Origin of the sequence: Halogranum amylolyticum, from assembly GCF_900110465.1 — an archaeon.
Lineage (GTDB): Archaea > Halobacteriota > Halobacteria > Halobacteriales > Haloferacaceae > Halogranum > Halogranum amylolyticum.
Window position 1 is genome coordinate 330,251 of sequence record NZ_FODV01000002.1, and the last position, 54,099, is coordinate 384,349.

59 protein-coding genes and 1 pseudogene (2 of these 60 only partly in view) are annotated in these 54,099 nt (G+C 67.0%); 30 read left to right on the forward strand and 30 right to left on the reverse strand.

The annotated features are described in order from the left end of the window. Positions 1-1,086: the 3' portion of an NAD(P)/FAD-dependent oxidoreductase gene (locus BSG17_RS04870; protein ID WP_089821590.1), read on the forward strand. It extends 33 nt beyond the left edge of the window; the window shows 1,086 of its 1,119 coding nt (coding positions 34-1,119); its start codon lies beyond the left edge, outside the window; it ends in the stop codon at positions 1,084-1,086. A gap of 94 nt (positions 1,087-1,180) precedes the next feature. On the opposite strand, the gene BSG17_RS04875 is transcribed toward BSG17_RS04870, so the two are convergent. After that, positions 1,181-1,732: an Hsp20/alpha crystallin family protein gene (locus tag BSG17_RS04875; RefSeq protein WP_089821592.1), complete on the reverse strand. Its 552-nt coding sequence runs from the start codon at positions 1,730-1,732 to the stop codon at positions 1,181-1,183. Next, positions 1,729-1,887 (reverse strand): DUF7559 family protein, encoded by a 159-nt coding sequence (locus BSG17_RS26760; RefSeq protein ID WP_170864710.1) that lies wholly within the window; start codon positions 1,885-1,887, stop codon positions 1,729-1,731. The genes BSG17_RS04875 and BSG17_RS26760 overlap by 4 nt, the downstream gene beginning before the upstream one ends. A gap of 90 nt (positions 1,888-1,977) precedes the next feature. Between BSG17_RS26760 and BSG17_RS04880 the strand changes: the two genes are divergently transcribed. The 5 genes from BSG17_RS04880 (at position 1,978) to BSG17_RS04900 (ending at position 6,847) form a co-directional block, all read left to right on the forward strand. Then, complete coding sequence (locus BSG17_RS04880; RefSeq protein ID WP_089821594.1) at positions 1,978-2,838, forward strand: DUF429 domain-containing protein; 861 nt, start codon at positions 1,978-1,980, stop codon at positions 2,836-2,838. Positions 2,839-2,911: 73 nt separating this feature from the next. Then, the gene (locus BSG17_RS04885; RefSeq protein ID WP_089821596.1) at positions 2,912-4,621 is read left to right on the forward strand and encodes a radical SAM protein; all 1,710 of its coding nucleotides are present in this window, start codon (positions 2,912-2,914) and stop codon (positions 4,619-4,621) included. A gap of 118 nt (positions 4,622-4,739) precedes the next feature. Then, a complete protein-coding gene (locus tag BSG17_RS04890; RefSeq protein WP_089821598.1) occupies positions 4,740-5,588 on the forward strand; it encodes an MBL fold metallo-hydrolase in 849 nt (282 codons plus the stop codon). A 47-nt stretch (positions 5,589-5,635) separates the two neighbouring features. Then, a complete protein-coding gene (locus BSG17_RS04895; RefSeq protein WP_089821600.1) occupies positions 5,636-6,346 on the forward strand; it encodes a YkgJ family cysteine cluster protein in 711 nt (236 codons plus the stop codon). Positions 6,347-6,451: 105 nt separating this feature from the next. Then, the gene (locus BSG17_RS04900) at positions 6,452-6,847 is read left to right on the forward strand and encodes a TRAM domain-containing protein (protein WP_089821602.1); all 396 of its coding nucleotides are present in this window, start codon (positions 6,452-6,454) and stop codon (positions 6,845-6,847) included. Between the two features lie 119 nt (positions 6,848-6,966). Here the strand turns inward: BSG17_RS04900 and BSG17_RS04905 are convergent, their stop codons facing one another. Further along, on the reverse strand, positions 6,967-7,674 hold the full coding sequence (locus tag BSG17_RS04905) for a class I SAM-dependent methyltransferase (RefSeq protein WP_089821604.1): 708 nt from the start codon (positions 7,672-7,674) through the stop codon (positions 6,967-6,969). Between the two features lie 94 nt (positions 7,675-7,768). On the opposite strand from BSG17_RS04905, the gene BSG17_RS26765 reads away from it, so the two are divergent. From BSG17_RS26765 to BSG17_RS04915, 3 genes are all read left to right on the forward strand, one after another. After that, positions 7,769-7,933, forward strand: a complete 165-nt coding sequence (locus BSG17_RS26765) for a hypothetical protein (RefSeq protein ID WP_170864711.1) — start codon at positions 7,769-7,771, stop codon at positions 7,931-7,933. 195 nt (positions 7,934-8,128) lie between these two features. After that, on the forward strand, positions 8,129-8,401 hold the full coding sequence (locus BSG17_RS04910) for a winged helix-turn-helix domain-containing protein (protein ID WP_089821606.1): 273 nt from the start codon (positions 8,129-8,131) through the stop codon (positions 8,399-8,401). Between the two features lie 151 nt (positions 8,402-8,552). Then, positions 8,553-9,455, forward strand: a complete 903-nt coding sequence (locus BSG17_RS04915; protein ID WP_089821608.1) for a glycosyltransferase family 2 protein — start codon at positions 8,553-8,555, stop codon at positions 9,453-9,455. Between the two features lie 4 nt (positions 9,456-9,459). Here the strand turns inward: BSG17_RS04915 and BSG17_RS04920 are convergent, their stop codons facing one another. Next, positions 9,460-10,287, reverse strand: coding sequence for an amidohydrolase family protein (locus BSG17_RS04920; RefSeq protein WP_089822004.1), 828 nt, complete (start codon positions 10,285-10,287; stop codon positions 9,460-9,462). Positions 10,288-10,461: 174 nt separating this feature from the next. On the opposite strand from BSG17_RS04920, the gene thsA reads away from it, so the two are divergent. Beyond that, positions 10,462-12,021, forward strand: a complete 1,560-nt coding sequence (thsA, locus tag BSG17_RS04925) for a thermosome subunit alpha (RefSeq protein WP_089821611.1) — start codon at positions 10,462-10,464, stop codon at positions 12,019-12,021. Between the two features lie 98 nt (positions 12,022-12,119). Here the strand turns inward: thsA and BSG17_RS04930 are convergent, their stop codons facing one another. From BSG17_RS04930 to BSG17_RS04945, 4 genes are read right to left on the reverse strand one after another with little or no spacing between them, the layout of a single operon-like run. After that, positions 12,120-12,647, reverse strand: a complete 528-nt coding sequence (locus BSG17_RS04930; RefSeq protein ID WP_089821613.1) for a 2'-5' RNA ligase family protein — start codon at positions 12,645-12,647, stop codon at positions 12,120-12,122. A gap of 41 nt (positions 12,648-12,688) precedes the next feature. After that, positions 12,689-13,294 carry a trimeric intracellular cation channel family protein gene (locus BSG17_RS04935; RefSeq protein WP_089821615.1) on the reverse strand — a complete coding sequence of 202 codons (606 nt, stop codon included), beginning with the start codon at positions 13,292-13,294 and terminating at the stop codon, positions 12,689-12,691. Next, complete coding sequence (locus BSG17_RS04940) at positions 13,294-14,073, reverse strand: SAM hydrolase/SAM-dependent halogenase family protein (protein WP_089821617.1); 780 nt, start codon at positions 14,071-14,073, stop codon at positions 13,294-13,296. Before BSG17_RS04940 ends, BSG17_RS04935 begins: the two co-directional genes overlap by 1 nt. 6 nt (positions 14,074-14,079) lie before the next feature. Next, positions 14,080-14,613, reverse strand: a complete 534-nt coding sequence (locus BSG17_RS04945; protein WP_089821619.1) for a nicotinamide-nucleotide adenylyltransferase — start codon at positions 14,611-14,613, stop codon at positions 14,080-14,082. A gap of 166 nt (positions 14,614-14,779) precedes the next feature. Between BSG17_RS04945 and lonB the strand changes: the two genes are divergently transcribed. The 4 genes from lonB to BSG17_RS04965 are packed head-to-tail and all read left to right on the forward strand — an operon-like array spanning position 14,780 to position 18,613. Then, entirely contained in the window at positions 14,780-16,918 is a 2,139-nt protein-coding gene (gene lonB, locus BSG17_RS04950) for an ATP-dependent protease LonB (protein ID WP_089821621.1), read from the forward strand. Then, positions 16,919-17,803 carry a CPBP family intramembrane glutamic endopeptidase gene (locus BSG17_RS04955; RefSeq protein ID WP_089821623.1) on the forward strand — a complete coding sequence of 295 codons (885 nt, stop codon included), beginning with the start codon at positions 16,919-16,921 and terminating at the stop codon, positions 17,801-17,803. Between the two features lie 31 nt (positions 17,804-17,834). Beyond that, the gene (locus tag BSG17_RS04960) at positions 17,835-18,227 is read left to right on the forward strand and encodes a hypothetical protein (RefSeq protein ID WP_089821624.1); all 393 of its coding nucleotides are present in this window, start codon (positions 17,835-17,837) and stop codon (positions 18,225-18,227) included. Positions 18,228-18,271: 44 nt separating this feature from the next. Then, complete coding sequence (locus BSG17_RS04965; protein WP_089821626.1) at positions 18,272-18,613, forward strand: hypothetical protein; 342 nt, start codon at positions 18,272-18,274, stop codon at positions 18,611-18,613. 19 nt (positions 18,614-18,632) lie between these two features. On the opposite strand, the gene BSG17_RS04970 is transcribed toward BSG17_RS04965, so the two are convergent. Beyond that, positions 18,633-19,085 carry a methylated-DNA--[protein]-cysteine S-methyltransferase gene (locus tag BSG17_RS04970; RefSeq protein WP_089821628.1) on the reverse strand — a complete coding sequence of 151 codons (453 nt, stop codon included), beginning with the start codon at positions 19,083-19,085 and terminating at the stop codon, positions 18,633-18,635. 84 nt (positions 19,086-19,169) lie between these two features. On the opposite strand from BSG17_RS04970, the gene trpC reads away from it, so the two are divergent. The 8 genes from trpC to BSG17_RS05005 all read left to right on the forward strand — a co-directional run bounded on the left by trpC (position 19,170) and on the right by BSG17_RS05005 (position 26,255). After that, positions 19,170-19,943: an indole-3-glycerol phosphate synthase gene (gene trpC, locus BSG17_RS04975; RefSeq protein WP_089822006.1), complete on the forward strand. Its 774-nt coding sequence runs from the start codon at positions 19,170-19,172 to the stop codon at positions 19,941-19,943. Beyond that, positions 19,940-21,184, forward strand: coding sequence for a tryptophan synthase subunit beta (trpB, locus tag BSG17_RS04980; RefSeq protein WP_089821630.1), 1,245 nt, complete (start codon positions 19,940-19,942; stop codon positions 21,182-21,184). The genes trpC and trpB overlap by 4 nt, the downstream gene beginning before the upstream one ends. After that, positions 21,185-22,021: a tryptophan synthase subunit alpha gene (trpA, locus tag BSG17_RS04985; protein WP_089821632.1), complete on the forward strand. Its 837-nt coding sequence runs from the start codon at positions 21,185-21,187 to the stop codon at positions 22,019-22,021. 34 nt (positions 22,022-22,055) lie between these two features. Beyond that, positions 22,056-22,850, forward strand: coding sequence for a 2-amino-3,7-dideoxy-D-threo-hept-6-ulosonate synthase (locus BSG17_RS04990; RefSeq protein WP_089821633.1), 795 nt, complete (start codon positions 22,056-22,058; stop codon positions 22,848-22,850). A gap of 73 nt (positions 22,851-22,923) precedes the next feature. Next, positions 22,924-23,406 (forward strand): DUF2243 domain-containing protein, encoded by a 483-nt coding sequence (locus BSG17_RS04995; protein WP_089821635.1) that lies wholly within the window; start codon positions 22,924-22,926, stop codon positions 23,404-23,406. Between the two features lie 3 nt (positions 23,407-23,409). Further along, positions 23,410-23,559, forward strand: a complete 150-nt coding sequence (locus BSG17_RS26770) for a hypothetical protein (protein ID WP_170864712.1) — start codon at positions 23,410-23,412, stop codon at positions 23,557-23,559. 121 nt (positions 23,560-23,680) lie between these two features. Next, positions 23,681-24,877, forward strand: a complete 1,197-nt coding sequence (locus BSG17_RS05000; RefSeq protein WP_089821637.1) for a 3-dehydroquinate synthase II — start codon at positions 23,681-23,683, stop codon at positions 24,875-24,877. Between the two features lie 385 nt (positions 24,878-25,262). Then, positions 25,263-26,255, forward strand: a complete 993-nt coding sequence (locus tag BSG17_RS05005) for a DUF7972 family membrane protein (protein ID WP_089821638.1) — start codon at positions 25,263-25,265, stop codon at positions 26,253-26,255. Between the two features lie 116 nt (positions 26,256-26,371). Here BSG17_RS05005 and BSG17_RS27740 read toward each other — a convergent pair. The 5 genes and pseudogenes from BSG17_RS27740 to BSG17_RS05030 form a co-directional block, all read right to left on the reverse strand. Beyond that, positions 26,372-26,608 (reverse strand): annotated as a pseudogene (locus BSG17_RS27740) (RNA-guided endonuclease InsQ/TnpB family protein); the annotation flags it as partial. A 53-nt stretch (positions 26,609-26,661) separates the two neighbouring features. After that, complete coding sequence (locus BSG17_RS05015; RefSeq protein WP_089821640.1) at positions 26,662-27,084, reverse strand: zinc ribbon domain-containing protein; 423 nt, start codon at positions 27,082-27,084, stop codon at positions 26,662-26,664. 30 nt (positions 27,085-27,114) lie between these two features. Beyond that, entirely contained in the window at positions 27,115-27,813 is a 699-nt protein-coding gene (locus tag BSG17_RS05020; protein WP_089821642.1) for a type I 3-dehydroquinate dehydratase, read from the reverse strand. A gap of 49 nt (positions 27,814-27,862) precedes the next feature. Further along, complete coding sequence (locus tag BSG17_RS05025; RefSeq protein ID WP_394327953.1) at positions 27,863-29,050, reverse strand: DNA-methyltransferase; 1,188 nt, start codon at positions 29,048-29,050, stop codon at positions 27,863-27,865. Between the two features lie 191 nt (positions 29,051-29,241). After that, positions 29,242-30,201, reverse strand: coding sequence for a transcription initiation factor IIB (locus BSG17_RS05030; RefSeq protein ID WP_089821647.1), 960 nt, complete (start codon positions 30,199-30,201; stop codon positions 29,242-29,244). A gap of 277 nt (positions 30,202-30,478) precedes the next feature. On the opposite strand from BSG17_RS05030, the gene BSG17_RS05035 reads away from it, so the two are divergent. Both BSG17_RS05035 and yjjX read left to right on the forward strand, forming a co-directional pair. After that, positions 30,479-31,165, forward strand: a complete 687-nt coding sequence (locus tag BSG17_RS05035; protein ID WP_394327954.1) for a helical backbone metal receptor — start codon at positions 30,479-30,481, stop codon at positions 31,163-31,165. A 22-nt stretch (positions 31,166-31,187) separates the two neighbouring features. Next, positions 31,188-31,706 (forward strand): inosine/xanthosine triphosphatase, encoded by a 519-nt coding sequence (gene yjjX, locus BSG17_RS05040; protein ID WP_089821650.1) that lies wholly within the window; start codon positions 31,188-31,190, stop codon positions 31,704-31,706. 68 nt (positions 31,707-31,774) lie between these two features. On the opposite strand, the gene BSG17_RS05045 is transcribed toward yjjX, so the two are convergent. Beyond that, on the reverse strand, positions 31,775-33,652 hold the full coding sequence (locus tag BSG17_RS05045) for a flippase-like domain-containing protein (RefSeq protein ID WP_089821652.1): 1,878 nt from the start codon (positions 33,650-33,652) through the stop codon (positions 31,775-31,777). A gap of 279 nt (positions 33,653-33,931) precedes the next feature. On the opposite strand from BSG17_RS05045, the gene BSG17_RS05050 reads away from it, so the two are divergent. Beyond that, entirely contained in the window at positions 33,932-34,168 is a 237-nt protein-coding gene (locus tag BSG17_RS05050; protein WP_089821654.1) for a DUF7123 family protein, read from the forward strand. 149 nt (positions 34,169-34,317) lie between these two features. Here BSG17_RS05050 and BSG17_RS05055 read toward each other — a convergent pair whose 3' ends face one another. From BSG17_RS05055 to pyk, 5 genes are all read right to left on the reverse strand, one after another. Then, positions 34,318-34,926, reverse strand: a complete 609-nt coding sequence (locus BSG17_RS05055; protein WP_089821656.1) for a winged helix-turn-helix transcriptional regulator — start codon at positions 34,924-34,926, stop codon at positions 34,318-34,320. Between the two features lie 53 nt (positions 34,927-34,979). Further along, the gene (locus BSG17_RS05060) at positions 34,980-36,182 is read right to left on the reverse strand and encodes an SPFH domain-containing protein (protein ID WP_089821658.1); all 1,203 of its coding nucleotides are present in this window, start codon (positions 36,180-36,182) and stop codon (positions 34,980-34,982) included. A gap of 93 nt (positions 36,183-36,275) precedes the next feature. Continuing rightward, a complete protein-coding gene (locus BSG17_RS05065; RefSeq protein ID WP_394327951.1) occupies positions 36,276-36,911 on the reverse strand; it encodes an NfeD family protein in 636 nt (211 codons plus the stop codon). Continuing rightward, positions 36,908-37,105 carry a DUF7312 domain-containing protein gene (locus BSG17_RS05070; RefSeq protein ID WP_089821660.1) on the reverse strand — a complete coding sequence of 66 codons (198 nt, stop codon included), beginning with the start codon at positions 37,103-37,105 and terminating at the stop codon, positions 36,908-36,910. The genes BSG17_RS05065 and BSG17_RS05070 overlap by 4 nt, the downstream gene beginning before the upstream one ends. Positions 37,106-37,183: 78 nt before the next feature. Further along, positions 37,184-38,938, reverse strand: a complete 1,755-nt coding sequence (gene pyk, locus BSG17_RS05075; RefSeq protein ID WP_089821662.1) for a pyruvate kinase — start codon at positions 38,936-38,938, stop codon at positions 37,184-37,186. 183 nt (positions 38,939-39,121) lie between these two features. Between pyk and BSG17_RS05080 the strand changes: the two genes are divergently transcribed. Together BSG17_RS05080 and BSG17_RS05085 are read left to right on the forward strand one after the other, a co-directional pair. After that, positions 39,122-39,352, forward strand: coding sequence for a hypothetical protein (locus tag BSG17_RS05080; protein WP_089821664.1), 231 nt, complete (start codon positions 39,122-39,124; stop codon positions 39,350-39,352). A gap of 55 nt (positions 39,353-39,407) precedes the next feature. Then, a complete protein-coding gene (locus tag BSG17_RS05085) occupies positions 39,408-39,791 on the forward strand; it encodes a DUF2267 domain-containing protein (RefSeq protein ID WP_089821666.1) in 384 nt (127 codons plus the stop codon). A gap of 63 nt (positions 39,792-39,854) precedes the next feature. Here BSG17_RS05085 and metG read toward each other — a convergent pair whose 3' ends face one another. From metG to BSG17_RS05125, 8 genes are all read right to left on the reverse strand, one after another. Further along, positions 39,855-41,948, reverse strand: a complete 2,094-nt coding sequence (metG, locus tag BSG17_RS05090) for a methionine--tRNA ligase (RefSeq protein WP_089821668.1) — start codon at positions 41,946-41,948, stop codon at positions 39,855-39,857. A gap of 256 nt (positions 41,949-42,204) precedes the next feature. Further along, positions 42,205-42,882, reverse strand: a complete 678-nt coding sequence (locus tag BSG17_RS05095) for a LiaF transmembrane domain-containing protein (RefSeq protein ID WP_089821671.1) — start codon at positions 42,880-42,882, stop codon at positions 42,205-42,207. A gap of 67 nt (positions 42,883-42,949) precedes the next feature. After that, positions 42,950-43,498, reverse strand: coding sequence for a YqaA family protein (locus BSG17_RS05100; RefSeq protein WP_394327955.1), 549 nt, complete (start codon positions 43,496-43,498; stop codon positions 42,950-42,952). A gap of 97 nt (positions 43,499-43,595) precedes the next feature. After that, positions 43,596-44,681, reverse strand: a complete 1,086-nt coding sequence (gene mfnA / locus BSG17_RS05105; protein ID WP_089822012.1) for a tyrosine decarboxylase MfnA — start codon at positions 44,679-44,681, stop codon at positions 43,596-43,598. A gap of 91 nt (positions 44,682-44,772) precedes the next feature. Then, complete coding sequence (locus BSG17_RS05110) at positions 44,773-45,522, reverse strand: CPBP family intramembrane glutamic endopeptidase (RefSeq protein ID WP_089821672.1); 750 nt, start codon at positions 45,520-45,522, stop codon at positions 44,773-44,775. 88 nt (positions 45,523-45,610) lie between these two features. Then, positions 45,611-47,908 (reverse strand): phosphoenolpyruvate synthase, encoded by a 2,298-nt coding sequence (gene ppsA / locus BSG17_RS05115; RefSeq protein WP_089821673.1) that lies wholly within the window; start codon positions 47,906-47,908, stop codon positions 45,611-45,613. Between the two features lie 114 nt (positions 47,909-48,022). After that, positions 48,023-48,982, reverse strand: a complete 960-nt coding sequence (locus BSG17_RS05120) for a PhzF family phenazine biosynthesis protein (protein WP_089821675.1) — start codon at positions 48,980-48,982, stop codon at positions 48,023-48,025. Positions 48,983-49,024: 42 nt separating this feature from the next. Further along, positions 49,025-49,495 (reverse strand): nucleoside deaminase, encoded by a 471-nt coding sequence (locus BSG17_RS05125; RefSeq protein WP_089821677.1) that lies wholly within the window; start codon positions 49,493-49,495, stop codon positions 49,025-49,027. 453 nt (positions 49,496-49,948) lie between these two features. On the opposite strand from BSG17_RS05125, the gene BSG17_RS05135 reads away from it, so the two are divergent. The 3 genes from BSG17_RS05135 (at position 49,949) to BSG17_RS05145 (ending at position 53,095) form a co-directional block, all read left to right on the forward strand. Then, on the forward strand, positions 49,949-51,268 hold the full coding sequence (locus tag BSG17_RS05135; RefSeq protein ID WP_089821683.1) for an MFS transporter: 1,320 nt from the start codon (positions 49,949-49,951) through the stop codon (positions 51,266-51,268). A gap of 103 nt (positions 51,269-51,371) precedes the next feature. Continuing rightward, positions 51,372-52,085 (forward strand): phosphoribosyltransferase, encoded by a 714-nt coding sequence (locus tag BSG17_RS05140; protein WP_089821685.1) that lies wholly within the window; start codon positions 51,372-51,374, stop codon positions 52,083-52,085. A gap of 53 nt (positions 52,086-52,138) precedes the next feature. Next, on the forward strand, positions 52,139-53,095 hold the full coding sequence (locus BSG17_RS05145; RefSeq protein ID WP_089821687.1) for an AEC family transporter: 957 nt from the start codon (positions 52,139-52,141) through the stop codon (positions 53,093-53,095). On the opposite strand, the gene BSG17_RS05150 is transcribed toward BSG17_RS05145, so the two are convergent. Together BSG17_RS05150 and BSG17_RS05155 are read right to left on the reverse strand one after the other, a co-directional pair. Beyond that, positions 53,092-53,271, reverse strand: coding sequence for an AN1-type zinc finger domain-containing protein (locus BSG17_RS05150; RefSeq protein WP_089821689.1), 180 nt, complete (start codon positions 53,269-53,271; stop codon positions 53,092-53,094). The genes BSG17_RS05145 and BSG17_RS05150 overlap by 4 nt on opposite strands. Positions 53,272-53,380: 109 nt before the next feature. Beyond that, positions 53,381-54,099, reverse strand: the 3' portion of a protein-coding gene (locus tag BSG17_RS05155; RefSeq protein ID WP_089822013.1) for an MATE family efflux transporter. Its footprint extends 679 nt past the window's final position; only the last 719 of its 1,398 coding nucleotides appear in the window; the start codon falls outside the window, past its right edge — the gene reads right to left on this strand; the stop codon is at positions 53,381-53,383.

Here is a 54,099-nt window from a genome sequence, read left to right on the forward strand (position 1 = left end):
GGCGTCACCGCCGCGACGGAACTCGCCGTCGCGGGTGCCGACGTCACTCTCTTTGACCGAGGGAAACCCGGTAACGGTAGCTCCGGTCGCGCCGCGGGGATCGTCTACGACGCCTACGCCGAGGACGTCGACGGCGAACTCGCCGCGCAGTCGGTCGAACGCTTCCGTCGCCTCTCCGGCACCGGCGACTTCGCGTTCGTCGACTGCCCCTACGTCTTTCTCGCCCGCGAGGGCGACGAGAAGGTCGCCGAGGCCATCGTCGGCAGCGTCGACCGGATGCGCCACCACGGACGAGACGTCGAGGTTCTCTCCCCCGAGGAGCTGGACGCGCGGTTCGGCGACCACCTCGTCGTCGACGACGTCGCCGTGGCCGCCGTCGCCAACGACGCCGGGCGGGCCGACCCCGCGAGCTACGTCACGACGATGGCCGACCGCGCACGGGCCGCGGGCGTCGAGTTCCGCACCGGCCGTGCGGTCGGTCTCCACACCGATCCGCCGGGTGTCGTCGTCGGCGCGGCGATCGAACGGTTCGACGCGGTGCTGGTCGCCGCCGGCGCGCACACGAAGCAGCTGTTCGCCGAGGCGGGCGTCTCCCTCGCGCTCAAACCGTACCGCGTGCAGGCGCTCACGTCTCGGACGGCCTACGAGGGGCCGATGTGTTTCGACGCCTCCGCAGATGTCTACTTCCGCCCGCATCCGACGGGGCTGCTCGGCGGCGACGGCACCGAACCCGTCGAGGCCGACCCGGACGAGTGGAACCGCGAGGCCGACGAGTGGTTCGTCGACGAACTGACGACGGAACTGCGCACTCGTGCCGACCACGCGGTCGACGTCGAGCGGGCGTGGGCGGGACTCTGTACGGCGACACCCGACGGCGACCCGCTGCTCGGCGAGGTCGCCGAGGACGTCTACGTCGCCGCCGGCTGGCAGGGCCACGGGTTCATGCGCGCGCCGGCGACGGCGGAGGCTATCGCCGGCCAGATCCGCGGCGAGACGGGTATCGAACCCTTCGAGCCGACCCGATTCGACGGCGACGAGGAGTTCGCGGTCTTCCAAGGGATGACCGTCGACGAGAGAGACGACTAGAAGCGAGCAGGAAGAAGGGTGGAGAGAAGAACGGAGTACGGAGCATGTCCGGAGAGGAGTGAAGTGGGAGGGAACTACGGCGCGGAGAGATGCGTCAGTCGTCCCGTCTCTCGGTATCCTCTGCGTCGTAGTCGGACGTCTCGTCGCCGAGGTCCACCGGTTCCTCGTTCTCGGCGTCCTCGAGTTCGATCTCCCCTTCGTCTTCGTCGTCGAGACCGATGCGTTCGACGTCGTCGTCTTCCTCCTGCACTTGGACGTCGTGCGCCGTCTCGCTCTTGGGGATGCGGACCTGCAGCGTGCCGGTCTTCGTCAGCGTCGCCGAGGAACGACCGGGGTCGACGTCGGCGTCGTCGGGGAGCCGTGCCGAGCCGTCGAGCGACAGGCCACGCCCCGGGAAGCGCATCTCGAACCCCTCGTAGAAGTCGCGGAAGCGGTCGATACGGACCTGAACCTCGCCGTCGAGGAAGCGGACCTGGAGGTCGCTCTGCGTCGCACCGGGGGCGTCGAAGACGACGAGATAGGCGTCGTCGCTCTCCAGGAGGTCGTAGGAGAGCGGCTTTCGCTCCTGGACCTTGCTCATCCCTCGTCCGGCCCGGTCGAGGACGGCGTTGAACGCGCTCTTGCCGAACTCCCGCAACCCGCTCATAGTTCGATAGCCTCCAGCGTCTCGCTCTCCCGGCAGTACGGACAGACGAAGTCTGCGACCCCCACGTCGTCCGGCATGTCGTACGTGTAGTGCAGTTCGAACATGTCGAGTTCGCAGTCAGGGCTCGTGCACTTGACTTCGAGGGTGGCAGGCATGCGAGAGGATAGTGGTCCCACCCTGATAAGTGGCGCGGGGGCGGCCGTTCCCGCCGGAGCCCTTATCTGTCGAACCGGCGAGAGGAGGGTATGAACGGCTTCGAACCACCGTCTCGGGTGTACGGCGTAGACTTCCGCGGGGGCGACGACGCCGACGACGGAGTCTGGGTCGCCGAGGGGGTCGTCGACCCCGCCTGCGACGGTGGAGAGGGGTTCGACGGGGCCGGTCTCCGCCTCGTCGACTGCCGCCCGGCCACGGAGCGATTCGACTGTCCGGCCGACCGCGAGGCGCTTCTCCCGGCGCTCGCGGCGTTCCTCGGCAGACTCGGCGGCGACGTGGTGGTCGGCGTCGACTTCCCGTTCGGCGTCCCCGCGCCGCTCGTCGGTGCCGACGACTGGGAGACGTTCGTCCACCGCTTCCCGAGTCGGTTCGCCTCGCCGGAGGAGTTCAGTCGGCGCTGCGTCGAACTGGCGAAACTGGTCGACGGCGGGGTGGAGACGAGACTGTTCCGGGAGACGGACGAGCCGCTGAGCGCGCTGCCGCCGTACGACCCTCACCTCGCCGCTCGGACCTTCTACGGAATCCGAGACGTTCTCCGTCCGCTCGTCACCGCCGACCTGGTTCAGGTCCACCCGATGCAGTCGCCCGACTCGACGAAACCGTCGCTGCTCGAGGTGTATCCGGCCGGGACGCTCGAGGATCTCGGCCTCCTCCACGTGACCGACGAGACCGACGGCGAGGGAGGCCGCCAGCGACGCGAGTCGGTCCGCGACGGACTGGTGGAGTACGGCGTCGCCGTCGCCGACGACGTCCGACACCGGGTCGACGATGGCGACGACGCGCTCGACGCTGTCGTCGCGGCCGTTGCCGCCTACCGCAACACGCGTGACTCGGGGACGCTCTGTGCGACAGACGGACGGCGGGCGCTCGAAGGCTACACCTACGTCTGAGCGGTCGCCGCGACGAGACGCCGAGCGGTACCGGAACCGCACCGTTTTACCGCTCGGTCGCAAAACCGGGCACATGACTGACCCGGCCGAGTTGTCCGTGACGCTCGTCGACGGGTACGTCGACGAACCGGCACACTTCGGCGTGCCGCCGTACATCTCGACGTACCCCCGCTTTACGGCCGGCGCGCTTGTCGACGCCGGCGTCCCCGAATCGCAGATCACCTACCACACCATCGACGAACTCCGCGAGGAGCGACGGAAGTGGGCCGACGTCGCCGAGGCCGACCTCATGATCTACATCGGCGGGATGACCGTCCCCGGCAAGTACGTCGGCGGTACGCCCGCCGAACCCGACGAAGTTCGGGAACTGGCGTGGGTCGCCGAGGGGACGTCGCTGATGGGCGGCCCCATCCGCTTCGGCGTCGGCGACGAGAACGCCGGCGGGATGGAAATGGAGCGGAAGGACCTCGACTACGACTTCGTCGCGAAAGGTGACGTCGAAGCCGCCGTCTACGACCTCGTCGACTCCGGACTCGAGGGGTTCGGCAACCGGATGCGCGACAACGACGAACTCGACCGCTGGGCCGCCGAGGGGGCGTTCGTCGTCGAACAGCATCCGAACCACCCGGAGTATCTCATCTGTGAGATGGAGACCTCTCGTGGGTGCGCTTACCGCTGTTCGTTCTGTACGGAACCGCTGTACGGCAACCCGGCGTTCCGCACCGCCGACTCCGTCGTGAAGGAGGTCGAGAATCTCTACGAGCGCGGGGCGCGACACTTCCGTCTCGGCCGACAGGCCGACATCCTCGCGTTCGGCGGCGACGGCGAGGCACCGAACCCCGACGCCCTGCGGCGACTGTACGGCGGTATCCGCGAGGTGGCACCCGACCTCGGGACGCTCCACCTCGACAACATGAACCCCATCACCATCGCGAAGTGGCCCGAGAAGTCCAGAGAGGGGATCCGCATCATCGCCGAGCACAACACGCCCGGCGACACCGCCGCGTTCGGTCTCGAATCCGCCGACCCGCTGGTACAGGAGGAGAACAACCTCAACGTCAGCGCCGAGGAGTGCTTCGAAGCGGTCCGCATCGTCAACGAGGCCGGCGGGTGGCGCCCCGGCGAGGACCCCGAGGACGCGCCGACGTTCGACGAGGAGGCGCCCGACAGGCTCCCCAAGCTACTCCCCGGTATCAACCTCCTGCACGGTCTCAAAGGCGAACGCGAGGAGACGTTCGAGCACAACAAGCAGTTCCTCCAGCGCGTTTACGACGAGGGGCTGATGGTCCGCCGCATCAACATCCGGCAGGTGATGGCGTTCGACGGGACCGACATGTCCGACACCGGCGCGCAGATCGCCCAGGACCACAAGAAACTGTTCAAGAAGTACAAGCGGGAGGTCCGCGAGGAGATCGACCGACCGATGCTGCGGCGGGTCGCCCCGCCCGGAACCGTCCTCGAAGACGTCCACCTGGAGTACCACCAGGACGGCAAGACGTTCGGTCGGCAGCTCGGCACCTACCCGCTCTTGGTGGGGATCCCGGGCGAGCGTGAACTCGGTCGGACCGTCGACGTCTCCATCGTCGACTACGGCTACCGGTCGGTGACGGGCGTCCCGTTCCCGCTCGACCTGAACGCGGCCAGCATGGACGAGTTGACGTCGATCCCGGGCGTCGGCAAGCAGACGGCGGGCAACATCATCGTCAACCGACCCTACGAGTCGGCCGGGGAGGTCGGCGGCGACGTCGACCTCTCGAAGTTCACCGGCGTCTCCTCGGACTGACCGGACCGGCTGCAACGGCGACGTAGGTCGTCTACGACGGCCGCAGTCCGGCATCGGCGGTCCGCGTCGCCGGCCGACTGAGGCAGTTTTTTTCTTCCGCCGCCGTCACCGAGTGGGTATGGATATCGCTCGCGTGTCTGTCTCCGTCGATACACGCGCTCCCACCGGGCAGACGTACGCCTACCTCCTCGGGAGCACCGACGCGCTCTTGGTCGACCCCGCCGGCCGGAGCGAGCGGTTGGACGCGCTCGTCGCCGAGCGAGACGTCGCACACGTCGCCGTTACGCACACCCACTCCGACCACGTCGGCGCGGTAGCACACTACGCCGACGTGACGGGGGCGACCGTCTGGGGGCACGAGGACTACGTCGAGCGATTCGAGGACGCGACCGGCCGTACAGCCGACCGGACGTTCGGCGAAGGGACGCGTCTCCCCGTCGACGGCCGCGAAGTTGCCGTCCTCGACACGCCCGGCCACGCGCCGGATCACGTCGCCTTCGCCGTCGACGACGACATCGTCAGCGGCGACCTCGCGGTCGCGGAGGGCAGCGTCGTCGTCGGTGCGCCGGAGGGAGATATGATCGCCTACGTCCTCGCGCTCCTCCGTCTGCAGGCCCGCGCCCCCGACCGGCTCCTCCCGGGACACGGTCCCGCTATCAGGGAACCGAACGCCGTGCTCGCTCGCCTCGTCGATCACCGACTCGACCGCGAGCAGCGCGTGTTCGACGCCGTCGCGGACGGCGCACGCGACGTCGACGCCGTCCTCAACGCCGCCTACGAGAAGGACCTCACGGGAGTGCGCGACCTCGCACGGGCGACCGTCGTCGCACACGTCGAGAAGTTGGCCGAGGAGGGGCGCGTCGACTGGGACGCCGAAACCGAGCGGGCCGCTCCCGCCGAACGGACCGATCGGACAGACGAGACCGACCACTCCGACGGGACCGACCAGCCCAAACGGACCGAGTAGCGACCCGTCCCGACGGGGTTTTGTGTCGCCACCGCCGACGACCAGCCATGGAGACCCTCGAAGCCGAACTCGGGAGGGCGCGAGAGCTCGACGTCTCGGCGTTAGCGGACGCCATCGAGACGATCGGCTTCGAGTGCACCCGCTGTGGAGCCTGCTGTAAGGGGTACGACGGTGAGGACGGCGAGCACGAACCGCACACGGCGACCGTCTTCCCCGACGAGGTGCGGGAGTTGGAGGGGGCCACGGATCGGGAGTGGCGGGACGTCGCCCGTCCGATGCCCTACGGCCTCACCGAGGGCGACGACGGCCTCGAAGGCGAGACGTTCGAGTGGGCGCTCCAGACCGACGCCTGCGGCGACTGTACCTTCTACACCGAAGACGACGAGGGGAGGGGGGCGTGTCAGGTCCACGACGACCGTCCGCTCATCTGTGAGACCTACCCGTTCAGCGTCGCTCTCGGCGGGACGAGCCAACCGATGGGTGAAGCGGTCGACAGCGTCGCGCTGCCAGCGCAACGAGCAGCCGGTGAAACCGGCGACGAGGAGGGGATGATCCGCGCCCACGAGTGTGAGGGACTCGGCCGCGACATCTCCCGAGAAGAGGCCGAGGAGCTCGCAGGAGCGTTGAAAGAGCGGGCTGTCCGCGAGCTGGAGGAGGCCATCGGCGTTCGGGACAGCTACCGGCCGGTCGACGCCGACGGCGAGGTCGTCGTCCACGACTCCGAGGGGACGAAGCGGCGGGACGGGACGCCGCGGTAGCCGGGCGACGACGCGACAGAACCGACCCACGAAAGCGTCGAACGGGCCGGCGGTACCTCTTTAACGACGGCGGCCAACTGCATAGTCGAACTGGAGGTCTACACCTTGGAAATCTCAGATAAGCTCCTGTGTCTGTTCAATGCCGAAGTCCGTGAGGAAGACGACAAATACATCGTCGAGGTCCCCCGCCGCGAGATCGAAACCGGCTCCGTCGACGTCGACGAGATCTACCGGGTCGCGCTCATCTCCCGCGAGGAGACGGTCGAGTCCGAGAGTGGTGAGACCCGGACGTCGAGCGAGCCGCAACCGCCGGTCGAAACCGGCGAGCTCCGGTACGTCGAGATCGAAGACATCGGTAAACAGGGCGACGGCATCGCACGCGTCGAGCGTGGCTACGTCATCATCGTCCCCGACGCAGAGATCGGCGAGCGAGTGAAAGTCGAGATCACGGAAGTGAAGTCGAACTTCGCGGTCGGCGAGATCATCGAAGACGACTTCTGAGAGGGGGTCTCGTCGTCGGCCGGAGGACCAGTGATCCCCGGCGAGCCACAGGGTTCGATTCTCAGGGAGCAGATCGACGAGCGTCTACGAGAACCGACGAGCGGGCGATCGTGTCCCGCTCACCGAACCTGGGCGTTCCAGTACGACACTGAGGCGAGTTTCTCGCCGAGACCGCTGCCGCGGAGCTTCGTGTCCAGCTCTCGGACCCGACCGGCGACCTCGTTGGGGATCTCCCGGTAGAAGCCGAACGGGAGGACGAAGTCGTGGGCGTCCGAGACGAGTTCCAGCCCCGCACCGTAGAGGAGGTTCTCGACTTCGACTCGCGAGTAGAGTCGCGACCCCATCGGCAGGAGCCACGTGTAGACGCTCCGCGTGCTGTACCGATTGAACGTGTCGAAGAACACCTGGTCCTTCGAGACGCGGCACATCTCCGCGAGGAACTTCGCCGGGGTGTCTGCCAGATGGAAGAACCGCATGGCGAACACCGCGTCGAAGTGGTCGTCCGGGAACGGCAAGCGGGCGGCGTCGCCGCGCATGAACTCGACGAGTCCGTCGACGCCGGCGCTCTTGGCTTTCTGACGACCCTGTGCCATCATGGCCGAGGAGATGTCGAGTCCGACGATGTCCGCGCCGCGCTCTGCGAGCATGACGGTGAACCGGCCGGTGCCGCAGGCGATCTCGAGAACGTTCTTCCCCTCGACGGGACCGAGCGCCTCCAGCACCGCCTCCTTCTCGCGCCGGTCGATGAGCCGCCCGCCGTCGGAGAACCGCTTGGCGTCGTACTCCTGGGCCACGTCGTCGGCCTGGTACCACTCCTTCCCTTTCACACTACCCCTGACTGCTCACCCGAACTGTAAAGTCGTATTGGATGCGGTCGTCTCTCGGTAGAAGAGCTATGGCACTTGCTGTCATAGTTATCGTATGCCAGTCTGTCACCGCTGCGAGGCCGACCACAACGTCGACGAACTCGTCCGTCACGACCGTCGAGGTGTTCTGCTCGTGCACTGTCCGACGTGCGAGTGTCTGATGGGACGGTACCGTCGTCACGGCGACCGCCCCGAGGTCGACCGCCTGCGGGACGCGTAGTTGCGCCTATCGGTCTGTCACTGGGACAAAAATTCCGAGAGACCGGAGGAAAACCCGAACGAACAATCGCTCGGGACGGGAAGATCGCCCGACTGCGCCGCGTATACCTCATAGATATTAGGACCTTAAGGAGTCTCAAGGCTTTTGTTCTATATGTAGCCAACCTTTACCACTGGCGACGTCCGACCGTGTAGTATGAGCACCAGTACCGCAGAAGCCAGCAGTGAAGACCTACTCTCAGAGACCGAGTTCCGCGACCGTCTCCGCGAACTGCCGCCGAGTGCGAAACTCGTCGCCAAAGTGCTCGAGAGCGACGCACCGCTCTCGCAGGGGCAGCTCGCCGAGGAGTCGCTCCTCCCCGACCGGACGGTCCGCTACGCGTTGAACCGCCTCGAGGACTCTGACCTGGTCGGGTCGCGCTACAGTTTCAAGGACGCACGCAAGCAGGTCTACTACCTGAACTGCTGACGACCCGAACGGACAGCTGACTGGTCGGCATACGTCGACCACGGCAGGCCGGAGACACCTGACCAAGCCGTCTCCGGCTGCACCCACTTCCTTCCGACTTCGTCTCCGCGAGATGCGTCAGTTTAAGTGTCGCGTCGTACTGGTAGCTGGTATGCACGTCTCGGTCGTCGTCCCGACCCTGAACGGGCGGGACCAGCTGGCCGCCAGCCTCGACTCGCTGGCAGCGTACGCGCCGGACGCGGAGGTGATCGTCGTCAACGGTCCCTCCGCGGACGGCACAACCGGGATGGTTCGCGAACGCGACGACGTCGACGTGCTCGTCGAGATCTCGGCACGGACACTCAACGTCGCTCGCAACGCCGGCGTCGAAGTAGCCGACGGCGACGCTGTCGCCTTCCTCGGACAGGACCTCGTCGTCGAGGAGTCGTGGTTCGACGCGCTCCGTACGGGCCTGGAGGACGCCCACGTCGTCACCGGCCCGACTCACCAGACGCTGCAGGGAGGGATGACGACCGAGGAGGCCGAGGAGCGTGACATCGCGAACCGTCACGTCACCTACTTCAACGGTCGGAACGTCGCTTTTCGCCGCCGGACGCTCCACGACCTCGACGGCTTCGACGAGTATCTCGAGACCGGCGGCGCGCGCGACGCCGCCCACCGACTCGGTGGGTTCGACGCCGACGTCAGTTGGACACCGGAGATGTGCGTCCGTCGGGAGTACGAGGCCGACGGCGGCGTCCAGCAGCGCGACTGGCGGTGGAAGTACCGCGCACTCGCCTACCGACTGGTGAAGAACTACGGCCTCCGCCCGACGGTCGTCCATCGGACGCTCGCCCACGCCGTGGGCGACGCCGCTTCGGCCGCTCGCGACGTGCTCGGCGGTGAGGGGACGCCGACGGGGTGGTTCGGCAACGGCCGCGACGTCGTCGGCGGTATCTCGACGGGCACCTCCGACGGACTGGTCGCTCGCGCACGCGACCGAGACCGGTCGCGCAACCCCCACGGGCTGTCGAAGCGTGCCGACCGGGCGGTCGCACGGTACGACTGGCGGTGAGAGATCAGCCGCCGCCGGGGCCGAGTTCGGGAACGACGCGCGAGGGGTTCTTCGAGAAGGCACGTCGCATCGCGTCCTCCGAGACGTCGAGCGTCAACAGCTCCATCACGCCGACGTCCGGGTGTGTCTCGGGTGCACCGCTGCCGAACAGCACGCGGTCGGGATGTTCTCTGAGTGCGCGTTCTAGCACGGCACGGTAGCGCACGAAACTCGTCTCCAGATAGAGGTCGTCCTGCTGGTCGAGGAGGTCGATCGCCTCTCCCATCAGCTCGCGGTTGAGCGGGAAGCCACCGAAACTCGTCAGTACGACCGGGAAGGAGTGGTCCAGCAGATAGTCGGCGACGGCGCTCGGGGGGAACGCCTCGCCCGCGTAGACGAGTACGGGGAAACTGACGTCGTCGAGTCGGTCGAGGACCGCGTCGTCGGGGAGCCCGTCGCGGGCGGGGTCGAGGACGAACCCGTGGAACCGGCCGTCGTAGGCGTACTGTTCGACGTCCTCCGGCGAGACGTGGTGCTCCTTCCGGGTGACCGTGAGGTTGCGGAGACGGGAGGTCGCGCCGCTGGCGACGTCGCGAACCCCGTTGAGGCGAGCGAACGCGAGGAACGGCCGGTCGACGCTCAGTCGCGCGACAGCGTTGTTCGCGCGGAGATACCCCTCCGAGCGGGGGCGGACGCTCGGTGCGACGACCGCCCGGACGACGCCCGCCTGGTGCATCTCGCGTTCGAGTCGCTCGGGGGTAATCTCGCGTCCCCGGGTGGCGACCGCACCCGAGTCCGGATCGAGCCGTGCGTTCACGTCCACGACTCGAAAGCCGTGTTCCAACTCCAGCATCGTCCGCATCTCCGTATCGTCCGTTATGTTCCTGTCGATACAGGCGTGGGAGGCGTGCCAGCAGCTCGCAGTGTACCCCGACGCTGTCATGCGATTCTGAGGACCACGATAGAAACAGATATATAGAACCGCTAACCATGGGACTGCTGAGGTTTACTCATCATGGCAAGTCGCATGCAGCAACCGATGTTCATTCTCTCGGAAGGCAGCCAGCGGACCCGCGGGCAGGCCGCGCAGGACTCCAACATCCGCGCCGGGAAGGCCGTCGCCAACGCGGTACGGACCACACTCGGTCCGCGAGGGATGGACAAGATGCTCGTCGACTCCTCGGGCACCGTCGTCATCACGAACGACGGCGCGACCATCCTCGAGGAGATGGACATCGAGCACCCCGCCGCACAGATGATCGTCGAAGTCGCCCAGACCCAAGAAGAGGAGGTCGGCGACGGGACGACGACCGCCGCCGTCCTCACGGGCGAACTGCTCGCACAGGCAGAGGACCTCTTGGACGCTGACCTCCACCCGACGGTCGTCGTCGAAGGGTACCACGAGGGTGCCCGTCTCGCACAGGAGGCCATCGACGAGATGGTACTCGATCTCGACCTCGGCGACGACGAGACGCTCCAGCAGGTCGCCGAGTCCTCGATGACCGGCAAGGGGACCGGCGACGTCACCGCCGACGCCCTCGCGAAGCTCGTCGTCGAGGCGGTCCGCCACGTCGCCGACGGCGAGCGGATCGACCGCGACAACATCCGCGTACTCACCCGCACGGGTGCCTCCTCGTCGGCGACGTCGTTCGTCGAGGGCGTCGTCATCGACAAGGAGCGCGCGAACGGCAACATGCCCAAGCGCGTCGAGGACGCGACCGTCGCCGTCCTCGACATGAAACTCGAAGTTCGCAAGGGTGAGTCGAAGGCGGAGTACAACATCACCTCGGTCGACCAGCTCAACGCCGCCATCGAGGCCGAAGACCGGGAGCTTCGCGGCTACGCGAAGACGCTGAAGGAGGCCGGCGTCGACGTCGTCTTCTGCACGAAGAAGATCGACGACCGCGTCGCGGGCTACCTCGCGGACGCGGGCATCCTCGCATTCAAGAACGTCAAGTCGACGGACGCGAAGGCGCTGGCCCGCGCGACCGGCGCGAAGCGCCTCGGCTCGCTCGGCGACGTCGACGAGTCGGAGTTCGGCCACGTCGACACGGTGTACGTCGAGAAGTTCGGCGACGACGAACTCACCTTCGTCGAGGGCGGCGACGCGGCGAAGTCCGTGACGCTGTTCCTCCGCGGCGGCACCGAACACGTCGTCGACGAACTCGAACGCGCGATGAACGACGCCGTCGACGTCGTCATCGCCGCGCTCGACAAGGGCGGCGTCGTCCCGGGTGCTGGCTGCACCGAGATCGCCATCTCGGACTACATCCGCGCCGAGGCCGCCGGTATCGAGGGCCGCAAGCAGCTCGCCGTCGAGGCGTTCGCCGACGCGGTCGACTCGCTGCCCCGCACGCTCGCGGAGAACTGCGGGATGGACCCCATCGACGCCATCGTCGACCTCCGCGCGCTGTTCGACAAGGAGGGCCGCGCGGGCATCATCTCCACGGGCCGCACCGGCGAGGTCGCCGACCCCGTCGAGTACGGCATCATCGACCCCGCGGCCGTCAAGCGTGAGGCGATCGAGTCCGCCACCGAGGCTGCGACGATGATCGTCCGCATCGACGACGTCATCGCGGCGGAGTAAGGTCGAAGCCGAGTCGAATCGAGCTCTTTGGTTTTTCGAGGTTTCTGTTCCGTCAGTGCGGAGAGCAGGGACGACAGTCCTACGCTCCGCGCAACCGCTCAGAGTTCGACCGACGCGACGCGCTCGAACTGACTCGCCTCGTCACTCAAGTACTCGACCTCCACGTTGTCGACGGTGAACTCCCACGCGAAGTCGTAGTCGAGGAGGAACGACACGACCTCGCCGACCTGCTCGTCGTCGACGCCGAGAGCGAGTCCGACGTGCGGAAACCAGCTCCCGGGCTCGTAGAACGGCATCAGCGGGTCGCCGAGCGCACGGAGTTCGTCGACCATCTCGCCGTGGAGGTCACCGAGCGTACGCGAGTGCGTCACCGGGACGTAGACGTGGTTGCCCGGAAAGACGCCGATACCGTCTGTCCGGACCGAGAAGGGGCCGTGGTTCGCGGCGACCTCCGAGACGACTCGTTCGACGGCGTCGACGTCGGCGTCGTCGAGGCCGTAGAGCGTGAAGTGCGGGAAGGGGTTGACCATGCTGCCGAATCCGAACTCGGCGTCGAGGTCCGCCCAGACGTCTTTGACGGTGCTGTAGTACGGTTCCGGCAGCGTGGGGCCGACGATGATGCTCACGAGCGAAGCTCACAGCGGGCTGTCAAATCTGTTACGACCGCTCAGACGCGCGGTAGCTCCCAGTCGTAGCGGAGCGCGAGCACGCGAACCGAGAACACGAGTCCTGCACAGACGAGCGCGGCAGTGTCGCCCGTCACGTCCAGCCGAAGCAGCAGCCAGAAGACGACACCGCCGAAGAGCGCCGGCGTCGCGTAGAAGTCTTCACGGAGGACGACGGGGACGCGTGTGAGAAGCAGGTCCGCCAGACTCCCCCCACCCACCGCGGTCAACGTGGCGAGGATGACGACGCCGTAGGGTGAGAGTCCCGCCTGCGACCCTACGAGCGCCCCCGTCGCTGCGAACGCCGCGAGTCCGACCGCGTCGGGGAGGAGGACGGACGGATGGTCGCGCAGTCGGTCGGGGATCGCCCGCGTGAGGACGACGGCGAGACCGACGCCGACGAACGCGACGCTCATCTCGCCGACGGACTGCAGCGAGGCGGGCGTCCGGCCGACGAGGACGTCGCGCATCGTCCCGCCGCCGAGGGCGGTGAGGATTCCGAGCACCGTGACGCCGAAGAGATCGAGGTCGGCGTCGGCAGCCTTCAGCGACCCGACCATCGCGAACGCGACGAGACCGACGACGTTCATGAACTCGAAGGCGTCCATCAGAACTCGAGGTGAACCGCGTCGCCGGTGGCGAGTCCGAACGCCTCGTCGCCGCGTCCCCGGTTCACGTCGCACTCGACGTAGCCGTGGCTGCCGACGGTGAGCAGTTGGTCACCCTCGGAGACGGCAGCGAAGGAGTCGCCGACGGGGACGCGCTCGCCGTTCACCGTGGCCTCGTCGTGGTCGGCGAGGACGTCGCCGGGGACGTTGGTGATGGCGTTACCGAAGTCGTCGACGACGAGCACCTCGCCGGTCACCTCGTCGCTGGCGACGGTCGCCTCGGGGAACGTGAGGTCGACGTAGTCGTCGTCCGTCAGCGGCGTCAGGCGATCGATCCCGTCGAGCGCGTCGACCCCGACCGCGTGGACGTCGGCCGCGGCAGGCGCGAAGACGTCGCGCCCGTGGAAGGTGTGTGAGTCGGGGTCGTCGTAGGCGACGTCGAACACCTCCACGTCGCTCTCGTCGCCGCCCTGCCGCGCTGCGAGTCGTCTCGCCGGCGGCAGGAGCAGCCCGTTGTCGGGGCCGACGAGCGCGTGGTCGCCGACGCGGACGGCGAGCGCCGCGCGGTCGGTGCCGACACCGGGGTCGACGACGGCGAGGTGGACGGCGGGCGGGAAGTACGGGAGCGTCTCGCGGAGCCAGAACGCCGCCGCGCGGACGTCCTGTCGGGGGAAGTCGTGGGCGACGTCGACCAGCGTCACGTCGCCGAGGCGGTCGAGGAGGACGCCTTTCATCGCGGCCGGGTAGGGACTCCCGAAGTCGGAGGCGAGCGTGAGCATCGTCGGTTACTCGGAGTGAGCGTTGGGGGTGCCGTTGGAGTCGCTGTCGCTGACCTTCTGGATGCGCTCGATGCCGTCGATCTCGTCGACGACGTCGACCGCGGGGTCGGGGACGAGATGTCGCCAGTCCTCGTCGTCGATCATCCGCTGGCGGAGTTCGGTGCCTTCGAGCACCTCCCGTCGGAACATCGGCGACTGGCGGACCTCGACGCCGGCCTCGTTGAACAGTTGGATGACGAGCGGGTTGTTCGAGTAGGCGACGTCGAACTTCGGCGACATGCTCTGGACGTGACTCACCCAGACGGAGTTCCGATCGAGGTCCTCGATGGGGACCACGTAGGTGGTGAGGTCGAACTCGGAGACCGACTTGGTGATCATCATCACGCGCTCGCCGGCGGTGAATGGGTTGCGCGTCGAGTGCGAGTCGCCCGCGCTCCCGATCCCGAGAACGAGTTCGTCGACCTCCGTTGCGATCTCTTTCACCATGTGGTGGTGGCCGTTGTGATACGGCTGGAAGCGACCGATGTAGAACCCCCGCATGCCCCCCAGTTTCGACCGAACATTTATAAACCCGACGAGTCGGCGATTTCGACCGAAACGGAGCGTAACGGGCGTCAAAACCCGGATACGGTGATGCGTCGCGTCGACCCGCGGGGAGAAAGTATATCAATCGCGCACCCTACGGTCTATACAGCGACACAGTTCTATGAGCAACGACATGGACAACGACGACAGGCACCCGGAACAAGGGGCCCACGACTCCGAGCGGTCCGACCATTCGGACCAGGACCCGGATCAGGAGCAGGCCCCATCGTCCGGGGGCCAGCCGACGGACGGCAGCCGTGAGCGGGGTCACCACCCCGACCCCGAGGGGACGGAGAGCGGGTCGATAGACGACCTCGGCAGCAGCGTCGAGGTCAACGCCGACATCGCGGAGGACGTCGACGAGGACGACCTCCTCGGCGGACTCCTCATCGACTCGACGGACGAGATCGAGGTTCCCGACCGACTCGTCGACCAGGTCATCGGACAGGAGCACGCCCGCGACGTCGTCATGAAGGCGGCGAAGCAGCGCCGTCACGTGATGATGATCGGCTCTCCGGGGACGGGGAAGTCGATGCTCGCGAAGGCGATGGCCGAACTCCTGCCGAAGGAGGAGCTTCAGGACGTTCTCGTCTACCACAACCCCGACGACGGCAACCAGCCGAAGGTACGGACGGTGCCGGCCGGCAAGGGTGAACAGATCGTCGAGGCCCACAAAGAGGAGGCGCGCAAGCGCAACCAGATGCGCTCGTTCCTCATGTGGATCATCATCGCCGTCGTCCTCGGCTACTCGCTGATCATCGCCGGACAGATCCTGCTCGGCATCCTCGCGGCGGGTATCATCTATCTGGCGTTCCGCTACGGCTCTCGCAGCGGCGACGCGATGATTCCGAACCTCCTCGTCAACAACGCCGACACGAAGACGGCGCCGTTCGAGGACGCGACGGGTGCACACGCCGGGGCACTGCTCGGTGACGTCCGCCACGACCCGTTCCAGTCCGGCGGGATGGAGACGCCGAGCCACGACCGCGTCGAACCCGGCGCGATCCACAAGGCGAACAAGGGCGTGCTGTTCGTCGACGAGATCAACACGCTCGACATCCGCTCCCAGCAGCATCTCATGACCGCCATCCAGGAGGGCGCGTTCGGCATCACCGGACAGTCCGAGCGCTCCTCGGGTGCGATGGTCCAGACGGAACCGGTCCCGACGGACTTCGTCATGGTGGCTGCGGGGAACCTCGACGCGATGGAGAACATGCACCCCGCACTCCGTTCCCGTATCAAGGGGTACGGATACGAGGTGTACATGGACGACACCATCGAGGACACTCCGGAGATGCGCCGCAAGTACGCGCGGTTCGTCGCCCAAGAGGTCGCCAAGGACGGCCGCCTCCCGAGCTACAACCGCGAGGCGATGGAGGAGGTCATCCTCGAGGCCCGCCGCCGTGCGGGTCGGAAGGGACATCTCACCCTCGAGTTCCGGAACCTCGGTGGACTGGTGCGCGTCGCCGGCGACATCGCTCGTGCGGAGGGCGCAGACGAGGTCACGCGGGGACACGTCCTGCAGGCCAAGCGCCGCTCGCGCAGCATCGAACAGCAGATCGCCGACGACTACATCCAGCGCCGCAAGGACTACGAGCTCTCCGTCAACGACGGCTTCGTCACGGGTCGGGTCAACGGGCTCGCCGTCATGGGCGAGGACTCCGGTATCGTGATGCCCGTCATGGCCGAGGTGGCTCCCTCGCAGGGGCCCGGTCAGGTCATCGCCACCGGGAAGCTCCAAGAGATCGCCGAGGAGTCGGTGCAGAACGTCTCGGCGATCATCAAGAAGTTCTCCGACGAGGACCTCTCGGAGAAGGACGTCCACATCCAGTTCGTCCAGGCCTACGAGGGCGTCGACGGCGACTCCGCCTCCGTCACCGTGGCGACCGCCGTCATCAGCGCGCTGGAGAACGTCGGCGTCGCACAGAACATCGCCATGACCGGTTCGCTGTCCGTTCGTGGCGACGTGCTCCCGGTCGGTGGGGTCACCCACAAGATCGAGGCGGCCGCGAAGGCCGGCATGGACACCGTCATCATCCCGGCGGCGAACATGCAGGACGTCATGATCGAAGACGAGTACAAGGAGATGGTCGACATCGTCCCCGTCTCGCACATCAGCGAGGTGCTCGACGTGGCGCTCGAGGGCGAACCCGAGAAGGACTCACTCATCGACCGCCTCAAGAGCATCACCGGATCGACGCTCGACAAGCAGCAGGGCAAGAGCGTCAACAAGGGTCCGAGCAGCCCCAGTCCGCAGTAGATGACCAACTGGGCGGCGTTCGCGGGGTTCGCGGGCGTCGTCCTCGGTCTCCTTCTCCTGCTCGCACACGCCTCGAAGGAGGTTTTTTCCAACGGCTCCGACGACCAGCGACGGCTCGGGTTCGACCCGGAACGGCCGCTGAAGCGCCGTCGACGCGACCGACCGGACGGGACGACGCCGGACGGAGGCGTCACGAGGAGCAGCGACGCCGCCACCGGCGACTCGGACGGTGGCTGGGAGGCGCTCGACGTTGACCGCCACCACCGACACAGGCTGCACGCAGGGGGCGGCTACGAGCTGTCGACGACGTCGCTGCTCGTCAACGTCGCGCTCTCGCAGGGGCTGTTCGGCGCGTTTCTCGTCGTCGGTGCGTGGTACACCGAGATTCCGCTCGACGCGCTCGGACTCGGCGACGACGGCGTGAGCCTCCTCGCGTTGGCGCTCGGCGTCGGTCTCGGCGCCGGCCTCTACGCGGTCAACGAAGTCGGCGCGGCCTTCGGCGAACGGCTCGGCGTCGGGAGCTCCGAGGAGTTGCGCGAGGCGCTCGCACCCGACTCCGCGGCGGGATGGGCGGTGCTCCTGCTTCTCGTGCTTCCAGTGATCGCCGGCTTCGAGGAACTGCTGTTCCGGGCGGCGCTCGTCGGCGTCGTCGCCGCGGGGTTCGGCGTCTCGCCGTGGCTACTCGCGGTGCTCTCCTCGGTCGCCTTCGCGCTCGGTCACGGTGCCCAGGGACCGGGCGGGATCTTCGTCACGGGGATGCTGGGGTTCGTGCTCGCGGCGGCGTTCGTGCTGACCGAGAGTCTGCTGGTCGTCGTCGTCGCCCACTACCTCGTCAACGCCCTTGAGTTCGTGGTGCACGAGGGGTTCGGTATCGACTGGGTGTAGCGCTTATCACGACCCCAGCTGAATCGGGCGTATGGTCCCTTCCCCGTTCGACGGCCGGCGTGACCTCGACGCGACGGACGTCGTCGCCGCCGTCGGGCTCTGCTGTTGTGTGCTCTTCGAGAGCCTCGCCATCCTCGACCGAATCGTCGGTACTGACTTCTGGCCTACTGACTTCGGGTTCGGTGTCAACCTCTTCGTGTTCGGGTCGTTGTACGGGGTGTTCCTCAGACGCCTCGCACTCCGCGAGCGGCGTCTCACGGTCGGATTCCTGACGGTCGCGGTGTGTGCGATGGTTGCCGCCGCGTACACGAACCCGGAGGGACCACTGATGCCCGTCGTCGTTGTCTCACTACTCGTCGCGGGCGTCGTGGGCGGGAAAGGAGTCGTCGAGTCGCTCGGGACGTCGCGCAGTACGGGTCATTGAGGGAGCGACGCCGGAGTGAAGTACCCGACGCACCCAGAGTGCGTATGGCCGCCTCCGAGATCTCCCAACGACAGCAGAACCTGCTGCGCGCGTTCCTCCTCGGCTACGTGTTGCTCGTGCTCGTCTCCATCGCTACGGGTGACCCGCTCGTCTCGCTGGTCGTCGACGTCGTCTTCAGCGTCGCCATCGTCGTCGTCGGCTATCTCGTGCTCGTCAACAGCGACGGACAGACGCTGGGCGTTACGACCGGTGTCGCGTTCGTCGGCTCCGGCGTCGCGCAGGCCATCGGACTCGTCACTGGGTGGCCGACGGCGGAGACGACGTCGAACCTGCTGTTGCTCGCCGGACTCGGGTTGTATCTGTACGGACGAGTGAGAAGTCGGTGAAGTGAGATAGAGAACCCGCTCACCGTTCGACTGCTCGCAGTCGCTTTCCGACGTCGGGCGGCGTCGCCCCTCCTGCGCCCTCGACGCGGTGGTCCGGGACGAAGATCGGTGTCGGGTTCTCGCGAAGCGCGCTCCGCACCGTCCGCATCTCCTCGTCGTCCTCGTCGTCGAACCCCGCCAGTCGCGCGACGCGGTCGACAGCGACCGTCTCGCCGTAGGGGAGCTTTCTGAGCGCGTCGAGTACTCGGCGCTGCTCCGTCGGCACCGTCAGCGCCACGGGGACGTCGTCGAAGTGGTCCTCATCGCCGGCGAGGTAGTCGTCGATGCGGTCGAGCAACGGATGGTCGCCCTCGGCGTCGTCGGCGACGCGCTCGGGGAACGAGACGTCGATGACCTTCCCACCTGCGACACCCAACTGGATCACGGTGTCTAGCGCGTCGAACTCGCGTGCGTAGATTCCGGCGTCCTCCATACCCCCTCGGAGGACCGACCCGGACTTGAAAGTTGAGCCAGTGGCGCAAGCCTTTTGTACAGATGAGTGCGCTAGTGTACAATGATGAACGCTAATGAGGACGAGATCGCGCCGGCGGTGCGCTCTATTCTCGCCGCGGCGCGGGAACGCGAGGGCGGGACGGAGCGACTCGCCGTCGACGCGCGGTCGCTCACCGACGCCGTCGCGGCAGTCGAGGCCGACGGTCGCGTGCCGATCATCGCGGAGGTCAAGCCGACGAGTCCGACGACGGAGGGGACGCGCGACGAGGACCCGGTCGAACTGGCCGAGCAGATGGTCGCAGGCGGGGCCGCCGCCCTGTCGGTGCTCACCGAACCCGAGCACTTCGGCGGATCGACGGCGAACCTCCGACGCATCCGTGAGGCGGTGGACGTCCCCGTCCTGCGGAAGGACTTCGTCGTGCGCGAGGACCAACTCGACGTCGTCGAGTCGGACGTCGTGCTGCTCATCGCCCGGTTCGTCGACGACCTCGCCGGACTGGTCGAGGCGGCCGAGTCACGCGGGTTCCAGGCGCTGGTCGAGGTCCACGACGCCGCCGAGTTGGAGGCGGCGCTCGCGGCAGACGCGTCCATCATCGGAATCAATAACCGCGACCTCGCCAAGTTGGAGGTAGACCTCGTGACGTTCGAGGAGGTCGCGACGGGCGTCCCCGACGACGTGACACTCATCGCAGAGAGCGGCGTGTCGACCGTCGACGACGTGCGACGGATGCGCGCGGCCGGTGCGGACGCGCTCCTCGTCGGGACGGCGATCATGGGCGCTGGTGACGTGACTGAGAACGTCCGGCGCCTGACGACCGCGACACAGGAGACGACATGAGCACGAACACAGACGGCAAATTCGGCGACTACGGCGGACAGTACGTACCCGAGGCGTTGATGCCGGCCATCGAGGAACTGGACGACGCCTACGAACGCTACGTCCTGAACAACGAAGACGGGTTCGTAGACGAGTTCCGACGGCGACTGCGGGACTTCGGCGGCCGACCGACGCCGCTGCAGCGGGCGGACCGCCTCTCGGAACGCTACGACCGAGAGGTCTACCTGAAGCGCGAGGATCTCCTCCACGGCGGCGCGCACAAACTGAACAACGCGCTCGGACAGGTGCTGCTCGCGAAGTACATGGGCAAAGAGCGCATCGTCGCCGAGACCGGCGCAGGCCAGCACGGCACCGCGACGGCGATGGCGGCCGCCCACCTCGACATGCCCTGCGAGATCTACATGGGGACGCGCGACATCAACCGCCAGCGCCCCAACGTGTTCCGAATGCGTATCAACGGGGCCGAAGTGAACCCCGTCACGGTCGGTCGCGGGACGCTCAAGGAGGCCATCTCCGAGACGATGCGCGACTGGGCGACGACCGTCGAGACGACGCACTACGTCATCGGATCGGTCGTCGGTCCACACCCGTTCCCGAGCATGGTGCGGGACTTTCAGGCCGTGATTTCGGAGGAGGCGCGCCGCCAGTCCGAAGAGCAGTTCGGCGGCCTGCCGGACTCCGTACTCGCCTGTGCGGGCGGCGGGTCGAACACGATGGGCGCGTTCGCGGAGTTCGTCGACGACGAGGGGGTCGACCTCTACGCCGTCGAGGCGGGTGGGAGTAGCCTCGAAGTCGACGAGGAGGCGGGGGTCGCCCCCAACTCCGCGTCGCTGTCGACCGGCGACGAGGGCGTGCTCCACGGCGCTCGCACGAAACTCCTGCAGGACCGCGACGGCCAGATCATGGAGTCCCACAGCGTCTCCTCGGGGCTCGACTACGCGGGCGTCGGCCCCGAACTCGCACATCTCGTCGACGAGGGACGCGTCACGCCCGTCAACGTCGACGACGACGCCGCACTGGAGGCGTTCCACCGTCTCTCCCAGGAGGAGGGCGTCATCCCGGCACTAGAGACGGCCCACGCCTTCGCGTATCTCCACGAGGAGTACGAGCAGTTGGGCGAGACGGTCGTCGTCAACGTCTCGGGCCGCGGCGACAAGGACCTCGAGTCGGTCATCGAGGAGACGAGCAAGCGCGACATCCCGAACGCCCCCGACATGGACGCGTTCCAGGGAGGGCTCTGAATGAGCCGGATCTCCGACGCCTTCGACGACGGTCCCGCGTTCGTCCCGTATCTCGCCGTCGGCGACCCGGACTACGAGTCCTCGCTGGCGTACGTCGAGGCGCTCGAACGCGGTGGTGCCGACCTGATCGAACTCGGGCTGCCGTTCTCCGAACCGATCGCGGAGGGACCGACCATCCAGTCGGCCGTCGTCCGGTCGCTGGAGGGCGGGATGACGCCGACGCGGTTCTTCGAGTTCGTCGAGGAGTTGGACGTCGACGTCCCGCTGGTCTGCATGACGTACTACAACCTCATCTACCAGTTCGGTGAGGAACCCGGTCCACGTCCTTTCGTCGAGAAGGCCGCCGAGGTCGGCATCGACGGCTTCGTCGTCCCGGACCTGCCCGCCGAGGAGGCCGACCCGCTCCGTGAAGCGTGCGACGAGTTCGACCGCGACCTCGTGTTCATCGTCGCGCCGACGACGCGCGGCGAGCGACTCGAACGCATCATGGAACGGGTGTCGGGCTACGTGTACGTGCAGGCCCGCCTCGGCGTCACCGGCGCACAGGACGACGTCTCCGAGGAGACCGGTCACAGCCTCGACCGTCTCTCGCAGTGGGACGTGCCGAAGGCCGTCGGCTTCGGCATCAAGACGGGCGAACACGCCGCGAACATCGTCGCCGGCGGCGCCGACGGCATCATCGTCGGCAGCGCGCTCGTGGACATCGTCGCCGAAGGACACGAAAGCGGCGACAGCGCCGCCGAGGTGGCCGACCGTCTCGAAACCAAGGCGCGCGAGCTGAAAGACGGCGCCCTCCGGGGTGCCGAGCAACGTGTACCGCATCCGGAACGGCAATAAGGACGGATTGACACAGATTCACATAACTAAACTCATGGACGCAGGCCTACAGTCTCGACTCGAACGCATCGGCACAGACGGACGATATTTCGTCGTCCCGATGGACCACGGAGTGACGCTCGGCCCGGTGAAGGGGCTGAAAGACATCGAATCGACAGTCGACGCCATCACCCGTGGTGGTGCCGACGCGGTACTCACACAGAAGGGGGTCGCCCCGCGCGTCCACCCGAACAAGAACACGAAGGGGTTCATTGTCCACCTCAACGGGTCGACGGTGATCGGCCCCGACGAGGACGACAAGCGACTCACCAGTAGCGTCGAGGAGGCCATCCGCGTCGGCGCCGACGCCGTCTCCTTCCACATCAACGTCGGCAGCAACTACGAACCGACGCAGATGACCCAACTCGGCGAGGTGACCGAGAAGGCACACCGCTTCGGGATCCCGGTGCTCGCGATGGCGTACGCCCGCGGCCCGGACATCGCCGGCGACGACCCCGAGGCGATCGGCCACGCCGTCCGACTCGCCGAAGAACTCGGTGCGGACGTCGTCAAGACGGGCTACAGCGGCGACGCCGACAGTTTCCGCCACGTCGTCGAGTCGACGCGCCTCCCGGTCGTCATCGCCGGTGGGAGCAAGGGGACGAACCGACAGACCGCCGAGATGGTCCGCGGGACGATGGACGCCGGTGCGGCCGGCGTCTCGATGGGTCGCAGCATCTTCCAGCACGACGACCCCGAGGCCATCTCGCGCGCCGTCTCCGCCATCATCCACGACGACCGCAGCGCCGAGGAAGCGCTCGAACTGGCGGAACTCGCCCCCGACGAGTAGCCCGGACGGTCCGTCGACGAGGTCAGTTCTTTCGGCAACAACGCATACAGGAGCGGCCGCTGTACCGAGAGCTATGAACCGGATCGCCACTCAGAGCGTCGTCGGGGCGGTCGTCTTCGGGTTCGGACTCAGTGGACTCGTCGACGTCCTCTTTCTCCATCATGTCCTGCAGTTGCACCATCTCGTCTCGAACGTCTACGACCCGTCGACGCTGTCGGGGCTTCGGATGAACATCCTCGCGGACGGGCTGTTCTCGCTTACCATGCTCGCGGTGGCCGGCGTCGGGGGCGGTCTGGTGTGGGCCGCAGAGCGGCGTGCGGCCGCACCGCTCCGGCTGAAACCGCTGGCGGGGGCAACGGTGCTCGGCGTCGGACTGTTCGACCTGCTCGATGTCGTCGTCGACCACATGCTGCTCGGGGTCCACCACGCGACTCACAGCGGGGCGGGGATCTACGACCCCCACTGGGTCGTCGTCAGCTTGCTCATCGTCGGTGCGGGCGCGTATCTGTACCGACACGCCGGGGGGAACCCCGTCCGGTCGGAGGCGGAGGCGTAGCCGATGCTGCACGTCGGTCCCGCCGGCGTCGGTGTCGAGACGGCGCTGCCACACTGGTTGTTGCTGTTCCTCGGCGTGGCACTGTTCGGCGCGGTCGTCGTCGCCGGCGTCGTCGCCAGCGACCGACTGTTCGGACTCCTGTTGACCGACTGACCGACCGCGCTCGACGACCGCCCGTCGTTCGGTGATCGCCCACCGTCCGCCGCGGCGGGGACCCCGACAAGGGCTGTGGTATCCGCCACGTTCAAGCCACCGTCACGGAAAGAGTCCGGTAATGACACGCAGCGTCTGGCTGAAGGCCGACGACACCGTCGGCGACTGGGAGACACGAAAGAAACGGATCACCGCCGGTCTCGAATCGGGCGTCGACTGGGTGCTCGTCGACGAGAGCGACATCGCTCGCGTCCGCGAGCTCGGCGACGTGAAGATCGCGGCGTTCCTGCAGGACACCGAGGCGTACGTCCTCGACGCCGAGGACGCCGAGAACGACGGCGGCCACGAGGCCCGTGCAGACGCCTACGTCGTCGGCAAGGGCGGCGAGGGCGACGGCACCGTCGATCTCCCCTCCGACTTCTCCGGCTCTGCGGATCTGACGACGCTCCGCCGCGGCGACGACCGCGCACAGGGTGCGTACGTCCGCATCTTCGATCAGGACTACGAGTCGTTCGCCGAGGAGGCCGCCCACGACGCGGAGTTCACGCTCGTCGTCGGCGAGAACTGGCAGATCATTCCGCTCGAGAATCTCATCGCCCGCATCGGCGACGAGACCGACCTCGTCACCGGCGTGACGACGGCCGAGGAGGCCAAGACCGCCTTCGAAACGCTCGAGCTCGGTGCCGACGGCGTCCTCCTCGACACCGATAGCCCCGACGAGATCCGCAAGACCGTCGAGGTGCGCGACGCCGCCGAGCGCGAGTCGCTCGACCTCACCTGGGCCGAGGTGACCGCCGTCGAACGGACGGGGATGGCCGACCGCGTCTGCGTCGACACGGGGAGCCTGCTCGAACACGACGAGGGGATGCTCGTCGGCAGCATGGGCCGCGGGCTGTTCTTCGTCCACGCCGAGACCGCCGAGTCGCCGTACGTCGCTTCCCGTCCGTTCCGCGTGAACGCGGGGGCCGTCCACGCCTACGTCCGCACGCCCGGCGGCGAGACGAAGTACCTCTCGGAACTCAAGAGCGGCGACGAGGTGCAGGTCGTCGACACGCAGGGCAACACCCGCGAGGCCATCGTCGGCCGCGTAAAGATCGAGAAGCGCCCGATGTTCCGCGTCGAGGCGCGCATCGAGACCGAGAGCGGCGAGGACCGTATCGAGACGCTGCTGCAGAACGCAGAGACCATCAAGGTGCCGACGAGCGAGGGCCGGAAGGCCGTCACCGACGTCCAGGTCGGCGACGAGATGCTCGTCTACTACGAGGACACTGCCCGCCATTTCGGCGAGGCCGTCGAAGAGAGCATCATCGAGAAGTGACACCGCGCGGCGGCGTCCACGTCGTCGCCACGTCGGGTCGTCCGCGCTTTCCCTGGCCTGTCCTTGTTCTCGTGGAGGTTAGCGAACGTCCCCGTACTTTTCGACGTCGCACGTCTCTCACCTCCTGGAATCTGTGTGCCGAAGAGAGAGAACGGATTCAGCAAACCAGTTTCGTTCGTTCCGGACAATCGTCGCCGAACGACTGTCCAGTAGATATGCGTTCCGAGTAGCTCTCTGGTCTGATTTCCAACACGGAAAGTTCGTACGGTTTCGGTGGAAGCGATCAACAGTCCCACGTTTTATCTTTTTGTGCGGCGTTTCCCCGTTTAAATGATAAGCCTCGAACCATCCATCCCGTCGAAGTCGTTCATGTCTCCAGACGATAATGGATAGTGAACGATCACTCAAGGACTGGTTTCTGTTCAGTGGAAATCGATTAACCGTTACAGGTATACTGGCGCTCACTTGCTTCGGTTGCCTCACGATTTTCGGCACGCTCGATGTTCCGTATCTGTCGATATTGAGCGACGGGGACACGATCGAGACGCTGTTTCAAACCCTCGTCGGTGTCCTCATCACCGGGATGACGCTCGTCGTTTCGATCAATCAGCTCGTGCTCTCCGAAGAGTTCGGGTCACTGGGCCGACAACGCGAGCGGATGGAGAAGTCGATGGCGTTCAGGAAGGACTCTGAGCGAGAGTTTCAATGGACTGGTCCGCCAGAGCCGGAGCGGTTCCTCAGTACGCTCATCAATACGAGCGTCGATCGGGCTGAGACGGTTCAGGAGGCCGTAAAAGGGAGTTCTGACCAACTCCTTCGGGACCGGGTCGACCAGCTGGTCGATCGGATCGCCACAAGTGCCGACGGGATTACCGATGAATTAGAAGACGCATCGTTCGGAGAGTTCACAATCATGCGGGCCGCTCTTTCGTACAATTACTCCTGGAAGATCTACCTCGTTCGTCGACTGTACTGGGTGCATCAAGAGAGTTTGAGCGAAGAGGCACAGGAGGCGATCGATGATCTCGTAGATATCTTGGAGTTGTTTGGCCCGGCAGAGGAGTTCTTCAAGGCACACTATCTCCAGTGGGAACTGGTTAATTTGTCTCGACGGATCCTCTTTACGGGAATCCCGGCGCTTATTTTCTCGGTATCTGCCGCGCTTTATCTGAAACCGGAGACTGTGTCGGGAACGGTACTCAGCGTCCCCGTACTCGTCTGGCTCATCAACGTCGGAGTAACGCTTGCGTTGATTCCGTTCTTTATTTTCACTGCGCACGTCCTTCGGACGGCCTCGATCGCGAAGGAATCGGGGGCTATCGGCCCGTTTATCCTCCACGAATCAGAGCGAGCGCCTCTCTTCGACTGGGAGGATTGACATCCTCCCGCGCCAGAAGACGTCCCCAGAACGTGGAGCGTTCTGGCGTGCGAACGAGACACGGCGTCTCTCGTCAACGCGGGAACCCCACGGCACCGCACCGCTGGATTGGGATATTACGGGTTGCAGTCTACCGCTTGTTCCTGTGGTTGGAATCCGCTGGACAGGTCATATAGGTAGGCTCCATGCTGTGCCAACCAGCCGGTACTCCTCTCCCCACCCAAAACGGGTGGAGACTCGGAGTTCCTTTGGTTCAACTCGAGGCGGATGTTCTCCGCCTCGTTCACGTCAGCGTTGAACGCCGCATTACACTCTTCGCAGACGTACAGGCCGCGTTAAACGCGCTGACTGTCCGGCGACTCTCGGAGAGCGTCTTGATCGGAAGTCTGGGGTCGTCTACCGCTCTCTATCGACTCTGCGTCCGTCGGTCCGACGACTGGTGCGTCGAGAGCGGTTCGGAACACCAGTGACAGAACTGGAGGTCGGGGTCGACTTCACCGCCGCAGTGAGGACAGACGACCGCGTCCGGACCCGAGTGGCCGATCGGGCCGCGACGGGCGAGATAGTAGGCGTCGAAGGTGCTCAGCGACAGCAAGAGGAGGATGGGAGCGACGACCGTCAGCGGGAGCGAGTCGACGTCCGCCGTCACTCTCGACGGGTCGGAGAACACCGACACCAAGACGAGCATCGACCCGAGAACGAACGTGAACCACGCGACGCCGCGACGCCACTCTCGCAGGTAGGCGTGGCCGACACCGGCGATACCGAGCGAGGCACCGAGTGCGCCCAGCAGCGCCGCGACGAGTGCGCGCCGTCCCGTGTCTCCCATGATTACTCCGAATGTCTTGTTCGATTACCATTAAGCCTCGGGTGTGTCGAGTCGCTCAACCAGGTGGGCGAGCGTCGCGAGGTCGTACTGTCCCGGCGCGGTCGCGTCGGCCGGGTCGACCGGCGCGTAGCCGATCCGAGAGCCGTAGAGCGGCGCGACCGCCCGCGTGTGACGGCCCGGCTCACCCATCGCCATCGTCGCCACCGTCTCGCCGGCCGCCGTCGCCTCGTACGTCGCCGACAGGAGCGCGAGCGTGTCGGCGCGATCGGTCGCCGTCACCGCGAGTTTGCCGACGTCTCCCTCGCGGGCCGCGTCGACGAGCAGCTCCCGGAGTTCGGACGCCGGCGGCGTCCTCTCGAAGTCGTGGACGGAGACGACGACGGCGGCGTCGTGGTCGCGGGCGTGCTCTCGGAGCGCGGCCGCGTCGCGAGCGGTCGTCTCCGCCGTGCCGGTGAGCGCCCGGAGTTCGACGTCGACGGCCTCGACGGCGTCGTGTTCGACGGCTGTCTCCAGCGTGGCGAGTCGGCCCTCCTCGGGCGCATCCCCTCCTTCCCAGACGGCACGGTTGGTGACCAGAAGCGGGAGCTCGCCGTCGTAGGCGTCCAGTGCCGCCAGCGGGTCGTCCGCGAGATCCATCCGAAACTCGACGGCGTCGGCGTGGTCGCGTGCCGCCGGCTCCGCAGAGAGATCCGCAGTGCTTGCTGTGAGCACGAAGCGGTCGAAGTCCATACCGAGTGCTGTGACGCGACGGGGTAAACGTTGCCCGTTCGGCGCAACGTCAGCCGTGGTCGGCGTCGGACTCGTCGAGCTCGTCCAGCGGCGTGTGAGAGAGACGGTAGCGGACGCTGCGACAGTCGGTCCGCGTCTCGTCGTACGCCTCTCCGTGCGGGCGTTCGTCACCGTGAGAACCCTCGACGCCCTGACCGTCCGGGACGGCACGCTCGGCGGCGACGTCGCCGTCTTCGTCTGCGCCGACGGTCGCTCTCGCGACGTCCGTGACGGCGTAGAGCCGTATCTGACGCTCCTGCTGCGTCACGACCGGGACGTCGTAGTGGACCGCCTCATAGTCCGGGTCGCGGTCGGCGACGAACGACCGATGGCGCTCGAGTCGCTGGCGGGTTCGACGCCGCGACCGCGTCGGGAGGTCCGTCGTTCGCTCGTCGAACCCTTCGACGAGGTCGGCGTCGAGTTCGTAACCGACGGAGTCGCGGCCGGCGTGCATCGCCGCGAGCGTCGTCGTCCCCGTCCCGGCGAAAGGGTCGAGGACGGTGTCGCCGTACGTCGAGTACATCCGGACGAGTCGAAGCGGGAGTTCGAGCGGGAACGCCGCCGACCGCTCTCGGTCGTCGGTCGCCGTCGCCTCCATCGTCTGGTCGGTCCCCGTGAACGACCAGAGATCGGAGAACCACTCGTTGCGCTCCTCCCAGAAGAAGGCGCTCGCGTAGCGTTCGGGGTCGCTCGGCGGGAAGTCACGCGCCTCTCCCTTGCGGAAGACGAGCACGTACTCGTGTTCGAGGGTGACGTAGGCGCTGGGTGGGAGCATCCCCGACCCCATGAACTTCGTGAGACGGTTCGTCGGTTTGCGCCAGAGGATGTCCGGGAGCGACCGGAGACCGCGGTCGTCGAACGCCTCGATGACTCGCGCGTGGTTCGGAAACTGTCTGAACCCGTCGTCGAACGATCGGACGGCGTCGCCGACGTTGACACAGACGATGCCGCCGGGCGCGAGGACGCGAGCGACCTCGTCCCAGACGTCGTCCAGTTGGGCGTGCATCCGCTCGAAGGCGGCGTCGCCGTCGCCGTCGGCGAGGGCATCGGCGATCGCCGGGTCCCGCGCAGTGAACAGCTCGTCCCACATCTCGATCATCGGGTAGGGAGGCGAGGTGATCACCAGGTCGACCGACTCGTCTGCGACGTGGCTCATGTCCGTCGCGTCGGCCGCGCGGAGGACGTGGTTGGTGTGCACTCGGTACATGTGCACAGGTCTGAAAGTTGTAGTTTGGGGTCTCGCGGTTGCCGACGCCGGTCCAGTCACGCTGGAAGGTCGTCCCGAGGCGACACCCCACAGTCGCCTCCGAGCGACGTGGTCGGACACGACGAGCGACCAGAGACGAGCGAGACGCGTCTCAGGACGACGAAACAGTCGAGCGCGTCACCTCAGGCGACGCCGAGGCCTTCCTCGGCCTCCAGCAGTTCGTGATACCGGTTACGGATGGTGACCTCGCTGATGTCGGCCACCTCGCTGACCGCCGCCTGAGTCGTCTTCTCGTTGGTCAGGAGGGCAGCGGCGTAGACGGCGGCGGCGGCGAGCCCGACCGGTGACTTCCCGCTGTGGACGCCCTGCTCTTTGGCGTTCTTCAGTAGTTGGCGGGCGCGTCGTTCGGTCTCCTCGGAGAGTTCGAGCGAGGAGGCGAACCGGGGGACGTAGCTCTCGGGGTCCGCGGGACGTACCTCGAGTTTGAGTTCGCGGACGACGTAGCGGTACGTTCGAGCGACCTCGCTCTTCTCGACGCGGGAGACGTCGGTGATCTCGTCGAGGCTCCGGGGGACGCCGGCCATCCGGGCGGCCGCGTAGACACAGGCGGTCGAGACGCCCTCGATGGAGCGCCCGGGGAGGAGATTCTCGTCGAGCGCGCGACGATAGATCACCGACGCGGTCTCGCGGACGTTCGTCGGGAGTCCCAGGGCACTCGCCATCCGGTCGATCTCGCCGAGCGCCTGCTTGAGATTGCGCTCCTTGGAGTCACGAGTGCGGAACCGCTCGTTCCACTTGCGGAGCCGTTGCATCTTCTGTCGCTGGCGGGAACCGAGCGAGTTGCCGTAGGCGTCTTTGTTCCGCCAGTCGATGTTCGTCGACAGCCCCTTGTCATGCATCGTGTTGGTCGTCGGTGCTCCGACGCGGGACTTCTGGTCCTTCTCGCTGGCGTTGAACGCGCGCCACTCCGGGCCGCGGTCGACCGAGTCCTCCGAGACGACGAGTCCACAGTCCGCACAGACTGTCTCACCGTGCCCCTCGTCGGAGACGACGTTTCCGTCGCATTCGGGGCATCGAAGCGTCTCACCGTTCGATGTCGTCTGCTCGCTCGTCTGTGTCCGGGTGTGCGTCTTTTCACTCATGTATGGGACGGCGGGCGCTCCCGGGGGCGAACTGCCTCAAAAAACCCGGTGCGTTCCTTACCCGACAAAAGGACACCAACCATATAAATGCTGTGGTAAAGAGTCAAATAAACGCCGAATTTAGGCGATATAACGGACCTGATTCGAATTCGTAGCAAAGGTTAAATATCAACACTGTCGCGCCGGATATTTGTCGCTGCCAGTCCGACAAGTCGACGTGACAGACGAACCGCGAGTCGTCTCGCTCGCCCCGAGCGCGACGGCGACGCTCGCCGCGATGGAGGCCGCCGACTGCCTCGTCGGGGTTACGACGCACTGTGACCTCGACCGACCGGCCGTCGGTGGCTGGCTCAACCCGGCGCTCGACCGCCTCGCGGACCTCGCTCCCGACGTGGTCTGCACCTGCGACGACCTGCAGGCGGAGATCCGAGACGACCTCCGCGACCGGGGGTACGAGGTGGTCCACACCGCCCCGACCACGCTGGCAGAGACGCTCGAGACGTTCGAGACGCTCGGTCGTGCCGTCGGCCGACCGGAGGCGGGGAGACGCCTCGAAGCGGACGCCCGCCGGCGGCTCGACCGTATCGCAACCCACGTCGACGGCCGCGAGCGACCCGTCGTCTACTGCGAGGAGTGGTCGGACCCGCCGATGGCCGCCGGCAACTGGGTCCCCGACGCCGTCGAGGTCGCCGGTGGGACGTACCCCTTCGTCGACGCCGGCGACCGCTCCCGGGAGGTCTCGGCGGCGACCGTGACCGCCGCCGACCCGGACCACGTCGTCCTCCACGTCTGCGGTCGTGGCGACCGGGTCGACCCCGGCGTCGTCGCCGACCGCGGCTGGGATCTCGACGCCGCGGTCCACGTCGTCGACGACGCACTCCTCAACCAGCCAAGTCCGCGACTCCTCGACGGGGTCGAGACGCTGGCCGAACTGCTCCACGGCCCGCTTCCGACAGGTCGATAGGCTCCGACACGACAGAGAGCGTATGCACATCGGTGTCGGGAGCGGGAACCCCGCGAAGCGACGAGCGGTCGAACGGACGTTGCCGGAGGCGACAGTGACGGCGGTCGGCGTCGACTCTGGCGTGAGCGAACAGCCGACGGGCCACGCGGAGACGGTTCGAGGAGCCGAGAACCGCGCCCGCAACGTGCTCGCGACCGACGAGTTCGACTACGGCGTCGGCCTCGAGGGCGGCGTCGCGACGTTCGACGGCACTGACGGGCTGTTCTTGATCATGTGGGCGGCCGTCACCGACGGCGAGACCGTCGGACGCGGCGCCGGACCGAGTCTCGAACTTCCGGCCGACGTCGCCGCCCGAGTGAGCGACGGCGCGGAGCTCGGCCCCGTCATGGACGACGTCCTCGGGACGACCGACGTCGCGAAGAAGGCGGGTGCGGCTGGCGCGCTCTCCGGTGGGCGCGTCGACCGCGCGGCGGCGCTCGGTGCGGCGCTCGCGGGCGCGTTCGGGCCGTTCGAGACAGATCTGTACGGAGCAGACGGCTGAAAGACGAAGAGCGAGGGAGAGCGACGAAGCGAGAGGAAGGAGAGACGAGGAGAGCGCGTCGACTGCGGTCAGTCCTGCGTCGGTTCGGCCGCGTCGTGGATGTCGGAAGACTCCTCGACCGCGGTCGTCAGCGAGACGTTGAGCGACGCCATCGAGACGACGCCGCCGGCGGCGGTGACGAGGTTCTTCACCGCGTGGTCGAGGAACGCCGCGCCGAGTGCGACGGGTGCGGCGATGGGCGTTAGCGCCACCACGAGCACCGTGAAGGCGGCCTCGTAGAGACCGATCCCACCCGGCGAGAGCGGGAGCACCTTCGCGAGGTTGCCGACGCTCACCGCGAAGAACGACACGGCGACGAGCGACACGAACGAGACACCGCCGGCCCCGACGTCCGTGCCGAGCGCGAGCAACACGAGCAGCGCCGTCACGACGTCGAGCACCCAGATGGCGAGACTGGAGAGGCCGACGCGGGCGAACGCCCGGCGCGTCCCAGCGGCCCGCTGGAGGTCGCCGACGAACCGCTCGATGATACTCGCGACGGAGTCGGCGTACGAGTCGGTGCTGACCCGCGCGATCGACCGACGGATGAGCTGCGAGTCCGAGCGCGCGCTGGCGACGATGGCGGCGACGGCGACGATGGCGGCGACGCCGACGCCGGCGGCGACGCCGGTCGCGACGCGGGCAGCGCCACGGTCGACCGTCCCGACCGTCCCGCTGGCGAAGATGCCTTCGACGAGGTCGGCCGTCCCGCCCGTCAGCGTGAGTCCCACGAGGACGGTCCCCGCGAGCGCAACCAGTGACAGCAGGTCGAAGACGCGCTCTGCGGCGAGCGAGGCGAATCCCGAGGGGTACGGGATGCCACGTCGTGCCTTCACGACGTACGCGCGGACGGCGTCACCTGCCCGTGCCGGGAAGACGAGGTTCCCGGTCTGGCTGATGAAGATGGCCCCGGTCAGGAACTTCGGACTGCTCGGATACCCCAGCTCAGCGAGGATGTCGCGGTAGCGAAGCCCGCGCAGCGGCCACGAGAGCAGGTAGACGAGCGCCGCACCGCCGACGAGCGTGGGGTCGGCCTCGGCCATCCGGGCGAGCACCTGCTCGAAGTCGATGTAGACGGTCATCAGGGCGAGTGCGACGAGCGTCATCAGCACGCCGACCGCCATCGACACCTTGCGGTCGATTCGGGGCTCGACCGACAGCTCCCACCAGGTCCGGAGGATCTGACTCCCCATCCCGAAGACGTCGCGGACGAGGTCGACTTTCGTGTCGCCCTTCGGCTCCCAGTCGACGGGGAACTCGGCGACGCGGAGCCCCGAACGCTGCGCCCGGACCAGCATCTCGGTGTCCCAGAACCAGTGGTTGTCTTTGACGTCGTAGCGCAGGAGGTTGAACGCCTCGCGGCTGAACGCCTTGAACCCACACTGGTGGTCACGAAGCTCCGACCGGAGGAAGAAGCGGACGAAGAGGTTGTAGAACCGACTCGGGACGCCGCGTTTCGCGGGTCGGTCGGCGACGTTCTCGCTCATCCACCGCGACCCGGTGGCGACGTCGTACTCTCCCGAGCGGACGCGTTCGACGAGCTCTTCGAGATGGCTCATGTCGGTCGCGAGGTCCGTGTCGAAGTAGACGAGCACGTCGCCGTCTGCGGCCTCGAACGCACGCTCGAGCGCACCGCCGCGCCCGAGTCGTTCGTCGCTGTGGAAGTGGCGTACCCGCGGATCCTCGGCCGCGAGTCGGTCTGCGATCTCTGGTGTCCGGTCGTCACAGCCGTCCTCGGCGACGAGAACCTCGTAGGCGCCCTCCGGGAGGAACCCCGAGAGCGTCTCGAGCGTCGTTCGGACGGTCTCCTCGATGGTCTTCTCTTCGTTGTACGCAGGAAGGACCACACTCACCTCGGGGGTGCGTGTAGAGGTGACGACAGGACTCGCCTGGCGCGAGCTACTCATTAGATACTGGTGCGATATCCGGCCGTATGAACTTTCTGACCACCTCTCCCTTCGGTGATAGATAACAGCACCCGTTCCCACGCCAACGTCTCACACAGGAACTGAGCGGGTGGGACTGTTCGGCGGGATCGGTCGAGGAGCACGTCTGTTAGGTAACTGTACCCGCTCGGCGTCTTCCAGGGAGTCACCGACGACGGATGTGGACGAAAACCGCCCGACGAGAGCGTGTTAACCGGCTGTACCAAATCCCCTATTAGGCGAACCAACTATCTGTGAGATATGAGCGCCACCGCCGCCGGCACCGACCTCACCGACAAACAACAGCGCATCCTGCAGTACCTCCGCGAGGAGGGAGAGACGAAGACCTACTTCAAGTCGCGGCTCATCGCCGACGACCTGGGTCTCACCGCCAAGGAGGTCGGGGCCAACATGCGCGCCATCCTGTCCGGTGAACACGACGTCGCCGTCGAGAAGTGGGGCTACTCCTCTGGGACGACCTGGAAGGTCAGCGTCTAGCGTCGCCAGCGACCGTCGCAGTCACCGTCATCCTCGTGGTCCGTTGCAACGACGAGAGTCGTCACTGTCGAACGGTAGCCGTCCGTTTGTCAGAGAGCGGCCGAGAACGGCCAGCACCGTTTCGACAGTGCGTGGCCAGTCGTCGAGCGTCAGGGGTCGAACCGGATGAGCGAGTCGGCTTCGGAGGCGAAGGCAGCGGCGTCCTCGTCGAAGGAGTCGGCGTAGCGCAGTAACAGAGTGATGACCGTCTCCGGCGACTCGACGGCGTAGCCGTCCTCGCGGGAGAGCAGATCGGCCGCCTCCAACTCCTTGGCGTAGTTGCTCACGGTCGCCCGAGAGACGTCGAGCGTCGCCGCGAGATCGCTGCCCGTCGCCGTCGGATTGCGCAACAGTTCGATGAGCATCCCCCGCGGCGTCCGCCGTCGGAGGTAACCGAGTGCGACCTGTTCGAACTCGGAGAAGCGACCCGCCGGGAAGAGGCGACGGTAGTCGCCGTCGCGACGCGACTCGACGACGCCGTCGGCGAGCAGGCGCTTGAGGTGGTGTTGCGTCTCGCCCGTCCCGAGTTTGAGATCGTCACGGAGTTTCGAGAAGTGTGCCCCGGGCGTCGCGCCCAGGTAGCCGACGATAGCGTCGCGGGCGTCGCTGCGGGTGTCGTCCTCGCGGTCGGACCGACTCCCCACGAAAGGCGTTGCCGCGCCGAGTGCGGCGAAGCGACGGAGCGTCGCCCGCTTCTCCTCGTCGACTCTGTCGGACATCTGTTATGTGTTACGGGGTTAGGGAAAGAAAAGGCTTCGCTTAGTCGGGCGAGCTACTTGTCGAGCTCCATCTCCTCGTCGTCGGGGCGCTGACTGTCCTTCTGCGACGCCGACGACGAATCGGTGGGGGTCTGGTCGGCGTCTGCCGCCGACTCTTCCTCGTTGGCCTCCTCGATGACCTCCTCGGCGCTCTTCATGTCGACACCTTCGCCGGCCTTGATCGCTTCGGCCTCCTGTTCGAGCTGTTGGACGTCCATCTCGGCGGCATCGTCGATCTGTCCGAGGATCTCCTCGATGTCGTCGAGCCCGATGAGTTCGCGGGTCTCCTCGTCGAAGTCCATCGAACTGAGCCCCTCTTTGTCCTGAACGTCGCTGCCGGTCAACTGCTTGCCGTAGCGACCGACCAGTGAGGTCAGCTCCTGGGGGAGGACGAACGTCGTCGACTCGCCCTGACCGATCTTCTCCAGCGTCTCCATCCCCTTGTCGATGATTGCGCGCTCGCCCATCGACTCGGCGGACTTCGCGCGGAGCACGGTCGAGATGGCGTCACCCTGCGCTTCGAGGATCTGTGACTGCTTCTCCCCCTGAGCGCGGATGATGTTCGACTGCTTCTCCCCTTCGGCCTGTTCGACGGCGCTGCGGCGTTCACCCTGCGCTTCGAGGATCATCGCACGGCGACGACGCTCGGCGGAGGTCTGCTGTTCCATCGCCTGCTGGACGTCGGCGCTCGGGTTGACCTCCCGGACCTCGACGCTCTCGACGCGGATCCCCCACTCGTCGGTGGGTTCGTCGAGTTCGCGACGGATGCGGGCGTTGATCTCCTGTCGCTTGTTGAGCGTGTCGTCGAGTTCCATGTCGCCGAGGACGGCCCGGAGCGTCGTCTGGGCGAGGTTGGAGACGGCGGTCTTGTAGTCCTCGACTTCGAGGAACGCCTTCTTCGCGTCCATCACCTTGATGTAGACGACGGCGTCGGCGGTGACCGGCGAGTTGTCTTTCGTGATCGCTTCTTGTCGAGGGACGTCCAGCGTCTGCGTCCGCATGTCGAACGGATACGTCCGAGACACGAACGGCGGGACGAAGTTGATACCGGGTTCGAGCAGTTTGCGGTACTCGCCGAAGACCGTCAGCGCACGCTTCTCGTACGCGTTGACGATCTCCACCATCGAGTAGACGACGACGATGGCGAGCAGCAAGAGGAGCAGGCCGACGAAGACGGCGGCACCACCCACGATGCTCTGGAGCAATACGGGGTCCATACCCGACGCTTCGGATGTTGGTTAAATAAGGCTTTGCCCAAAATCGGGCAACGGAACGACAGTATCGGCGTGGACGATCGATCGGAGCGGTGGTCAGGCTCGCTCGGTCTCCTCTTCGAACTCGTTCGTCTCTCGCTCCCGTCGTCGTCGTGCCTCCCGGCCCTTCCGGAGTTCGCGGTCGATCTCGTCCTCCTCGACGGAGTCGATCGCCTCGACCGTCACGACGTTACCGCCGCCGGGGTCGACGACCATCACCTCCGCCCCCTCGGGGATCTCGCCGTGGACCGACCGCGCGGCGTAGTAGGGGTTGAACCCGCCGCTGTCGAGTTTGATCTCGCCGTCCGAGGGGGTGACGCGTTGGGTGACGCGACCGGTCTTCCCCGTCAGCGACTCGGAATCGGAGGTCTGTTGCGTCCCCTTCCCGCCGTAGATGTCGAACTCGCGGTAGCCGTACAGCGCGAGGCCGCCGAACAGGAACACCATCAGTGCGAGGACGATCGGACTAGCCAGCGGGCCTAGGAGCAACCCGACTACCCCTGCTGCGAGGAGTGCGACACCGAGGACGACGAAGTGCGCCCCCGGAGCCAGCGCCTCCGCGAGCGACAGTCCGATCCCTGCGACGACCAAGAGCAGCGGCAGCACCGCTGGGTCGATGGGGTCCAACTGGAGGGCGACGAGCGGCAGTCCCGCGGCGAACCCGAGCGATCGGTCCGAGACGAGCGAGCTCACAGCGAGACGAAGATGAGGAGCGTCCCCACGACGCCGAGGAGGACGAACATCGCGTTCTCCAGTGAGGGGTCGCCGGGTTCGAGCGGTGGTAACTCCGGTTCGTCGGTCGTCTCGGCGTCCTCACCGACCTCGTCGAGGCCGAACTGCCACTCCGTGTCGTCGTCGGCCGATCGATCGTCGGACGGGGATTGCATACGTACTGCTAGGGGGCGGGGATTCAAAGGGCTACCGCCGTCCGAGACCGGTCGACGAGACGGGTCGTGACCGACAGTTCAGCGCTGCTTTTGGTGTCTGATGATGTCGCCCTCGTAGACGACACCGCGTTCGGCGTGGAGCGTGATCGTCTCGCCGTCCGGGAGCGCGTCGGGTAGCGGCGCGCCCGAGATCATCGGGATGTCGAGTTCGCGGGCGACGAGCGCCGGGTAGCCGGTCATCCCGGCACGGGCGTCGACGATCCCCGCGATCCGCTCGACGTCACCGGTGAACTCGCCCTCAAACGACGCGGGGACGACGAGTATCGCCCCGTCGGGAGCGTCGTCGAGGTCGCCGTCGCCGACCCGGAACAGCGGTCCGGCAGCGCGACCGCCGACGACTTTCCGGCCCGTCGCCACCGCCTCGGCGGCGACGTGGACTTTCAGCATGTTCGTCGTGTTCGTCCCCTCCAGTTCGGTCATCATCCCCGAGAGGACGACGACTGTGTCGCCGCTCTCGGCGACGCCGGCGTCGAGGGCGGCCGAGACCCCGTTCTCGATGATGGAGTCGACACCCTCGCTGTACTCGGCGTACTCGGCGTTGACACCCCACGAGAGCGCGAGCTGGCGACGCACGCGGTCGTTCGGCGTCGTCGCGACGACCGGGACGCCGGAGCGGAACTTCGCGGTCTTGCGGGCGGTGTAGCCGGACTCGGAGGCCGCGACGATGGCGGCGGCGTCGATGTCGCGAGCGAGATACCGAGCCGACCGTGCCAACGCCTCCGTCCGAGAGTCCTGGTCGGCCGTCGGCACGCGCTGTTCCTGACTCTCGCCATACTCCGCGCTGGACTCGATCTGTCGGACGATACGGTCCATCGTCTCGACGACGCGTACCGGGTTGTCGCCGATGGCAGTCTCGCCCGACAGCATCACCGCGTCCGTCCCGTCGAGGACGGCGTTGGCGACGTCGGAGGCTTCCGCGCGCGTCGGTCGCCGCGAGTGGACCATCGAGTCGAGCATCTCCGTCGCCGTGATGACGGGGACGCCCGCGTCGATACACTTGCGGATGATGCGCTTCTGGATCATCGGCACGTCCTCCAGCGGACACTCGACGCCGAGGTCGCCACGGGCGACCATCACACCGTACGAGGCGTCGATGATCTCGTCGAGGTTGTCGACCGCGCCGGCGCGCTCGATTTTGGCGACGATAGGGATGTCCGCGCCGAGTTCGTCGAGCGCGTCGCTGATGGCGTAGACGTCGCCCGCCGACCGAACGAAACTCGCCGCGACGAAGTCGGCGTTCTTCTCGGCAGCGACCTCCAGCTCCCGTCTGTCGCCGTCAGTGATGAGATCGATATCGAGGTCGACGCCGGGGAGGTTGACCCCCTTCCGCCCACTGAGTTCGCCGCCGGAGTCGACGTGTGCGACGACGGCGTCGCCGTCGATGTCGACGATGGTCGCCTCGATGCGGCCGTCGTCGAGCAGGACGGTGTCGCCCCGTTCGGCCGCGGTGATGGAGTACGACAGGCCGACCTCCTCGGGTGTCGCCTCCTCGCCCTCGACGAACCGGACCTCCGAGCCGGTCTCGAGGAAGATCGGTTCGTCGAGCGGTGCGGTTCGGACTTCCGGACCCTGCAGGTCGACCATCGCGGCGACCGGCTCCTCCGTGGCTTCGTCGACGGCGCGGACGCGGTCGATGACCTCCGCGCGGTGTTCGGGCGTGCCGTGGCTGGCGTTGAGCCGTGCCACCGACATCCCGGCGTCGACGAGCTCGCGGATCGTCGTCCGGTCGTCCGACGCCGGACCAAGGGTACAGACGATCTTCGCGTTTCTCATGCGCCCCGATACGGGAGTCGTGTTGAAAAACCCCGTCGATACAACTCCCATCCGAGTAACGATCTCTGTGCAGTCCTCCGGACCGTTATATAGTCCCGTTTTGGGAGAGTCGTTCGCTCGGCTGATACCTCGCCCGATCGGCAATAAGCCCTAACCAACGTCCGGGCGAACCGCCGGGATGCAATGGAGCACATCACCGACGAGCTGGTCGGCAAACACGTCGTCGACCCGAGCGGCGAGGACATCGGCAAGGTGACTGCCGTCGAGGACGAAAAGGCAGTCCTCAAGGGACAGACCGGTCTCTCCGCGACCATCGAGGCGGCGCTCACCGACGAGAACGACCGTCTCGCGCTCGACGCCGAACAGATCGAGTCGGTGTCGGACGACACGATTCGGCTGAGCGCCGACGTCTGACTCCCGGAGTGGACAGTCCCAGCGAACACTCCCAACTGACGACTATCTCACCTACATGAACCACGACGAGTTCGTCCGAACGGTGCAGGCACAGAGCGATCTCAGCGACGAAGCACGCGTCTCGGCCGCCGCCGAGTCAGTACTCGCGGTGCTGAGCGAGCGACTCAACCACGGGCAGTGCGAGGAGCTCGCGGAGGCGCTCCCGGACAATCTCGCCGACGCGGTCACGCAGGCCGACGGCGACGCCGAGGAGTTCGACGCCGACGAGTTCGTCCAGCGGGTCCGACGGCGCGAGGACGAACGAGAGGAACTCGACGGCAACGACGCCCCGACGCACATCCGGTCGGTGCTGATGAGTCTCATGGAGTCCACCGACGACCGGTGGGACGACGCGCTCGCGCAGTTGCCCGAGGACTACCGACGGCTGTACGAGGGGTGAGCACGAGAGCGAACCGCTGAGAGCAGACAGAGAGACGGAGCCGCCCCACGACCGCGGCTACGGTTACTGAACCTTCGTCCCGGGTTCGGCGTCGTCGTGGGTGGTCAGGAGGTCCGCCTGGTCGCCCGCGGCGAGCAGCATCCCGTTGGATTCGACGCCGAACAGCTCCGCCTTCTCGAGGTTGGCGACGACGACGATCCGGTCGCCGACGAGCTCCTCGAGGTCGTGGAGCTGTTTGATACCGGCGACGATCTGCCGTTCTTCGAGGCCGATGTCGACCGTGAGTTTTGCGAGTTTGTCGGCCCCCTCGATCCCCTCGGCGGCGAGAATCTCGCCGACGCGGATGTCGAGCGCCTGGAAGTCGTCGAAACTGATCCGCTCGTCCGCGAGCGGTTCGAGTTCTGTGGTCACGTCTTCCTCACTCGTCGCCGAGGAGTCGTCAGTTTCGGTTTCTTCCTCGTCTTGGTCCTCGTCTGCAGTCGCCTCGGCGACGCGCGCTTCGAGCTTCTCGTTGAGTTCCTCGACGCGCTCGTCTTCGATCTTCTCGAACAGCTCCGTCGGTTCGTCGAAGGAGGCGGCGGGTGTCTCGAGCGCGGCACCGAGTTCGGCGTCCGCGACGTCGCCCGTCTCGTTCAGCCCGTCCCAGAGCCGCTGACACTTCTCGGGGGCGATCGGTTCGAAGAGGACGGCGATGGCCTTCGCGATCTGGACGCAGTCGCGGATGACCCGCGCGGCCTCCTCTGGCTGCTCATCGGTGAGCTTCCAGGGCTCGTTGCGCTGGATGTACTCGTTGCCGAACTGCGCCAGTCGGACGGCGGAGTTGCCCGCTTCGCGGACGTTGTAGTCGTTGACGGCCTCGCCGAACTCCGACTGGGCCTGTTCGATGCGCTGGCGCACCTCGTCGGAGAGTGGGCTGTCGGGCGTCCCCTCGTAGTTCCGGTAGGCAAAGAGCAGCGACCGGTAGAGGAAGTTGCCGACGGTGCCGACGAGCTCCGAGTTGACGCGGTCGCGGAACTTCTCCCAGGAGAAGTCGACGTCCTGCTGGAAGCCGCCGTTGGTGGCGATGTAGTAGCGCAGCAGGTCGGGGTGGAACCCCTCGTCGAGATACTCGTCGGCCCAGACGGCGCGGTTCCGACTCGTCGAGAACCCCTTGCCGCCGAGCGTGACGAACCCGCTGGCCATGACGGCGCGCGGTTCGTTGTAGCCCGCGCCCTTCAGCATCGCCGGCCAGAAGACGGTGTGGTGCTGGATGATGTCGCGGCCGATGATGTGAACGATCTCACCCTCGTCCTTCCAGGGCTCTTCCCAGTCGTAGACGTCGGCGCCGACGCGCTCGGTGTACTGCTTCGTCGAGGAGACGTACTCGATGGGGGCGTCGACCCAGACGTACAGAACTAAGTCTTCGCCCTCTTCACCGGGGTAGTCGATCCCCCAGTCCATGTCGCGGGTGATACACCAGTCCTGCAATTCCCCCTCGATCCACTCCCGCGGCTGGTTCTTCGCGTTCGACGTTCCTTCGAGCCGGTCGATGAACTCCTGGAGGTACTCCTGGAACTCGGAGACGCGGAAGAACTTGTGCGTCCGCTCGCGGTACTCGGCAGGATTTCCAGTAAGCGTCGACACCGGGTCCTCGATCTCGCCGGGTTCGAGATGGCGCTGACAGCCCTCGTCACACTCGTCGCCGCGTGCGTGGGCACCGCAGTAGGGACAGGTCCCCTCGACGTAGCGGTCGGGGAGCCACTGGTCGGCCTCGGGGTCGTAGCCGACCATCACCTCGTCCTCGTAGACGTGGCCGTTCTCGGCCAGCGTGCGGACGATCTCTTGCGTTAGCTGGGTGTTGGTCTCGTCGTGGGTGTGACCGTAGTTGTCGAACTCGACGTTGAACTTCGGGAACGTCGCCTCGTACGTCTCGTGCCACTCGAGGGCGAACTCCTCGGGGGTGACGCCCTCCTTCGCGGCGTTGACCGCGACCGGGGTGCCGTGCATGTCCGAGCCGGAGACGAACGCGGTCTGTTGGCCGAGTTTGCGGAGCGACCGGGCGAACACGTCGCCGCCGACGTAGGTTCGGAGGTGGCCGACGTGGAGGTCGCCGTTGGCGTACGGCAACCCACAGGTGACCACCGCCGGGTTCTCGGTGGGGAAGTCCTCGTGACTCATCTTGGTTCTTGTATCTCGGAAACGGGCCTAAAGCCCGCTGGTTTCGGTCGGTCGGACGTCGATACGTCCCGGTCGACACCCGCGGGGTTCGCCGACCGCGGTGGCCGCGTCGCGTCACCGACCGGCCGCCGCACGAGGGGTCCACCCGTGGCTAGAAGGGTCGCATGCGCATCACCATCGTCGTCGGACGGACCGAGTTCACAGACGAGCGGAGACGTCGCCGACGGTTAACGCTCGCGGCGTGGAGACACGGTGCTCAGTTCTTCACGCTCACGCCGCCGAACGCGCAGAACCCGGTGACGACGAGGTCGATCTCGTCGTGTTCGGACTCCCGGCGCAGGCGGTCGTCTTCGGCCGCACCGAGGATCGGGATCACGTCGAGTCGGACGTTCCAGTCACGGGGGACGACGACGTCGACGCCGCCGAACAGCGAGACGACGTTCAACCGGGCGGGGGGCGCGGCTACTTCGACGTCGCGAAGGTCGAGTTCACCGCCACCGAACACGACGGTGACGGTGCCGCCGGTAAACGTCTTGGACGTCGCCCGCCGGTCGAGTCCGCCGAAGGCGGCGACGAGGTCGAGTCGGTCGTCGTCGACGGCGGCGGCCGAGGGGCGAACCCGGCCGAGCGCGATCGACAGACCGAGGAGGACCAGCAGCAGCGGCCAGAAACTCAGCGCCCGCTCGACCGTCAGCAGGTCGAGGGCGACGAGTTGCCACGCACTCGCGAGGGTGACGAGGACGAGCGGTCCGCCGACGTTCTGAAAGTCGCTACTCACGATGGCGTAGAGTCCGACCAGGACGAACAGCGACGGAACGTAGGTGAGGAGCGGTCGAGTGTCGTAGAGCCCCGTGGTGTTCGCGAGGAGGACGACGCCGACGAGAGCGACGAGGACACCGACGAGCGACTGGTTTGAGATGCGTCTGTAGGCCATGTGTGAGGAGACGCGTGCCGAGGAGATAACTCGGGTCCGTGACTCCCAATCGGTGAGAATCCGGTTGTCAGAACACCGAGAGCACGGCCTCCGCGCCCGCCAGCCAGAGCACGAGGCGACCGGCGCTGCCGACAAACGTCGCCAGCGCGAACTTCACGTAGTCCTCTTCGAGGACGGAGAACGCGTAGATGGAGATGGTGTCGGGGAATCCCGGAACGCAGAGCGCGAGCGCGAGGCCCGCGTACCCCCATTTCTGGGCGATCTTCACCGTCTGCCGTTCTGACCACTCGACGATGTCGAACCGCGAGCGGCGGAGGAACCCGATGATGCGACCGGACTCCTTCGCCTCCTGTCCGATGTGGAAGGCGAAGACGCTGCCGGCGGCCTTGCCGAAGGCGCTGACGAAGATAATGAGCGTCGTCGTCGCCGCGCCGCTGAGTCCGAGGTTCAGGGGCGCGGCGAGGACGACCTCGCTCACGCCGGGGAGCGCGAAGGCGATGAGAAACGAGTAGATCCAGATGATGACGAGTCCGCCCCACCCCGTCGCCCGCTCGACGAGATGTTCGAGCCACGCGAAGTCGACGCCGCCGACGGCGGCGAAGTCGAGGAGGGACAGACCGAGAGACACGTTGGACACTCGCCGGTACGTGGACGTAAGTGTTGAGGTTTCCGAGCAATCGAGAGCTGTCGGACGAGCGTCAGGACGGGCTGCGTCAGGCCAGCGCGTCGACGTCGGCGACGAACGCGCGGAGCGTCTCGCGAGTCACGTGCGGCATACACACCACGCGGAGTTCGCCCGACGCGGTCCGCGAGATGCGCCAGTCCGCCGCCCGCAGTTCCGCAAACAGGTCGTCCGATAGTCGGGCGGCGACGAGCGGGAGCTCCGGGTCGACGACGTCGAACCCGCGCTCCGCGAGCGCCGCGGCCAGCCACTCGGCGTCCGCCATCGAGGTCTCGAACTGCTCGCGGTAGCCGCCGGGCCACAGTTCCTCGAGGACGGCCGCCGCACCCGCCACGCCCGCACCGCTCCGCGTTCCCGTCAGCGTCGCCTGCGACGTCGACTCGAGGTAGGGGGTGTCGACGGCCAGCGCGTCGAGCGTCGCGGCGTCGCGGGCGAGCAGTCCACCGGCGGGGACGACCGCCCGGCCCATCTTGTGGGGGTCGATAGTCATCGTATCGACGTCGGCGTGGGCGAAGCTCCAGTCGTGGTCGGTGAACGGGAGACAGAACCCGCCCCACGCGGCGTCGACGTGGAGGAGCGCACCGTTGTCGTGGGCGACGTCGGCGAGGGCGGGGATGGGGTCGACCCGACCGTACTCGGTCGTACCGGCGACGCCGACGACGAGCACCGTGTCGTCGTCGACGGCGGCCTCGACGGCCTCGACGTCCGCTCGGAACTCGTCATCGAGGGGGACCGTCCGCAGCTCGACCCCGAGGACGTCGGCGGCCTTCTGGAAGCTGAAGTGGACGCTCTCGGGGGCGACCACCGCTGGGGAGTCGGTCTTCCCGGGGCGACCATCCGCGTCGCGGGCGAGGTTGCGTGCGGCCCGGACCGCCTGGACGTTTGCTTCGGTACCACCGCTGGCGACGTAGCCGTGAGGGTCGGCCAACCCGGCGACCTCGCCGAGCGCGTCGACGGCCCGCCCTTCGAGAGTCGCTACCTCCTGATACGTCGCCGGGTCGCCGGGGTTCGTCGCGAGAAATCGCATGGCGGCCTCCCGGGCGGCAGGGTGTGGCTCCGTACACATCGACGAGAGGACGCGGTCGAACTGCTGCGGTTCCCGGGCGAGACGCTGCATGTCGGCCACGTTACCTCTGGCCGGGTTTATCCGTTCCGCTCTGGTCCGGACTGTCACGGGGGGCAGACCGTCCGTGGCGTCGTCGATGGGTTCAGACACCGGCGAGCGAGAGGTAGGTGAGCACGAACAGCGTCGTGTTGTAGACCCCGTGGACGAGCACCGGGACGAGGAGGTTGTCGGTGCGCTCGTAGGCGACGCCCAGCACTGCACCGACGACGAAGATGACGGCGACCATCACGACCGCGCCGACGCCGACCGTCACGAGGTTCAACAGGTGGATCGAGGCGAAGAGGAGACTCGCGACGCCGACGGCGACGGGTGCGCCGAACGTCCGGCGGAGTCGCCCCTGGACGACGCCGCGGAACAGCAACTCCTCGACGGGTGCGACGAGGACGAGAGAGAGTCCGGCGAGCGCCAAGAGGAGCGTGGGGTCCGCGAGGACGGGCGCTTCGACGACACTCTCGACCGGTTCGACGCCGAGCCGTTCCGAGAGGGCGAGCAGTCCCAGCGCCGCGGTAACGGTGACGACGACGCCTCCGGCGACCCACAGGAGGTCGCGACCGGTCGGAACGCTCCACGCGACGCTCCACTCGCGCCGCCACAGATAGAGAGCGGCGACGACGGCGAACGAGAGCTGCGTGGCCAGAAGCGAGGCGACGAGGACGACGCCGGAGGTGGGGTCGAACCCACCGAGGAGCAAGGGGAGCGCGACGGCGACGCCGACGACCAGACTCAGGAGGACGGCGGCGGCGACGAGACCGGTGGCGACGAGCACCGCCCGGACGCGAGACGGAAGTCGGCCGGACTGGTCGGTCGGTGAAGTGGAGACTGTCTGCGACATGGTGTGTTCTCACAGACAGGTACGCGCCGAAAGCGTATCAATTCGGGGCTGAGATGGTGACCCAGGCGAAAAAGGCGCGGCTGGTCGACTACCGGACGGAGTCGAGGACGAGTTTCTGCTCGACGCGTTTGACCTCGTGTTGGACGTCGCGGACGGCGTCGATGTTCGCCGAGATGGACGTTACACCTTCGTTGACGAGGAACTGCACCATCTTCGGCTTCGAGCCGGCCTGTCCGCAGATGCTCGTCTTCACGCCGAGTTCGCGGCAGGTCTCGATCGTCGAGCCGATGAGCTCCAGGACAGCAGGATGGAGTTCGTCGAAGCGGTCGGCGACGTTCTCGTTGTTGCGGTCCACGGCCAGGGTGTACTGGGTGAGGTCGTTCGTCCCGAAGGAGGCGAAGTCGATGCCCGCCTCGGCGAGTTCGCGGATACCGAGTGCGCTCGCGGGCGTCTCGATCATCACGCCCCAATCCTGTTTGTCGGGGTCGATCCCCGCCTCTCGCATCAGTTTCTTCACCCGGTAGACGTCCTCGGCGTCGTTGACGAGCGGGAACATGATCTCGACGTTGTCGTACCCCATGTCGAACAGGCGGCGGAACGCCTCCAGCTCGTGGGCGAACACGTCGGGTTTGTCGAGGCTCCGACGGATGCCGCGGTAGCCGAGCATTGGGTTGTGCTCTTTGGGTTCGTCGTCGCCGCCGGGCAGTTGGCGGAACTCGTCGGTCGGTGCGTCGAGCGTGCGGACGCGGACCGGCCGCGGGTAGAACTCCTCGGCGACCGTGCGGACGCCCTCGACGATCTCGTCGATGTAGGCGCGCTCGCCGTTCTCGCGGATGTACCGCTCGGGGGTCATCCCCAGGGAGAGCACCATGTGTTCGATTCGGAGCAGGCCGACGCCGTCGGCACCGGTCGCGGCGGCGCGCTCGGCGGCCTCGGGGATGGAGACGTTCACCTTGACCTCCGTGGCGGTCATCGGTTTGACTGGCGTCTTCGGTCGTACCTCCTCGACCGGTTCGCGCTCCTCGACGTCTTTCGACTCGCGACCCTCGCGGATAGTCCCCTTGTCGCCGTCGATAGTGACGATCTGGTCGTCTTCGAGTTCCCGGGTGGCACTGCTACAGCCGACGACGGCCGGCACGCCGAGTTCGCGGGAGACGATGGCGGCGTGGGAGGTCATCCCGCCCTCGTCGGTGACGATACCCGCCGCGCGCTTCATCGCGGGCACCATGTCCGGCATCGTCATCTCGGTGACGATGATGTCTCCGTCCGACACCTTGTCGAGTTGGTCGAGCTTCGTGACGATGCGCACGCTCCCGGAGACGACCCCGGGGCTGGCACCCAGTCCACGGAGAAGGACGTCGCCGCTGCCTGCCTCTTCGAGGGACTGGCCGCCGTTGGCGACGGCTTCGCCTGCGGCCTCCTCGATGCCACTGTCGTCGTCGCTGATCGTCGTGATCGGTCGCGACTGGAGCATGTAGATCTCCCCGTCGACGATAGCCCACTCGACGTCCTGCGGCGTCTCGTAGTGCTCTTCGACCTGCTCGCCGACCTCGATGAGCGCGGCGATCTCCTCGTCGGAGAGCACGCGCTCCTCGCGTCGCTCGTCGGGGACGTCGACCTCGACGGTCTCGCCCGTCTCTTCGTCCTTGACGTGCATTACCTTCTTGTCGGCGACGGTGACGTCGACGACCTCGCCCGTCTTGCGGTCGACGACGTAGTTGTCCGGCGAGACCGACCCGGAGACGACCGCCTCGCCGAGTCCCCACGCCGACTCGATGATGGCGCGGGGTTCGCCCGTCGAGGGGTGGGAGGTGAACATCACGCCGGACTTCTCGGCGTCGACCATCTGCTGGACGACGACGGCGATGTCGACCTCGTGGTGCGGGAACCCCTTCTGGTTGCGGTAGTAGATGGCGCGCTGGGAGAACAGCGACGCCCAACACTCCTTGACGCGTTCGAGGAGGTCCTTCTCGGTGACGTTGAGGAACGTCTCCTGTTGCCCCGCGAAGGAGGCGTCGGGGAGGTCCTCGGCGGTCGCCGACGAGCGGACGGCGACGAACGCCTCCTCGTCGCCGCCGACGGAGCGGTACGCCTCGAGGATCTCCTCGCGCACCTCCTCGGGCATGGGGGTCCCCATGATGAGTTCGTGCGCGCGTTCCTGCGCTCCGGCGAGCGCCTTGGAGTCCTCGGAGTCGATCTCCATCGCGGCGAACAGGTCCTCGTCGATACCGGACTCCTCGATGAACTCGCGGTACGTACCCGCCGTCACGACGAATCCCGGTGGGACGGGAAGCCCCGCGGAGGTGAGTTCCCCCAGCGAGGCGCCTTTACCACCGACTGTCTCGAGGTCCGCAGCCCTCACGTCGTCCAGCCAAAGTAGAGCCATTTCGCATTCGAAACGACACCACTCGCGCTAAAGAAGTTTCCGACCCGCGCAACGACGTAAATTACTGACTCGGAGCCGAGTTAGCCTTTTCGTGAACAGTTCGGAGCGACGAAATCAGGCCTCGACGATGTCGTCGTCCTCCTGTTCGGGGACGCGGAGCGTCCCGTCGAACGACGCCGTCGCGCGTCCGCCGACCTGCACCGTGTCACCGACGCACACGCGGACGAGACCCGGTCGGTCGACGAAGTGACCCTGTTCGAAGCGCATCTCCTCGGGCATAGCTCGCGAGTCGCTGTGCTCCTCGCTCTCTCCTTCCGAGACGCTTCGCGTCTCGCCGCCTTCGAAAGCCTCCACCGCACGCAGGTACGCCCCGCACGCCCCGCTCGCGGTGCCAGTCACGGGGTCCTCGGGGACGCCCGCGCCGGGGGCGAACATCCGTGCGTGGAGCGTCGAGTCGGCGTCCAGTGCGTCGAACGTGAACGCGTAGACGCCTGTGGCGTCGTAGTCGGCCGCGAGCGACGCGATCGCGTCCATGTCGGGGTCGGCGTTGCCGAGATGTTCGAGGAAGTTGATCGGGACGACGAGAAACGGGAGGCCCGTCGAGGCGACGGCCGTCGGCAGGTCCGCGCCGACGTCACGTAAGGTGGCGACGTCGACGCCGAGGGCGTCGGCGACGCGCTCGTCGTCCAGGTCGACCTCTCGAACCGTCGGGTCGGCCTGCGTCATCCACACGGTGCCGTCCTCGGCGACGTCGACGGCGAGCGTCCCGACGTTCGTCTCCATCGCGTGCGTGCCGGCGTCGAGCGCCCCGTCGTCGTGGAGATGCGCGTGGAGCGCGACGGTGGCGTGTCCACAGAGGTCGACCTCCTGCGTCGGCGTGAAGTAGCGGACGCGGTAGTCGCCGTCGTCGTCGGGCGCGCGGACGAACACCGTCTCGCTCACCGAGAGTTCGCGGGCGATAGCCTGCATCTGCGTCTCCGAGAGGCCGTCGGCGTCCGGGACGACGCCGGCGGCGTTTCCTGCCAACGGGTCGGTCGTGAAGGCGTCGACGAGCAGTGCGCGTCGGGAGTCCATGGCGGCGTCGTCGGCACGTGGCCTGATAAAGCCGGGAGAAACTCACCAAAACGACTCGTGGATCTCACGCCCTTCGCCTTCCAGCACCGGACCGACGACCGCCACGGACTCCGCGCCGCGGGCGAACACCTCGCTGGAGGGCATCACCAGCTCCGCGCCGGCGACCTCGCCGACCGTCTCTGCGGGCGTGCTGAACACGACGCGCCGGAGGCCGGCGTGGTACATCGCGCCCGCACACATCGGACACGGTTCGGTGCTCGTGTACATCGTCGTCTCGGCGACTTCTGTCTCGTCGAGTTCGCGGGCGGCCCACCGGGCGAGTTTCAACTCCGGGTGGGCGGTGACGTCGTCGTCGGTGACGACCGTGTTGCGCGACTCGGCGATCACCTCGCCGTCGGAGACGAGGACGGACCCGAACGGTTCGTCGCCCGCGTCTGCGGCCTCGCGGGCGAGATCGAAGGCGCGCCGGAGGTGGTCGTGGTCGACGTCGTCCGAGACGGTGGTGTCGGTCATGGGTGGTATGTTCGGGAGCGACGGTGCAGAGCCTTCGGGTCGCGGCGAGCGACGAGACGCCGACGACCGGACTCGAGAGGACGGCGGCCCACGCCGACGTGTCACACTGCCGCCAGAAATATATCCCAGGTCCTCGACAGTTGGGGTGAAGCGTCCTATGACTCGCCGGTTCGCGTGTCGTCCGGTGTTCGATCCGCTCGCGCCCCCCGCCGCGCGACGGGCCCGATAGCCGCAGCACTCGGGTTCGTCTCGCTACGTTCCGTAGCCGCAGCGTCTCCACCGAACACACACGCATATGCCGATCTCCACCGAGTCGCCGGCGCAGAGCCGGGACTCGTCTGCCCACGAACCGCCGCTCGAACGACAGTCGTATCGCCCGCCATCGTCCCGACCGTTCGGTCCGCAGCCACACCGACTGCCCGGACGACCGACGACCGCCGGAGGTGGTCGCCGATGACCGTGGCCGACACAGCGAGGGCGGAGCCGTCGCTGTGGCGGAACCGCGACTTCCAGCGGTTCTTCGCCGGGCAGTTCGTGACGAACGCCGGCGACAGCCTCTACACCGTCGCCGTCCTGTGGCTCGTCTTCGAACTCAGCGGTTCGACCGTCCTCACGGGGGTCGCGAACGCGCTGTTGTTGCTGCCGTGGCTCCTGCAGATACTCGCCGGCCCGGTCGTGGACCGCCTCCCGCTCAGGCCCGTCCTCGTCGGGTCGCAACTCCTGCAGGGCGTCGTCGTCCTCGTGCTGCCGCTCGCCGCGGCGACGGGACGGCTGAGCGTCGTCGTCCTGCTCGCGGTCGTCCCGGTGCTGACGCTCGCGACGTTGCTGATGTCGCCGATGCAGGCGACGCTCGTCCCCCGAATCGTCCCCGACGCGCGGCTGTCGCGGGCCAACTCCGCGCTCGCGACCGTCACGCTCGGACTGGACATGGTGTTCGACGCGCTCGGCGGCGCGTTCATCGCCGCCTTCGGCGCGACGACGCTGTTCCTGTTCGACTCGGTCACCTTCGCCGTCGCGGGGCTGTTGTTCGCCGGCATCGCCGTCCCGTCGTCCAGCGCCGTCGACGGGGAGGACGGTGGCGACGAGAGCGAGGAGAAGCCGGAGGGCGGCGATGAGTCGGTGCTCGGGTCGTACCTCGCTGACCTACGGGACGGGGTCGACGTACTCCGCGGGACCGTCTTCGTCGAACTGGTACTCACGACGGCGGTGGCCAACTTCGCGACCGGCGTGACGCTCGCGATCCTCCCGGCGTTCGGCGACGGCGTCGGCGGCCCCGCCGTCTACGGGCTGTTGCTCGGTGCGCTCGGCGTCGGCCGACTCGTCGGCTCGCTCGTCGCGCCGTATCTCGAAGACGTCGCGTACGGGCGAGTACTGCTCGTCGGCAACTCGGTGGCCGCGTGTTGTTGGGTCGCCGCGGTGTACGCGCCGTCGGCGACGCTCACCGTCGTCCTGTTCGGACTCGCGTGGGTACCGGCGGGCGCCAGCGGGGTGCTCACGTCGACGCTGAACCAGACCGTGTTCCCCGCCGACCTCCTCGGTCGCGTGTCGTCGATCAAGGGAACCGCTTCGGGCGCCACGCTGCCCGTGGGCTCGCTGGTCGGCGGCGTCGTCGCCGAACTGGTCGGACCGACGACGATGGGGCTGGCCGCGTTCGGCTTCGGGTTCACGGGGCTGTACGTCCTCGTCCGTCCGCGACTCCGTCGCCTCCCGGCTGTCGGGGACGCCGACCCGGCGGCGTTCGACGTGACGCCGTCGGCGAGTCGCGACGAGTGACCACCGGGCTCTCGACCGACGGGTTCTCCCTCCGCGGCGAACCATCCTCGGCGAAACAGCCTGTAAACCCTTATGTGTCGAGCCACTCCACTCACAGGACGGCATGAGTGACCTCCCGGACGAGTTCAAATGCACTATCACTAACTGGGACTACATCTACGATCTCTGTCGGGGTGTCAGCAACCAGGTCAAACGCGACGACTTCGAACCAGACGTCGTCGTCGCGTTGGCCCGCGGCGGCTGGTTCGCCGGTCGCTGTATCTGTGACTTCCTCGGGATGGACGACCTGACGAGCCTGAAGATGGAACACTACGTCGGGACGGCCCAGAAGTCGAACGAGCCCGAAGTTCGCTACCCGATGCCGGAGGGGAGCGTCAAGGGCAAAGACGTCCTCATCATCGACGACATCGCCGACACCGGTGGCTCCATCAAGCGCGCCGACGAGTACGTCCGAGAGCGTGACGCGGGCGAGGTTCGCACCGCGACGCTCCAACTGCTCCAGACGAGCGAGTTCGAGCCCGACTACATCGGCGAGCGTCTCGAGGAGTGGGCGTGGGTCGTCTACCCGTGGAACTTCATCGAGGACATGATCGACCTCATCACGGGCGTGATGAAGAAGGCCGACGAGGAGACGTTCGAGCGCGACGACGTCCGGCACTACCTCAGCGAGTTCCACGACGTCGACCGCATCGAGATGGAGATCGCCCAGCCCGGCCGACTGATGGAGGTCATGACCGAGATGGAGCGACGCGGCTACGTGGAGTCGACCGGCGACGGCGCGTGGCGACTCCTCGAGAACGACGGGGTCGGTGCCTGAACGAACAGTGTTCGACGCTGTCGCGGCCGTGACACTCAACGAGCGGTGACTCCGTGAGTCTGCTCTCTATCTTCGCGACGGCCATCCTCCCGATCGTCGCACTCGCGGGTATCGGCTTCCTGCTCGGCCGAGTGAAGACGGTCGACCCCGGCCCGCTGAACACAATCGTCGTCTACGTGCTCGCACCGGCGCTCGTCTTCCACAGCCTCGCGACCACGACGCTCGGCGGCGGGACGCTCGTCCGCGTCGTCGGCGGCGTCGCCGTCTACACGATCGCGATGGTCCTCGTCGCGGAGACCGTCGGCCGACTGTTCGGTACCGACGACCCGCTGCTCTCGGCGCTCGTCCTCGTGAGTGCGTTCCCCAACACGGGCAACTACGGCCTGCCCGTCTCGGAGTTCGCGTTCGGCGAGACGGGGCGGAGTACGGCCGTCCTCTTTCTCACGGCTCAGAGTGTACTCATCTACACCGTCGGCGTCTACATCGCCTCGCGGAGCGGCGGCTCCGGCGGGCTCGCTGGGCTCAAGCGCGCCGTGAAGATCCCACTCGTGTACGCCGTCCTCGCGGCACTCGCGGTTCGGTATCTCGGAGTCGTCCCCCCGGAGGGGTCGGCCGCGCTGTCGACGCTGAAACTCGTCGGCGACTCCTCGATCCCGGTGATGCTTCTCATCCTCGGACTCCAACTCTCCCAGACCGACTACGGGGCGGCGCTCCGACGAGCCGGGACGGCGAACGTGCTGAAGATGGTCGTCGCCCCCGTCGTCGGCATCGGCGTCGCGCTGGCGATGGGGTTCGAAAATCCGACCGTCGCGAAGACGTTCGCGCTGGAGTCGGCGATGCCCGCGGCCGTCACGCCGCTCATCCTGGTCGCCGAGTTCGCCGGCGGCGAGCGGGTCGGCGGCGTCGAAGTCGCCGAGTACGTCAGCACCGTCGTCCTGACGACGACGCTCGTGAGCGTGCCGCTCTTGACGGTGTTCATCGCACTCCTCGACGCCGGGATGATATTCTAGGCAGAGGCGTCGTCCTCGAACCCACTGTCGAACCGGTCGCCACGCCGGTCCCACCCCTCGACGCCGGCACAGTCGTGTCGCTCCGGCAGCCGGTGGTCGGCACAGAACTGCGCCCCACAGTAGGAACAGGGACGCGCGTCGAGGAGTGTCTCTCCACACCGGTTACACGATACCATGACCTAGTGTCGAGGCGCATCCCACATAATTGTTCATTACAAATAGAGTCTGATTGACAGGAGAGAGGGCGACGGTGGCGTCGAAGACGGCCCTCGACGTTTCACAGTCTCAGTCGTCGGCCGGCGGATGGGCGCAGCCGCCGTCGTCGGCCTCGCGGTCGGCGGCGGTGTCGTCGTCGACGATGGACTCCTTCCACGTCCCCCGCGAGAGCCACGCGACGGCGGCGAGACAGCCGACGACGTCGCCGACCGCGACGGCGACCCAGACACCCGTCGGCCCCCACCCCTCGACGAAGACGAGGTAGTACGTCGCCGGGAGTCGGCCCACCCAGAGCGTGACGAGCGAGAACGCCAGCGCCGTCCGGGTGTTGCCGGCCCCACGGAACGTCCCCAGTGCGACCTGCAGCACGCCCATGAAGGCGAACATCACGGCGACGGTTCGGAGGTAGTCGCTGGCGTGGGCGATGGTCGCCGCGGCCTGCGCCGTGTCCGTGCTGATGAACACGCCGACGATCGGTTCGGGGAAGAGCCACGCGACGACGGCGACGCCCACCATCACGCCTGCGACGAGCTTCATCGCCAGATACGACGCCCGCTGTGCGCGGTCCGGTCGCCCGGCACCGAGATTCTGGCCGACGACCGTGTCGATCGCTTGGCTCATGCCCATCGCCGGCAGGAACGCCAGCGAGATGAGGCGGTTGCCGAGGCCGTACGCCGCGACGACGGCGGGCGGGAACGTCGCCACCATCCCCGTCAGCAGGATCATCGCCATCGAGCTGGTCGACTGCTCCAGCGCGCTCGGGACGCCCAGTCGGACGATGTCGCGGA

What these genes read in the sequence shown, in the direction of transcription:
- BSG17_RS04875 (WP_089821592.1), bottom strand. Translation starts at nt 1,732, where the DNA reads ATGAGCGGGTTGCGGGAGTTCGGCAAGAGCGCGTTCAACGCCGTCCTC.
- BSG17_RS26760 (WP_170864710.1), bottom strand. Translation starts at nt 1,887, where the DNA reads ATGCCTGCCACCCTCGAAGTCAAGTGCACGAGCCCTGACTGCGAACTC.
- BSG17_RS04880 (WP_089821594.1), top strand. Translation starts at nt 1,978, where the DNA reads ATGAACGGCTTCGAACCACCGTCTCGGGTGTACGGCGTAGACTTCCGC.
- BSG17_RS04885 (WP_089821596.1), top strand. Translation starts at nt 2,912, where the DNA reads ATGACTGACCCGGCCGAGTTGTCCGTGACGCTCGTCGACGGGTACGTC.
- BSG17_RS04890 (WP_089821598.1), top strand. Translation starts at nt 4,740, where the DNA reads ATGGATATCGCTCGCGTGTCTGTCTCCGTCGATACACGCGCTCCCACC.
- BSG17_RS04895 (WP_089821600.1), top strand. Translation starts at nt 5,636, where the DNA reads ATGGAGACCCTCGAAGCCGAACTCGGGAGGGCGCGAGAGCTCGACGTC.
- BSG17_RS26765 (WP_170864711.1), top strand. Translation starts at nt 7,769, where the DNA reads ATGCCAGTCTGTCACCGCTGCGAGGCCGACCACAACGTCGACGAACTC.
- BSG17_RS04910 (WP_089821606.1), top strand. Translation starts at nt 8,129, where the DNA reads ATGAGCACCAGTACCGCAGAAGCCAGCAGTGAAGACCTACTCTCAGAG.
- BSG17_RS04915 (WP_089821608.1), top strand. Translation starts at nt 8,553, where the DNA reads ATGCACGTCTCGGTCGTCGTCCCGACCCTGAACGGGCGGGACCAGCTG.
- BSG17_RS04920 (WP_089822004.1), bottom strand. Translation starts at nt 10,287, where the DNA reads ATGCTGGAGTTGGAACACGGCTTTCGAGTCGTGGACGTGAACGCACGG.
- thsA (WP_089821611.1), top strand. Translation starts at nt 10,462, where the DNA reads ATGCAGCAACCGATGTTCATTCTCTCGGAAGGCAGCCAGCGGACCCGC.
- BSG17_RS04935 (WP_089821615.1), bottom strand. Translation starts at nt 13,294, where the DNA reads ATGGACGCCTTCGAGTTCATGAACGTCGTCGGTCTCGTCGCGTTCGCG.
- BSG17_RS04940 (WP_089821617.1), bottom strand. Translation starts at nt 14,073, where the DNA reads ATGCTCACGCTCGCCTCCGACTTCGGGAGTCCCTACCCGGCCGCGATG.
- BSG17_RS04945 (WP_089821619.1), bottom strand. Translation starts at nt 14,613, where the DNA reads ATGCGGGGGTTCTACATCGGTCGCTTCCAGCCGTATCACAACGGCCAC.
- lonB (WP_089821621.1), top strand. Translation starts at nt 14,780, where the DNA reads ATGAGCAACGACATGGACAACGACGACAGGCACCCGGAACAAGGGGCC.
- BSG17_RS04955 (WP_089821623.1), top strand. Translation starts at nt 16,919, where the DNA reads ATGACCAACTGGGCGGCGTTCGCGGGGTTCGCGGGCGTCGTCCTCGGT.
- BSG17_RS04960 (WP_089821624.1), top strand. Translation starts at nt 17,835, where the DNA reads ATGGTCCCTTCCCCGTTCGACGGCCGGCGTGACCTCGACGCGACGGAC.
- BSG17_RS04965 (WP_089821626.1), top strand. Translation starts at nt 18,272, where the DNA reads ATGGCCGCCTCCGAGATCTCCCAACGACAGCAGAACCTGCTGCGCGCG.
- BSG17_RS04970 (WP_089821628.1), bottom strand. Translation starts at nt 19,085, where the DNA reads ATGGAGGACGCCGGAATCTACGCACGCGAGTTCGACGCGCTAGACACC.
- trpC (WP_089822006.1), top strand. Translation starts at nt 19,170, where the DNA reads ATGAACGCTAATGAGGACGAGATCGCGCCGGCGGTGCGCTCTATTCTC.
- trpB (WP_089821630.1), top strand. Translation starts at nt 19,940, where the DNA reads ATGAGCACGAACACAGACGGCAAATTCGGCGACTACGGCGGACAGTAC.
- trpA (WP_089821632.1), top strand. Translation starts at nt 21,185, where the DNA reads ATGAGCCGGATCTCCGACGCCTTCGACGACGGTCCCGCGTTCGTCCCG.
- BSG17_RS04990 (WP_089821633.1), top strand. Translation starts at nt 22,056, where the DNA reads ATGGACGCAGGCCTACAGTCTCGACTCGAACGCATCGGCACAGACGGA.
- BSG17_RS04995 (WP_089821635.1), top strand. Translation starts at nt 22,924, where the DNA reads ATGAACCGGATCGCCACTCAGAGCGTCGTCGGGGCGGTCGTCTTCGGG.
- BSG17_RS26770 (WP_170864712.1), top strand. Translation starts at nt 23,410, where the DNA reads ATGCTGCACGTCGGTCCCGCCGGCGTCGGTGTCGAGACGGCGCTGCCA.
- BSG17_RS05000 (WP_089821637.1), top strand. Translation starts at nt 23,681, where the DNA reads ATGACACGCAGCGTCTGGCTGAAGGCCGACGACACCGTCGGCGACTGG.
- BSG17_RS05005 (WP_089821638.1), top strand. Translation starts at nt 25,263, where the DNA reads ATGGATAGTGAACGATCACTCAAGGACTGGTTTCTGTTCAGTGGAAAT.
- BSG17_RS05015 (WP_089821640.1), bottom strand. Translation starts at nt 27,084, where the DNA reads ATGGGAGACACGGGACGGCGCGCACTCGTCGCGGCGCTGCTGGGCGCA.
- BSG17_RS05020 (WP_089821642.1), bottom strand. Translation starts at nt 27,813, where the DNA reads ATGGACTTCGACCGCTTCGTGCTCACAGCAAGCACTGCGGATCTCTCT.
- BSG17_RS05030 (WP_089821647.1), bottom strand. Translation starts at nt 30,201, where the DNA reads ATGAGTGAAAAGACGCACACCCGGACACAGACGAGCGAGCAGACGACA.
- BSG17_RS05035 (WP_394327954.1), top strand. Translation starts at nt 30,479, where the DNA reads ATGGAGGCCGCCGACTGCCTCGTCGGGGTTACGACGCACTGTGACCTC.
- yjjX (WP_089821650.1), top strand. Translation starts at nt 31,188, where the DNA reads ATGCACATCGGTGTCGGGAGCGGGAACCCCGCGAAGCGACGAGCGGTC.
- BSG17_RS05045 (WP_089821652.1), bottom strand. Translation starts at nt 33,652, where the DNA reads ATGAGTAGCTCGCGCCAGGCGAGTCCTGTCGTCACCTCTACACGCACC.
- BSG17_RS05050 (WP_089821654.1), top strand. Translation starts at nt 33,932, where the DNA reads ATGAGCGCCACCGCCGCCGGCACCGACCTCACCGACAAACAACAGCGC.
- BSG17_RS05055 (WP_089821656.1), bottom strand. Translation starts at nt 34,926, where the DNA reads ATGTCCGACAGAGTCGACGAGGAGAAGCGGGCGACGCTCCGTCGCTTC.
- BSG17_RS05060 (WP_089821658.1), bottom strand. Translation starts at nt 36,182, where the DNA reads ATGGACCCCGTATTGCTCCAGAGCATCGTGGGTGGTGCCGCCGTCTTC.
- BSG17_RS05070 (WP_089821660.1), bottom strand. Translation starts at nt 37,105, where the DNA reads ATGCAATCCCCGTCCGACGATCGATCGGCCGACGACGACACGGAGTGG.
- pyk (WP_089821662.1), bottom strand. Translation starts at nt 38,938, where the DNA reads ATGAGAAACGCGAAGATCGTCTGTACCCTTGGTCCGGCGTCGGACGAC.
- BSG17_RS05080 (WP_089821664.1), top strand. Translation starts at nt 39,122, where the DNA reads ATGGAGCACATCACCGACGAGCTGGTCGGCAAACACGTCGTCGACCCG.
- BSG17_RS05085 (WP_089821666.1), top strand. Translation starts at nt 39,408, where the DNA reads ATGAACCACGACGAGTTCGTCCGAACGGTGCAGGCACAGAGCGATCTC.
- metG (WP_089821668.1), bottom strand. Translation starts at nt 41,948, where the DNA reads ATGAGTCACGAGGACTTCCCCACCGAGAACCCGGCGGTGGTCACCTGT.
- BSG17_RS05095 (WP_089821671.1), bottom strand. Translation starts at nt 42,882, where the DNA reads ATGGCCTACAGACGCATCTCAAACCAGTCGCTCGTCGGTGTCCTCGTC.
- mfnA (WP_089822012.1), bottom strand. Translation starts at nt 44,681, where the DNA reads ATGCAGCGTCTCGCCCGGGAACCGCAGCAGTTCGACCGCGTCCTCTCG.
- BSG17_RS05110 (WP_089821672.1), bottom strand. Translation starts at nt 45,522, where the DNA reads ATGTCGCAGACAGTCTCCACTTCACCGACCGACCAGTCCGGCCGACTT.
- ppsA (WP_089821673.1), bottom strand. Translation starts at nt 47,908, where the DNA reads ATGGCTCTACTTTGGCTGGACGACGTGAGGGCTGCGGACCTCGAGACA.
- BSG17_RS05120 (WP_089821675.1), bottom strand. Translation starts at nt 48,982, where the DNA reads ATGGACTCCCGACGCGCACTGCTCGTCGACGCCTTCACGACCGACCCG.
- BSG17_RS05125 (WP_089821677.1), bottom strand. Translation starts at nt 49,495, where the DNA reads ATGACCGACACCACCGTCTCGGACGACGTCGACCACGACCACCTCCGG.
- BSG17_RS05135 (WP_089821683.1), top strand. Translation starts at nt 49,949, where the DNA reads ATGACCGTGGCCGACACAGCGAGGGCGGAGCCGTCGCTGTGGCGGAAC.
- BSG17_RS05140 (WP_089821685.1), top strand. Translation starts at nt 51,372, where the DNA reads ATGAGTGACCTCCCGGACGAGTTCAAATGCACTATCACTAACTGGGAC.
- BSG17_RS05150 (WP_089821689.1), bottom strand. Translation starts at nt 53,271, where the DNA reads ATGGTATCGTGTAACCGGTGTGGAGAGACACTCCTCGACGCGCGTCCC.